Consider the following 55,083-nt stretch of genomic DNA (forward strand, 5'->3'; position numbering starts at 1 on the left):
GAGACGGCACGCTGTTGCCAGTGGGATGGCTGGCCACTTCCTGCGACACCCGCCCGTCGGCCACTCTCGTCCTCTTCCACTCCGCCGAGCGCCCCGCGGAGCGGTCACCGGCAGGCGGGCAGCTCTCCGAACTGGAACGGCTCGCTCTGCTCGCCGAGACGACCACCCTGCTCACCTCCACCCTGGACATCCACGAGGCGCTGCGCCGCCTGATCAACCTCGTGGTGCCCCGCATCGCCGACTGGGCCGTCATCGACCTGATCGGCGAGCGGGACGAAGTCCGGCGCTTCGCCGTCGCCCATGCCGAGGGCGACACGGTGATGTTCCGGGAGGACCTCCAGGGGCCCATGCCGCCGGTTCCGGAGGAGTCCCCGATGCCCCTGTCGCGCGCCCTGCGCGGCGTCGCGTCCTCCGTCGTCGCCCCCGAGACCTATCACGGCCCGCCCGACTCCGGGATTGCGGTGGAGCAGCGCCGCCTGTTCGAGGCGACCGGCATGCACTCGGCCGTCATGGTTCCCCTCCGAAGCCTGCACGACGTGATGGGTGCCCTCACCCTGGGCCGCGCCGACCAGCCCGATCGGTTCGTCCCGGCCGACACGGCCCTGCTGGAGGACATTGCCCGACGCGCCAGCTTCGCTTTGGAGAACGCCCGCCTCTACCAGCGCCAGCGCCAGGTCGCCGAGACCATGCAGCGCCATCTGCTGCCGAAGCTCCCGCGCTCGCCCGGCCGCAGCATGACCGCCCGATACCTGCCCGCGCCGGACGCGTCGCACGTCGGGGGCGACTGGTACGACGCGTTCGCCGTGACGGACGGAGCCACCGCCCTCGCCGTGGGGGACGTCGTCGGCCACGATCTGGAGGCCGCGGCCGGCATGGCACAGCTGCGCAACATGCTCCGGGCGTACGCCGTGTCCCAGCAGAAGCCGCCGAGCAAGGTCGTGGAATGGCTCGACCGGGCGGCCCTGGACATCGCCGAGGTCTCCATGGCCACGCTGATCTTCGCCCGCATGAGTGAGAACGCCGACGGCCGGTGCGAGCTGTCCTGGACCAACGCGGGCCATCCACCTCCCCTGCTGGTCACCCGCGAGGGCGTGGCCCGCTATCTGACCGACGGCCACGGAATCCTCCTGGGCGTGGCACCCGAGCGGGCCCGGCCCGACGCAACGGCGGAACTGCCGCCCGGGGCAACCCTGCTCCTCTACACCGACGGCCTGATCGAGTCCCCGGGCCACACCCTGGACGAGGGCCTGGACCGTCTGCGCCGGCACGCCGCGGCCCTGGCGCGTCGCCCCCTGGAATCCTTCGTCGACGAGTTGCTGACACGGGTGCGCCCAGCGGACAACGACGACGACGTGGCCCTGCTGGCCGTGCGACACGGGCCCGGCCGGTCGTCTTGACCCAGCCGCTCCCGTGGCTTCCCGCCGGACGGGGCACGGACGAGGTTTCCAGCGTCCTCTGGTCCGTAGCTCTCCGGATGTACTGACCCGGAGCGTCCTTCACGCGGGTGGCCGGTGGGTGGCCGCCGAGTGCGGTGTGGCGGCGGTGGTGGTGCGGTGCAGCGTTCGACCCCGCCGTGGTTCGCGGTCGGGAAGGAGGGGCGGCGGGTGCTTGTGGGTGTGCCGGGAGCGGTGAGGCTGTCGCGCCACGGGCGGGACAGCCAGCAGCCACCGTTGTCGTCTCGCACGGGACCCTTCACACGCTTGCTTCGAGACCTTGTTCGGCCCAGATGATCTTCCCCTGGTCCGTGAAGCGAGCGCCCCACTGATCGGTCATCTGCGACACGATGAACAGGCCCCGGCCGCCCTCGTCCGTCGGTCCCGCATGGCGGAGATGCGGTGCCGCGCTACTGCTGTCGTAGACCTCGTAGGTGAGTCCACGGTCACGAATGATCCGCAGTCGCACCGGTGGCGCGCCGTATCGAACGGCATTGGTGACCAGTTCACCGACAATCACCTCCGCGGAAAAACTGGTTTCCGGCCCGAATCCCCACTCGGCCAGCTGACCGCGGGCCAGGTCGCGGGCGGTGGAAGCGGCTTCGAAGCGGCTGGGGAGGTCCCACGTCCTGACGGAATCCTCGGGGAAGGAGCTCGCGCGCGCCAGGAGGAGTGCGGCGTTGGGCCGGTGGTGTTCCGGCAGGGCGTGGACGATGGCGTCGGCAAGGTCTCTGAGCGGTCGCTCGGGGTGACGCAGTTCGCTGCTCAGAACTCCCCAGGCGATCTCGTCGTCGGACAGGAGGGAACCGGTTTGCAGAGCGAAAACGGTGTTCTCCGACGCCTCGAACGTGCAGGTGGCGAATTGGCTCTTGTCCGTGCTCCCCAGAGGCGGCCCTTCGGGGATGTCGGGGGACTCGATCCTGCCGTCGGGATGGGCGATCACGGGGCCGGGGTGGTCGGCGCGGCAAATCGTGCAGGTACCGGCGATGGGGTCGAACACCGCGTACACGCAGCAGGCCCTGAGCGCCTCACGTTGCACCGGATCGGAGTGCGGAAGGGCGGCCCGTTCCTGATCCAGGTACGTGACGGTGTCATCCAGACGTTCCATGAGTTCCTCGGGATCCAGGTCCAGTGCGGCGAGCGTCTGGACGACGGTGCGCAGCTGTCCCATGGCCGTCGCGGCCTGGACACCCTTCCCGGCCACATCTCCGACGACCAGTGCGATGCGTGCGCCGGGCAGGGCGATGGTGTCGAACCAGTAGCCGGCCCGCCGGCCGGGCAGATTGAGGTAGGCGGTCGCCACCGCGGTCTGCGCCACGGGCTCTCGTGGGAGCGCGCGGCGCTGCATGGTCGTGGCCACGACGCGCTCGCGGGTGTATCGGCGCGCGTTGTCAATGCACAGAGCGACGTGGGCGGCCATCTCGGAGGCGAGGACCACGTCCTCGTCGTCAAACGGTTCGGCGCCGCCGCGTCGGCAGAAGTAGAGCAGGCCCAGCACGGCCCCGTGCACGCTCAGCGGCGCGAGGATCAGACTGTGGGCCTGGTCCGCGATGAGCGCCTCGGTCGAGGCACGGGTCTCCGTGCTCCACAGCGCGTCCGGCGTCAGCGTCAGCAGTCGCGCTTCGCGGTCGGAGAGAACCAGCCCGTAGGACGTCTCTCCGGGAAGCGCGCGTACTTCGCACAGCGGATGAGCCTCCATGTATGCCGTGGAGCCCACGGAGGCGACATGGCGCAGTGCGACGTGCGGATCAACGGGCGCGATCGGAGGGTCGTCGCCGCGCACCACACCCTCCACGAGCTCCACCCCGGCGATGTCGGCGAAACGGACCGTCTGAGAACCCACGACTTCCGGCGCACCGGTCAGTTCAGTGGTGCGGAGGGTGACGGTGTCGACCAGTTCCTGGCAGGTGGTGGCGATGTCGAGCGTCCGTCCGACGCGTTCCCGCACCGTGGACAGGAGAGCGAGTCTGTCCCGAGCCTTCTCGCGCTCCGTGACGTCCACTCTCGTCCGTGCGAGTCCGATCACCCTGCCGCCCGGGTCTTCGAGGCGGAAGATGCTGACGGAGTGTATGCGCAGTTCGCCTGCCACGTAGACGCCCACCAGACGGTCCAGGGCTGGGGTGCCGCTGGTCAGGACAGCACGACTGACGGTGACCTCCCTCGCCGGGTCCGTGAACTCCATCACCTCGGTGAAGCGGTACCCGACGATGGCCTCGGCGGACAGTTTCACCGGTCCCGGCACGCGTAGCTCGGCCTGCACGATCCGGAGGTCCGTGTCGAGGACCACCAGGTCGACCAACGACTGGGAGAGCAGCCCTTCTATCAGCACGGCACCAAGACCGCCGACGGTGAAGGCTCCACCCGCATCGAGGGTCAGTCCGGCGTCTCCGCTGCTCTGGGCGTCCACCGGGCCACCTCCAACGCTCTCCGTCAGCTGGGATCGGAAATCCGTCGGTTCCAGTATGAGACCGTTCGGTTCCTCCGGCCCGACTCACGGACCCGCTCGAGGGCGGACGGCAGCCGACGAGCGCGCGGGCATTTACGGGACTGCGAGCCGCGCGGCCGTGCTGCGCAGCACCGAGCGCAGTGCGACGCCCGCCGCAGGCATCTTGACGTCCACCCATGGCCTCGCGAGCGGCGTCACGAGTGCGGTCCATGAGGACAGCTGCTGGGCCGACCCCGCTGACCACGGGCACGAAGAAGCCTCCCACCGCGACACAACCGCGGGTGGGGGGCTCCTTCGTGGGCGGTTACTTCTTCTTGCCCTGGTTCTTGACCGCCTCGATGGCGGCCTTCGCGGCCTCCGGGTCGAGGTAGGTGCCGCCGGGCTTCACCGGACGGAAGTCGGCGTCCAGCTCGTAGGCGAGCGGGATGCCGGTCGGAATGTTGAGACCGGAGATCTCGGCGTCGGAGATCCCGTCGAGGTGCTTCACCAGGCCCCGCAGGCTGTTGCCGTGCGCTGCGACGAGAACCGTCCGGCCGGCCAGCAGGTCCGGGAGGATGCCGTCGTACCAGTACGGCAGCATGCGCTCGACGACGTCCTTGAGGCACTCCGTGCGCGGGCGCAGCTCGCTGGGGATGGCGGCGTAGCGCGGGTCATCGCTCTGCGAGTACTCGGCGCCGTCTTCGAGCGGCGGCGGCGGGGTGTCGTACGAGCGGCGCCACAGCATGAACTGCTCTTCGCCGAACTCGGCGAGGGTCTGGGCCTTGTCCTTGCCCTGGAGCGCGCCGTAGTGGCGCTCGTTGAGCCGCCACGAGCGGTGCACGGGGATCCAGTGCCGGTCGGCCGCCTCGAGAGCGAGCTGCGCGGTGCGGATGGCGCGCTTCTGGAGCGAGGTGTGCACGACGTCGGGGAGCAGGCCGGTGTCCTTGAGCAGCTCACCGCCGCGGACTGCCTCCTTCTCGCCCTTCTCGTTGAGGTTGACGTCCACCCAGCCGGTGAACAGGTTCTTCGCGTTCCACTCGCTCTCGCCGTGGCGGAGGAGAATCAGCTTGTACGGTGCGTCGGCCATGCCCCTGAGCGTAAACGACCGGCCCGGGGCCCGACCGGCCGTACCGGGTGCCGGACGGGCACGGTCGAGCGGGACCTGCGCCCGGCCCGGTCAGTGACCCGCTGCGGCGTCGTCCCGGCCGCCGCCCGCGGGCTCCGCGCCGCCGGGGCCGGCAGCCGCGTCCCGGGTCAGGTGCGTGAATGCCTCCAGGTTGCGGGTCGACTCCCCGCGCGAGGTCCGCCAGGAGTACTCCCGGCGGATCGCCGAGGCGAAACCCAGCTCCAGCAGGGTGTTGAAGCTGCCGTCCGCGTTCTCCAGCACGGTCCCCAGCAGCCGGTCCAGCTCCTCGGGCGTGACGGCCGACAGCGGCAGCTTGCCGGCCAGGTACACGTCACCGTGACCGTCGATCGCGTAACTCACCCCGTACAAGCGGGTGTTGCGCTCCAGCAGCCAGCGGTGGACGGCCGCCTGGTTCTCGTCGGGATGCCGGATGACGAAGGCGTTGACCGACAGCGAGTGCCGTCCGACCCGCAGCGAGCAGGTGGTGGAGAGCTTCCTCGTGCCCGGAAGCGTGACGACGTAGACGCCCGGCTCCGGGCTCTCCCACGTCAGCTCGGCGTCGTCCAGCGTCTGTTCGACGATCTCGCGTGCCTCGACCTCAGCCATGCAGCGAGCGTAGACGACGGCGTTCGTGCATCGCGGACGTGTAGACCTCCGCCGTCGCCGCAGCCGCGGTGTCCCAGCCGAAGGACCCGGCGTGCCGTGCGGCCGCCGCGCCCATCCGTCCGCTGAGCCCGGGGTCGTCCGCGAAACGGCGCAGCGCCCGGGCGTAATCGGCCGGTTCGTGCCCCTCGACGAGGAAGCCGCTGACCCCGTCGCGCACCGCGACCGGCAGTCCCCCGACGGCCGCCGCCACCACCGGGGTCCCGGACGCCTGCGCCTCGACGGCGACCAGGCCGAACGACTCGTTGTACGACGGCATGACCAGCACCGACGCAGCCCGGTACCAGTCGGCGAGCTGCTCCTGGGCGACCGGCGGCCGGAATCGCACGACGTCGGTGATCCCCAGCCGGGCCGCCAGCTTCTGCAGCTCCTCGGGCCTGGCCAGCCCGCTGCCGCTCGGCCCGCCGACCACCGGGACCACCAGTCGGGTGCGCAGTGACGGGTCCTGGTCGAGGAGAACCGCGACGGCGCGCAGCAGGACGTCCGGGGCCTTCAGCGGCTGTATCCGGCCGGCGAAAAGGGGGATCAGGGCGTCCTGCGGAAGCCCGAGCCGGGCCCGCGCGGCGGCCCGCCCCGCGGCGATGCCGCCCGGGTCGGGGCGGAAGACGTCCAGGTTGACGCCCGGGTGCACCACGGCAACCTTGTCGGGGTCGGCCTCGTAGTGCTGCATGAGCTCCGCGGCCTCGCCGGACGTGTTCGCGACGAGCCGGTCCGCCGCCCGTACGACCTGCGTCTCGCCGATCACGCGGGCGGCCGGCTCCGGGGTGTCACCGGCGGCGAGCGCCGCGTTCTTGACCTTGGCCATGGTGTGCATGGCGTGCACGAGCGGCACGCCCCAGCGCTGGGAGGCGAGCCAGCCGACGTGGCCGGAGAGCCAGTAGTGGGTGTGCACCAGGTCGTAGTGGCCCGGACGGTGCCCGGCCCACGCCTGGTGGACGCCGTGGGTGAAGGCGCAGAGCTGGGCAGGCAGCTCCTCCTTGGCGAGGCCCTCGTACGGTCCGGCGTCCACGTGCCGCACCAGGACGCCCGGCGCCAGTTCGACGGCGGGCTCGAGCGCGCCGGTCGTGGAGCGGGTGAATATCTCGACCTCGATGTCGATGGCCGCGAGCCGCTTCGCGAGCTCGACGATGTAGACGTTCATGCCGCCCGCGTCGCCCGTTCCGGGCTGGTGGAGCGGGGAGGTGTGCACGCTGAGCATCGCGACGCGGCGCGGGCGCCGCTGAGTGCCGGGCAGTCTCAGCCGGGACGGCAGGGAGAGGGTGCCGTGTCCTCGGCTGCGCGTTCCCGGCCGGTGCACGAACTGGCTCACGCGCATGACCTCCTCGATGTCAGCAGCGGCGGTGGGGTGCGCGACACCTCACTGGGGCCTGTAACCATGGCGGCGTCCGGTCCATTTCCGCTTTGCCGAAATGTGACGGACCCGGCAGGGGCCGCCATCCGTTCGTCACGGTCTCGTGAGCCCGCCGCTGCACCGGTGCGCCGGAGGCTTGTCGGGAAGGTGGCGTTTTGTGTCCTCGAGCCGGACGGGACGTGCGGAACAGGCACACGGAATTCCGATCCGGCGAGCCGCCACCGGAGCAGTGCGCAACCTCTCCGGCGCCGGGGATCCGGCGGCACGGAATAGGCTCGGGTCCATGGCCTCCCGGATCCCCGCGCCGCGCCCCTCGCGGCCCGTCGGCACGGTCACCCGGGGCACCACCAGCCCGAACCGGCTGCGCCGCATGGACCGCTGGATCGCGGCGACACACGCCGGGGCCCTGCGCAGGTCGGCCGACCCGGTCGCGGTCGACCTGGGGTACGGGGCCTCCCCGTGGACGGCGGTGGAGCTGCTGGGCCGGCTGCGGCGCGTCCGGCCGGACACCGAGGTGGTCGGCATCGAGATCGACCCGGAGCGCGTCGCCGCCGCCGGGCCCTACAGCCGGCCCGGGCTGGAGTTCGCACACGGCGGCTTCGAGGTGCCGCTGCCGGACCGCGGCCGCGCGGGCGGCGATCGCCGGCCGGATCTCATCCGTGCCGCGAACGTGCTGCGGCAGTACGACGAGAGCCAGGTGCAGGGCGTGTGGGAGCGGCTGTGCACCCGGCTGGCGCCGGGCGGGCTGCTGGTCGAGGGCACCTGCGACGAGATCGGCCGCCGTCACGTGTGGGTGGCGCTCGGCCCGGAAGGGCCGCGCACCGTCACCTTCGCGACCCGGCTCGGGTCCCTGTCCCGCCCCTCCGACCTGGCGGAACGGCTGCCCAAGGCGCTCATCCACCGCAATGTGCCCGGCGAGCCGGTGCACGCGTTCCTGCAGGACTTCGACCGGGCCTGGGCGGCGGCCGCGCCGTTCGCGGACTTCGGGGCGCGGCAGCGCTGGATCCGCAGCGTGCGGTCGATCGGCGGGCAGTGGCCGCTGACGGACGGGCCGAGCCGCTGGCGGCAGGGCGAGGTCACTGTCCGCTGGGACGCACTGGCCCCGCGCACCGCACGCTGAGGTGCCGGACCGCCCGTGGGGGCGGCCCGGCACCGGATGATGTGATCAGCTCGCGAGCTGCTTCTGCGTTCCGCCGGAGATCCGGATCCTGCGCGGCTTGGCCTGCTCGGCCACCGGGATCCGCAGGGTCAGCACGCCCGCGTCGTACGAGGCGTCGATGCGCTCGGTGTCCAGGCTGTCGCCGAGGAAGAGCTGCCGGCTCGCGGTACCGGCGGGGCGCTCGGTGACCACCGTCTGCGCGCCCTCCGGCGCCGGGGAACGGCGTTCGGCTCGGACCGTCAGGACGTTGCGCTCCACATCGATGTCGACGGACTCGGGGTCGACCCCGGGCAGATCGAAGTGGACGACGAATTCCTCGCCCGCACGGTAGGCGTCCATCGGCATGGCCGCCGGCCGGTTGGCGGTGTCGAAGATCTGGCGGGTGAGCCGGTCGAGGTCCCGGAACGGGTCGGTACGCATGAGCATCACGGTCATCTCCTTCGCGGTCAGTGGGTGCGATGCCCTCTGCCCATATATATAGCTCGGAGGAAGAAACTTGACAAGCTCGGGCTCAATTAAAGTGCCTCAACCATGGCTTGAACAGGCAAAAGGCGAGAGAAGACTTGTCAGCAATGAAGCCGCCCGGGGCCGGAACGGACCACCACGATGCGGAGCACGGGAGGCGCGGGCGCCTCCCCGCCTCCCCACCGACGGCAGGTCGGTGAAAAGCGGCGCCGGGACCGACCTCAGGGCAGATGCGGAAGCTCGAGCAGCGCATCCACCAGCGCACGGTCCCGCTCGTGCGTGAGCCGGGCCCGCGCCTCGTCCGGACGCAGCCACAGCAGCACGTCCACCTCGCGGTTCGGCACGAACGCACCGGGCCGGGCCTCCGCCGCCCAGTAGACGACCTCCTTGGGCCGCCCGTTCACCGGGTAGTGGGCGGCGGGCAGGGGCAGTCCCGGAACGCAGTCGAGGCCGGTCTCCTCCCGGACCTCCCGGACCGCGCCCCGCAGCGGGTCCTCGCCGGGGTGCAGCTTGCCCTTGGGGTGCGACCAGTCGTCGTACTTGGGCCGGTGCACGACCGCGATCTCCAGCCCGGTGGACGCCCCCCGGAACCGGGCCGTCGGCCGCCGCCGCCACAGCACGCACCCGGCGGCCAGGACCGGAGGACCCGACTCCGACGCGCCCGGTCCCTGCCCGTCGCTCACGACGCAGGCACCCCCGCCCGCTGCCACATGCGGCCGAACGTCCGGCGTGCCGCTTCGACGTCATGGCGCTGGTCGGCGTGCAGCACACCCAGCGCATAGGCGGTGGCCGGGGCGATCCGCGCGGTACGGGCCGCTGCGGCCGCGTCGGCAGCGGCCTCCGCGGCGTCGCGGTGCCGGTCCAGCGCCTGCAGGGCTCCGGACAACCGCCCGTCCGACGACCGCGCCGCGGCCGGTGCCACCCGTCCGAGCACGTCCTGGGCGCTCCACCGCAGCTGGAGCAGTTGCCGGACCCTGTGCCAGCCGGCGTCCTCGGCCTCGCCGGTGGCCTGCACGTCCCGCAGGGCCGTCGCCCCGGCGGCCGGCAGGGCCCGGACCGCCTCGTCGAGGCGCCGGTCCAGGCGCTCCGCGCACCCGCGCAGCACGGCGTCCGCCGGCCCGTCCACCCCGCCGCGCGCCGGTGGCACCTCCGACGCCATCACGGCGACCGCGTCCGCGACGGCGTGGAAGCGTGACGAGCCGAGCGCCCGCAGGCAGTCCGAGTGCGCCCGGGTGCGGGCCAGGGTGAGACGGCGTTCCAGCAGCGCCCCGGCCCGGGCCGCCCCCAGCGCCATCAGCCCGGCGGGCTCCGGCCCGGACAGCCTGCCGAGCGCCCCGCGCAGCCGGTCGAGCCGGTCGGCGTAGGCGTGCTCGCCGGCCAGGATGCCGGACAGCCGGCAGAGCTCGGCGGCCAGCTGGTCGGCCCACTCGGCGTCGGTGAGGTCCCGGTGGACGTGCAGGGTGCGGCTGATCCGCTCACCGGCACAGCCCAGCCGGCGGGCCGCGTCCGACGCCTCGCCCGCGTCCGCGCCGCTGCTCCGATGCTGTCTCAGGGCGCGCAGGAAGTCCGCTGCCTGCTCCTGGAGGCAGCCGGCCAGTACCTCACCGGCGGTCGGGACGGTCCTGTCGTTCACCGGCGACCGCCCTCGTCGCGCCCCGCCTCACGATGTCGATGATCCACGCCTGCGCCTCCGCGCGTCGATGAGCATCTCCTGGACGTTCCGCAGCGGCCTGCCCTCGGCGTCGGCCGAGTGCCGGGTCCAGTCCCCGTCGGGTCCCAGATGCCAGGACTGGGTGTCGTCCGACATGCCGCTCTCGATCAGCCGGTTGAGCGACGCCCGGTGCGCCGGGTCCGTCACCCGGACCAGGGCCTCGATCCGGCGATCGAGGTTGCGGTGCATCATGTCGGCGCTGCCGATCCACACCTCGGGGTCGCCGCCGTTGGCGAAGACGAAGATCCGCGAGTGCTCGAGGAAGCGGCCCAGCACGCTGCGCACCCGGATGTTCTCCGACAGTCCGGCGACGCCCGGACGAAGCGCGCAGATGCCGCGCACCCACACGTCGACGGGTACGCCCGCCTGCGCAGCCCGGTACAGGGCGTCGACGACGGCCTCGTCGACCATCGAGTTGACCTTGATCCGGACGTAGGCGGGTCGCCCGGCGCGGTGGTGCCCGACCTCACGGGCGATCCGCTGGACCAGGCCGTCGCGCAGCGACCGGGGGGCGACGAGCAGCCGCCGGTAGGTGGCCCGGCGGGAGTAGCCGGAGAGCCGGTTGAAGAGGTCGGAGAGGTCCGCGCCCACCTGGGCATCGGCGGTGAGCAGGCCGAGGTCCTCGTACAGCCGGGCGGTCTTCGGGTGGTAGTTGCCGGTGCCGACGTGCGAGTAGCGGCGCAGTGACTCGCCCTCCTGCCGGACGACCAGGGAGAGCTTGCAGTGCGTCTTCAGCCCGACCAGGCCGTAGACGACGTGGCAGCCCGACTCCTCCAGCTTCCGCGCCCACTTGATGTTGGCCTGCTCGTCGAAGCGCGCCTTGATCTCGACGAGGACGAGCACCTGCTTCCCCGACTCCGCCGCGTCTATCAGGGCGTCGACGATCGGGGAGTCGCCCGAGGTGCGGTAGAGCGTCTGCTTGATGGCCAGCACGTCCGGGTCGGAGGCAGCCTGCTCGAGGAATGCCTGCACCGAGGTGGAGAACGAGTCGTACGGGTGGTGCAGCAGCACGTCCCGCTCGCGCAGGGCCGCGAAGATGTCCGGGGCGGACGCGGACTCGACCTCCGCCAGGTCGCGGTGGGTGCCTGCGATGAACTTCGGGTACTTCAGCTCGGGCCGGTCCAGGGACGCTATGCCGAACAGGCCCGTCAGGTCGAGCGGCCCGGGCAGCGGGTACACCTCGGCCTCGGAGACCTTGAGCTCGCGGACCAGCAGGTCGAGGACGTACGGGTCGATGGACTCCTCGACCTCCAGGCGCACCGGCGGGCCGAACCTGCGGCGCATGAGCTCCTTCTCGAGGGCCTGGAGAAGGTTCTCGGCATCGTCCTCCTCCACCTCGAGGTCCTCGTTGCGGGTCACCCGGAACATGTGGTGGGCGAGCACCTCCATGCCGGGGAACAGCTCCTCCAGGTGCGCCGCGATGACGTCCTCCAGCGGGACGTAGCGCTGCGGCGACGCCTCGAGGAACCGGGAGAGCAGCGGCGGCACCTTCACCCGGGCGAAGTGCCGGTGGCCGCTGACCGGGTTCCGGACCACGACGGCCAGGTTGAGCGAGAGCCCGGAGATGTACGGGAACGGGTGCGCCGGGTCGACGGCCAGCGGTGTGAGGACCGGGTAGACCTGCTGCCGGAAAAGGGTGAACAGGCGGGCCTGCTCCTTCTCCGTGAGCTCCGGCCAGCGGATCAGGTGGATGCCCTCCTCGGCGAGGGCGGGGGCGACGTCCTGCTGGTAGCACGCGGCGTGCCGGGCCATGAGCTCCCGGGAGCGGGTCCAGATGAGGTCCAGGACCTCGCGGGGCTGGAGCCCGGAGGCGGAGCGGGTGGCGACACCGGTCGCGATGCGGCGCTTGAGGCCGGCCACCCGGACCATGAAGAACTCGTCCAGGTTGGACGCGAAGATCGCAAGGAAGTTGGCACGCTCCAGCAGCGGCGTTGCCGGGTCCTCGGCCAGTTCCAGGACCCGCTCGTTGAAGGCGAGCCAGCTGCGTTCGCGGTCGAGGAACCGGCCCTGGGGCAGAATCTCCTCGCCGGTGTCCTCGCGGTAGACGTCCAGGTCGGAGTCGAGATCGGGTTCGAGATCGGAGACCGCCGGGGCGACGACGTGCGGCCGGTGGGCGGCGATCGAGCCGACCGAGGGCTGCGCGGGCTGTACCGGGACCTGAGCGCTGGACTCGTTCATGTCCTCATTCTTCCGCGCCGGACGGAAGAGCGGCGCGGTGGAGGACGGGATGACTGCGGTGGATCCGGGTTCTCCCTCCCGTTCCGGGACGAGAACCCCGGGAGGTGGCGGAGTGGGCCCTTTCGGCACCGGGGGCTGCATTCCGTGATGGTCGCAGCGCCGGGTGAACCGGCGGTGTCACCCGGATGGCGAATGGACGTACGCCCGCGGGTGCGCGGGGCGTGCACAGCGGCGTCACCGGCTCCGGGAGGTGCCGGGTCAGGTCTCGGTGCGGTACATCAGGTCCCTCTCGTGGACGGTGAACCCCAGTCCCTCGTAGACCTTCACCGCCGCGGTGTTGTCGGCGTCGACGTACAGCATGGCGGTCTCCAGGCCGCGGCCCGCCAGATGCCGGAGCCCGACGGCGGTCAGCGCCCGGCCGAGTCCTGACCCCTGGGCAGCGGGATCCACCCCGACGACGTACACCTCGCCCAGGCCCTCCTCGGCGTGCACCTTGGTCCAGTGGAAGCCGACGATCCTGCCGTCGCGTTCGGCGAGGAAGAAGCCCTCGGGGTCGAACCACGGCTCGCCCTTGCGGTCGTCCAGGTCCCGCTGGGCGAGGGAGCCCTGCTCGGGGTGGTGGGCGAAGGCCGCGGCGTTGACGGCGAGCCACTGCTCGTCGTCCTCGCCGGGGCGGAACGTGCGGACGGTCACCTCCGCCGGAAGCACCGGCTCCTCGATGGCGAGGGTGTCCAGCGGGCGGCGCATCTGCCGGAGTTCGCGGAACATGGTGAGGCCGAGGACCTGGGCGAGATGACGGGCCGAGGGGTGCCCGCCGTGTGCCCACACCCGCAGCCGCTTTCCGGAGACCTCGAGGAGCGCGGAGCCCAGGGCCCGCCCGTGCCCCCGCCCGCGGTGCGCGGGGTGGACGACGAGTTCGGCGACGGGCGCCTCGACCGGGTCGTAGTCCTGGAGCTGCGCGTACCCGGCGAGCACGTCGTCCACGGTGTGGAGGAGCAGGTGACGGACGCCCGGGCGCGGTCCGCGGTTCAACTGGAGCCGTCCCTGCTCGGAGACGGCGTCCTGGCCGTCGTGGGCGGCGGCCTCTGCGAGCAGGCCGAGGACCGCCTGAGCCGTCCCGGCCTCCAGGGTGTCGAACGCCTCGATGCGGTGCGGGTTCGGTCGCAGCAGCTGGCTCATGGCACGAGTCTACGAGCCGATGCGAAGGCGCCGGAGGAAAGGGCACGGCACCCCGCCGGGAGGACCCCCGCCGCGTCATCGACCGGGCGGACCGCCGCCCGGCACGACCGCGAAGGCGTGGATCCAGTCGATGTCCCGGTACCCGGGCCCGAATCGCCTTCGCTCGTTCTCCGTACGGACGTTCAGCACCCGGAAGCCGGCGGCTTCGAGCAGCCCGCGGACGCTCTCCGGCGACTGGTAGCGGAAGAAGCGGGCGCCGTCGCTGCTGAAGCCCTCGACGGTCACCTCCTCACCGCTGCCCGCCTTGAATCCGGCGAAGAGCACGCCGCCCGGAACCAGAACGCGCGCGAACTCGCCGAGTGCCTCGGCCACATGCTCGTCCCGGAGATGGAGGAGGGTGGCCTGGCACCACACCCCCGCCAGGCTCGCGTCCGGCAGCTCCAAGGCCCGCACATCCATCCGCTCGAAGCGGATGTCGGGCCGCAACTCCCTGGCCCGTTGGATGAATCCGGCCGCGAGATCGATTCCGACGACCTCGGTCCCGCGGTCGGCGAGCAGCGCGCTGTCCCGGCCGAAGGCGCAGCCCGCGTCGAGTACGGGCAGGGAGTCCAGGGGCAGCAGCGCGGTGAAGCGGTCGAGTTCGACGGTCGCGTCCATGGCACGGGTGGCCGCCTCGTACCGGGCGGTATCACGCTCGTACGCCTGGACGGTCCGTGTGATGTACGCGTCCACCGCGGCAACATACCGCCGCCCGGCGGGTCGGGACCGCCCATCAGGAAGATTCCGGACCCGTCCTGAAACCGGCTCGTTATGCGGAGACCCTGCCGGGCTACGCGCGTTGACCGTAGGCTGCGTCCGTTGACCTCCGCTCGACGCGGAGGCACCGGGCCACAGCGCCGGTTCGCTCCCGGGTGCCGGCACTCGAAGCGCAGCGACCCCGCGCGTGGTCCACGCAGCCGACTCTTCACCAAGGGGAACCCATGTCTGCGAGATCCCACCGGCGGCGCGCTGCCCGCCGGTTGACCACCGGAGTCGCCGTCCTGGCCGCCGCGGCGGGCGTCCTGGCCGTCGCGCTTCCGGCCGGCGCCGAGACCGCGGACCGCCACGGTCACGGCCGCACGGTCGACGTCCAGTTGCTCTCGTTCAACGACTTCCACGGCAACCTCGAGCCGCCGGCCGGGTCCTCCGGCCGGGTCACCCGGCAGAACCCGGACGGCACGACCACCAGCATCGACGCAGGCGGCGCCGAGTACCTGGCGACGTCGCTGCGCAACGCGCGCAGGGGACACGAGCACAGCGTCACGGCCGCCGCCGGCGACCTGATCGGCGCCAGCCCGCTGGTCTCGGGACTGTTCCACGACGAACCGTCCATCGAGGCCATGAACAAGCTCGGCCTCGACGTGACGGGCGTCGGCAACCACGAGTTCGACGAGGGCCGGGCCGAGCTCGTCCGGATGCAGAAGGGCGGCTGCCACCCGGAGGACGGCTGCTTCGACGAGGGCAAGGTCTTCGAGGGCGCCGACTTCCCCTACCTCGCGGCCAACGTGACGGACGAGAAGACCGGCAAGCCGATCCTGAAGCCGTACACGATCTGGAAGCACAAGGGTGTGCGCATCGGCTTCATCGGCGTGACCCTCGAGGGCACCCCGGACATCGTCACCGCCGAGGGCGTGAAGGGCCTGAAGTTCCACGACGAGGTCGAGACGATCAACAAGTACGCCGAGGAGCTCGAGCGCAAGGGCGTGAAGTCGGTCGTCGCGCTCGTCCACGAGGGCGGCGCACCGGCGAGCACCGCGTACAACTACGACTGCGACAGCCCGGGCCCGGGGGCCGGCATCTCCGGCCCGATCAACGAGATCGCCAGGAACATCACGCCGAAGGTCGACGCGCTCGTCACCGGGCACACGCACCAGGCGTACGTCTGCACCGTCCCGGACCCGTCCGGCAAGCCGCGCATGGTCACGTCCGCCGCCTCGTTCGGCAGGCTCTACACCGACACGACCCTCACCTACGACCGGGTCACCGGCGACATCGTGCGGACCGGCGTGAAGTCGGCCAACCACGTGGTGCGGCGCGACCAGCCGAAGGCCGCCGACCTGACCTCGCTCATCGAGCGGTGGAACACGATCGCGGCGCCGGTCGCCAACCGGCCCGTCGGCCACATCTCCGCCGACATCGACGGACGCGGCGCCACCACGCCCGAGTCGCCGCTCGGCGACCTGATCAGCGACGCGCAGCTCGAGGCCATGGCACCGGCCGACCAGGGCGGCGCCCAGATCGCGTTCATGAACCCGGGCGGCATCCGCTCGGACTTCGCGTACGACGCGTCGGGCAGTGAGGGCGACGGCGTGGTGACGTACGGCGAGAGCTTCACCGTCCAGCCGTTCACCAACATGATGACGGCGGTCGACCTCACCGGGGCGCAGCTCGTCACCGCGCTCCAGCAGCAGGTCAGCGGCAGCAACGAGGCCTCCCCGAAGATCCTTCAGGTCTCCGAGGGCTTCACCTACACCCTCGACATGACGAAGTCCGGCGCCGACCGGATCGTCGCCGACTCGGTGAAGCTGAACGGCGAGCCGGTCGAGGCCGGCCGGACCTACCGTGTCGCGATGAACGAGTTCCTCGCGGGCGGCGGTGACGGCTTCGCGGTCTTCAAGGAGGGCGGCAACAAGCTCGTCGGCGCCTCCGACCTGGACGCGCTCACCGCATACCTCGGCGCGCACTCCTCCGCGGAGTCGCCGCTGGCCCCGCCGAAGGCCGACCGGATCACGATCGTCCAGTAGCGGCTCGAGCCGGCGCACTCACGGCGCCGCACGACGGCCCGGCGGTCCCGACCGCCGGGCCGTTCGCGTGGGCGGGGGGACGCCCCGGCCGAGGGCACACACACCGGCCGCGGGCGGCGTCAGCCCAGGCGCATCAGGTACTCCTCGACGACCTCGCCCCGCCCCGCGGCGTAACCGGAGTCCTCACCGACCACCGTGAAGCCGTTGCGCCGGAGCACCCCCAGCGAACGGACGTTGTCCTTGGCCACGCGGGCGTGCAGCGGCCGGGTCTCGACCTCGTCCAGCAGGGCGGCCAGGGCCTGCGAGGCGATGCCCCGGCCCCAGCGGGCGGGGTCGATCCAGTACGTGACCTCGGTGCCGCCGCCGTCCCGGAGGAAGGTCATGATGCTGCCCGCGACCTCGCCGTCGACCGTGACGGTGCGCGTGACGACGCTCCCGTCGGCCGTGATCCTGCGCCACAGGGCGTCGAACGCCGCCCGGTCGGCCGGGTCCTCGCGGGTGAACGCGGCCATCCGGTTCGCTTCCCGGTCGAGCTGGAAGGCGAAGAACCGCTCCAGGTCGGACTGTTCGCACTCACGTAGCCGTACGCCGCTCACAGCATCTCCTCACGCAGACGGCCAAGGATCCCAGCCTGCCGGACGGGTGTGACAGCGCCCCGGGCCCGCAGCCACCCGGAACCGTCCCGGGCCCTTCCCCGGCCTTCCCCGGCCTTCCCCGGGGCCGCCGCCGGTCAGAAGCGGAACACCTCGCCGGTGGCCCGTTCGGCCAGGCAGCGGTTCGGGTACTCCTTGCGGAAGTCCACGGCCTTCTTCTTCCAGAAGCCGTTGGCCGTGACCGTGACCGGGCTGCTGACCGTCGGACAGGAGCCGAAGTTCGCCGGGATCGCGGTGAAGTCGGCGCCCGCGCGCTCCAGCGCCGCGCAGGCCGACGCGCGGTGCGGATGAGTGCCCCCGACGGGCAGGCAGGCGAGGACGGCCCGGGCCACCACCGACCCGTTCATGCCGCCCTGGTGGATCGCCAGGTCGAGATGGGCCTCGGGCTGCACCGCCCCGGGCCCCCGCCCGGCGGGCGGGGCCGCGGGCGACGCCGCCGCGGGCAGGGCCAGGAACGGTACGAGCAGCGCACCGGCGACCAGGGCCGGCCGGGCGGTGCGCGGCAGACGCATACGCATGTCAGCTCCTTGCGGGCGAGCGGTCCGGAAGCGACCGGTCGTTCGTCGTCCCGCACGGCTCACGGCCGTACGGCGCCGGACCCGGGGACCGGGCGGCGCCGGCGTGGATACCCCGGCCGCCACGACTCATGGGGCCGGCCACCCGTACGGCGGACGGCCTGCTGGTCCGTCGGGGCGGCCGAGGTGCCGGCCGGTGCCGCCGGGTGGCCGGGCGGCGCAGCCTGTGCACGTGCCCCGGCACGGACCTCCGGCCGGCGGACGTCCCGCTCGCACCGGCCGACGGGGCCGCGCCCCGCCGCGGCTCAGCCCCGCCCGCCGCCGCGCAGCTCCGCCAGCGCGGCCTTCACCGCGTTCACGGGCACCGCGAAGCCCAGCCCCACGCTGCCCGGATCGCCCGAACTCGGCGTATACATGGCCGAGTTGATACCGACGACCCGGCCCTCCATGTTCACCAGGGCACCCCCCGAGTTCCCCGGGTTGAGCGCGGCGTCCGTCTGGAGGGCCTGGTAGGTCGTGGTCGATGACCCCACGTCGCCGTTGAATTCACCGCCCTGGAACTCGAACGGCCACTTCCCCTCGGGGTTCCGGCTGTCGCCGTCCCGCTCCACGGTCACGTCCCGCTGCACCGCGGAGATGATGCCGCTGGTCACCGTGCCGGGCAGGCCCTCCGGCGAGCCGATGGCCACCACCTCGTCGCCCACCGCGATCCGGTCGGAGTCGCCGAGCACGGCCGGCCGCATCCCCTTCGCCCGCTCCGTTCGCAGCAGCGCCATGTCGAGGTCGGGATCCGTGCCGACGACCTCGGCGGTCACCGGGTCGCGCTTCCCCACGACGACGAGGATCCTCGTGGCGCCGGCGATCACGTGGTTGTTGGTGAGGATCTCCCCGTTCTCCGAGATGACCACCCCGGAAGCCGTGGCCTCGCCCTCCGGGTTGGACGCCTGGATCTCCACCACGCTCGGCCCCACGGCGGAGGCCACACCCGCGACGGTGCCGTCCGTCGTCACGTCGGTGCGCAGCCCTGCAGTGGCCCGGGGGTCCGGCCCCTGCGGGCCGCGTTGCACGAGGACGGCCGCCCCGCCCCCGGCTCCGCCCGCCACCACGACGAGCACGGCCAGGACCCATACGGTTCTGCGACGCATCCGCGGCCGTTCCGGCCGTCGCGGGCGACGGAACACGCTTCGTTCGCTCATGCCAGGAACTGTGCCCACGTTCCGTGGGAGCGGCCGGAACCCGCCCGGGGAGTCCGGCGAGAACAACGCGCACGGACCAGCGGGCCCGGACCTGCGCACAGGGACCGGAGGGCGAGGCCCGCGGGGACCCGTCTGTCCCGGCCGTCAGCGGGCGCAGCCGCAGGAGCGGCGCACCACCAGCGCGGCGGGGAACTGCCGCAGCCGCTCGCGCCGGGAGCCGTTCACCCGCAGCCCGTCGTCCAGCACCAGGTCCACCGCGGCCCGGGCCATCGCCTGACGGTCGGAGGCGACGGTCGTCAGCGGCGGATCCGTGAGCCCGGCCTCCTTCACGTCGTCGAAGCCGGCCACCGCCAGCTCGCCCGGAACGTCGATGCGCAGCTCGCGGGCGGCCCGCAGCACGCCGAACGCCTGGTCGTCCGTGGTGCAGAGAATGGCCGGCGGCCGGTCCGGACCGGCCAGCAGACCCAGGGCCACCCGGTAGGCCTCGTACCGGTTGTAGGGGGCCTGGAACAGCCGGTTCTCGGTGGACAGCCCGGCCTCGCGCATCGCGCGGCGCCACCCCTCGACGTGGTCGGTCACCGGGTCGCCGATGACGGGGGTCGACTCGACGCCGCCCATGCAGGCCACGTACGGGTGCCCGTGCTCCAGCAGGTGCCGGGTCGCCAGCTGCGCTCCGCCGACGTCGTCCGTCACCACCGCGACGTCGTCGATGGCGTCGGGCCGGCGGTGCAGCAGCACGACGCGGGCGTCCCAGGCGTCGATCTCGGCCGCGGCGTGCTCGCTCGGCCCCTGGCTGACCAGGATCAGACCGGCGACCCGCATGCCGAGGAAGGCCCGCAGGTAGTGCACCTCGCGGTCGTCCAGATAGTCGGAGTTGCCGACGAGGACCATCTTTCCGCGCTCGGCGGCGGCGTGCTCCACGGCATGGGCCATCTCCGCGAAGAACGGCTGCCGGGCATCCGGGACGATCATGCCGATGAGGTCGGTGCGGCGGGAGGCCATGGCCTGCGCGACGCGGTCCGGGCGGTAACCGAGCTCCTTGATCGCGCCGAGGACGCGTTCGCGGGTGGCCGGGGCGACCGGCCTCGGTCCGTTGTTGATGACATAGCTGACCACGGCGGTCGAGGTACCCGCCAGCCTTGCCACATCGTCACGCGTCACCTTGGCCACGCGCGGCAGTCTACGCGGGATGACCCGTGTCGCGGCAGGCCGGGCGGCCCCCGCCTCCCGGCCCGGCACCGGGCTCACCGCCGGACGGCGGGTGCCGATCCCCCGTCCCTGGAACGTCCCTCCGCTGCGTCCGCCTCGGCCTTCGCCTTGGCTTCGGCCTTCGCCCGGGCCTCCTCGGAGCCGCGTTCGCCCTTGTCCGGCACCACGAACCGGTAACCGACATTCCGCACGGTGCCGATCAGCGCCTCGTGCTCCGGGCCCAGCTTCGCCCGCAGCCGCCTCACGTGGACGTCCACGGTCCGGGTGCCTCCGAAGTAGTCGTAGCCCCAGACCTCCTGGAGGAGCTGCGCGCGGGTGAACACCCGGCCGGGGTGCTGCGCGAGGTACTTCAGCAGCTCGAACTCCTTGAAGGTCAGGTCCAGCACACGGCCCTTGAGCTTGGCGCTGTACGTGGCCTCGTCGACCGACAGGTCACCGTTGCGGATCTCCATGGGGCTGTCGTCGACGACGACCTGCCGGCGTCCGACGGCCAGCCGCAGCCGGGCCTCGACCTCGGCCGGCCCGGCCGTGTCGAGCAGCACGTCGTCCACACCCCAGTCGGCGGTGACGGCGGCGAGCCCGCCCTCGGTCACCACGAGGATCAGCGGGGAGCCTGGACCGGTCGACCGCAGCAGCTGGCACAGCGAGCGCACCTGCGGCAGATCGCGCCGGCCGTCCACCAGGATCACATCCGCCCCGGGGGTGTCCACCAGGGCCGGCCCCGAGGCGGGGGCCACGCGGACGTTGTGCAGCAGCAGCCCGAGAGCGGGCAGCACCTCCGCGGAGGGCTGGAGGGCGTTCGTCAGGAGCAGGAGAGAACTCATCGCCGGGCCCCTTCGGTCGTCGGCATCCAGTATGTCCGAATCGTTCGGTCCTGCGCGCTTCGCCTGCCCACGACGTCGGTCCCTCCTCGGTCCCTGCAATGGGGCCTCTCCCGGGAACGGATCCCCGGGGGAGTCGTGCGTCCTCGTCGGACGGCACCGCGGCGCTGCGGCCCGCCGTCCTGCGCCGCCCTGCCTGCACCACTCCCACGGAAGGCGCCGCGAAAGCACGAAAGGACCCGGGGGCAACGCTGCCCGGATCCTCTGAACAGCAGAATAGCCCACATGGGTTCCGGAGCAGAGGCCGCACGTTCTGATGCGCGTTTTCCCGCGCACGCCGCCGATACCCCTGGGCGGCGGCGGAGAGTGACACTGATCACAGCGGACGGGGTGGCGATCGAGGCCGCCTGCGAGCCTCGCGAAGCCGCTGCCGGCGGGCCGTCGGGCGACGTCCCCGCGATCGTCGTCGCGCACGGATTCACCGGTTCCCTGGACCGGCCGGCGGTGCGCCGCGTCGCCCGGACGCTCACCCGGCACGCGGCCGTCGTCACCTTCTCCTTCCGCGGTCACGGCCGCTCCGGCGGGCGTTCCACCGTCGGCGACCGCGAGGTGCTGGACCTGGCCGCCGTGGTGCGCTGGGCCCGGTCGCTCGGCCACCGCACCGTGGCCACCGTCGGCTTCTCGATGGGCGGCTCGGTGGTCCTGCGCCACGCCGCGCTGTACCGGCCGCAGGTGGACGTCCCCGGCCTCGCGCCGTCCGCCGGTGCGCCGGACGGCGCCGAGGGCACGGCGGCGGGCGGGACGTCCGGGGCGCACACCGACGCGGTCGTCGCCGTCAGCGCCCCGGCCCGCTGGTACTACCGGGGCACCCCGGCCATGCGCCGGGTGCACTGGGCGATCACCCGGCCCGTCGGACGGCTCGTGAGCCGCTACGGACTGCGCACCCGGATCCACGACCGGGACTGGGACCCGGTCCCCATGCCGCCCGTCGAGGCGGTGCGGCTGATCGCGCCGACCCCGCTGCTGATCGTGCACGGCGACCGTGACCCGTACTTCCCGCTGGACCACCCGCGCTCCCTCGCCACCGCGGCCGGCGGCACCGCACGGTTGTGGATCGAGCCGGGCCTCGGCCACGCGGAGAACGCCGTCGACGATGCCCTGCTGCACCGGATCGGCGCCTGGATCACCGGCTGACGCGACCCGGCGGCGCGACACGCCATCATGGAGGGCGGCACCCACGGGGCGGTGCCGGACCGCACGGACACCGGGTCGCACGGGCATGAGCCTGCCCGGTGCCCGGACCGAGACCGACAGGAGACGCCGTGGCCGCAGCCGGCACGATCCGCTACTGGGCCGCCGCCAAGGCCGCCGCGGGCACCGCCGAGGAACCCTACTCGGCGGGCACCCTGGCCGAGGCCCTCGACGCCGCACGTCAACGGCACGCCACCCGACCGGAGTTCGCCCGGGTGCTCGGCCGCTGCTCCTTCCTCGTCGACGGGGACCCGGTCGGAACCCGGAGCCACGAGACGGTCACACTGGCCGAGGGCGGCACCGTCGAGGTGCTCCCGCCGTTCGCAGGAGGGTGAAGCCCGCAATCATGACGGAACAGCCGCACAACGCCGAGCAGTCGTACGACCCGTACGGAGGGCCGGGCGCCCGGGCGCCGCACGGCGAGCAGCAGCAGACCCAGACCTGGGACACGCAGGTCTGGAACGACCGGAGCTGGGAGGACCGCCCCCGCACCCAGCACGGCCACTCGGCCACCTCCGAGACCGCCCGGCTGCCCGTCCAGGGAGCGATGCCCGCCGCCGAACCGGCCCCCGTGGCGGAGCCGGCCGGGCCGCTGACCGCGGCGCAACAGGCCCGGGCCGAGGGCCGGTCGCCGATCATCGCGCCCGGCATCCGGCCTGCCGCCCTCACCGCGGCACTGGCCGCTCTGCTGGCCGTGGCGGCTCCCTTCGGCCCGTACGCGGCCCTCCTCCCCGTGCTGTTGCTCCAGGCCGTGACCGCGGCCGGCTGGTACCGGCTGAACGGCATGTGGCCGGCCCGGCAGGGCATCGCGCTCGCGTTCGCCGGGGGCGCCGCAGCCGACGCGGGCCTGCTGCTGACGGACCGTACGGACGCTCCCACGGTCGCCGTCGCCGTCATCGGCGTCTGGTGCCTGCTGGTTCTCGTCCTCCAGCTGCGCAGCCACAGTTCGCCCGACGAGCGCCTGTACGCCCTGACCGCCGGCCTGGCCTCGACCGTCCTCGTCGTCCTGGCGGCAGGGCACCTCGCGGCCACGGCGTTCTCCCCGGACGCGGTCGTCGCAGGCGCGGCGGCGGTGGCCGTCACGGCGCCGGCCCGCACGGTGCCGCTGCCGCCGTACGTCTCCCCGGTCGTCGCGCTGCTGGCCGCCACCGGCGCGGGCATCGCCGTGGGCGGTGTGACGTCGCTCGGCACGTCCGGGGCACTGCTCGGCCTGGTCGCAGGCGGTTGCGCCCTGATCGGCCTGCGGGTGGCGAGCTACGACTACCCCTCGCGCTTCGTCCACATGACGGCCGGCGTCGCGCTGCCGCTCGCAGCCGCGGCACCGGCGGTCTACCTGCTCGGCCGGGCGCTGGCCTGACGCCCCGGCGCGCCGCGCGCCCGCCTGCCGCCCTCCGGCGGCACGGCGGGCGGGGCGCGGCCGTTCCGGGACACGTCGGCAGCACGGTCGCGAGCGGCGCGCCCGTTCACGGCGTGCCGGAGGAATGTCCGCGTCCCGGATTGGCCGCGTGATCCGCGGTTAGGCTCACGGGCGTCAACGTCCCGCTCCGAGTCCCCCGGGGGAACCCAGCCCATGCGAGCACTGCGAATACTCCTGGTCACTGCCGTGATCCTCGGCGGCCTCTTCGTGGCGGCCGACCGGCTCGCCGTCCACTTCGCCGAGAAGAAGGTCGCCGAGCGGATCCGCGGCACCCAGCAGCTCGCCGGCAACCCCGAGGTCGAGATCAAGGGGTTCCCCTTCCTGACCCAGGTCGCGGACCGGGAGCTGGACGAGGTCGACATCGACCTCGACGGCATGACGGCCAGCGCCGCCGGACGCTCGCTGCGCATCTCCGAACTCACCGCGGTCATGCACCGGGTACAGCTGTCGAGCGACTACAGCTCGGGCACCGCTCAGGAGGTCACGGGCAGCGCCCGCCTCGGCTACAAGGACCTCTCGCGTGCCGCCGAGGACGGCGTGAGCGTCGCCTACGGCGGCAAGGACGACGCCGGCAAGCCACAGGTCAAGGTGACGGCGTCGGTGAACGTTCCGGTGGTGGGCACGGTCAAGCGCAGCGTGGTCAGCCGGGTCTCGGTGACCGGCGGCGACACGGTGCGGCTGCGCGCCGACGCGGTTCCCGGCGAGAACATCCCGGGGCTCGAGCGCCTGGTGCGCAGCAGGATCGACTTCGGACGGCAGATCGCGGGCCTGCCGCAGGGCGTCCGGCTCGACAAGGTGGTGGCCACGCCGAAGGGCATCGACATCACGGTCACCGGCACGAAGGTCAGGCTGGGCGGGTGAGCCGTGTCCGGGCGGCGGCCGAGCGGCTGCCGCCCGGGCCGGACGGGTCGAGTGCACCCCCGCCCGGAGCCGCAACGGCACCCCGAGCGACCCCGAACACGTGGCGTCCCGAGGTCCGAGACGCCCGCGTCCGCAGAGCAGACCCGCCCCGGGCTCCCCTTCGGCCCCCTGCGCACCATCGGCCTCCGACGCCCCGGGAATACCAAAATGCGGACCTTCACATCTCGCCATGTGAAACAACCATGACAGGCCACCCCGTTCCTCCTTACGATCGGGGTCATGAAACGACAGGCGGACCTCACGAAGCGGCGGGCAGTGGACCTGTGCCGCGTCGCCGCCATGCTCTGTCGGACTTTCTGAGCGCGAGCCACGTCTCCGCTTTCCGCAGCCCCCACTGAGGGCTGCACCCGGTTCCCTGCCCGACGGCGGACCGGCCCCCAAAGCAGGCGCAGTGCCGCGCAGCCCGCTGCCGTGTCCACGGCAGCGCACCGTCCGCATGACGCCCCGTTCATCCGCAACTGCCCCGGAGGAGAACAGCATGAGCCGCAGCGACGTCCTGGTCGACGCAGACTGGGTCCAGGCGCACATCGACGACCCGAAGACCGTCATCGTCGAGGTCGACGAGGACACCTCGGCCTACGAGAAGAACCACATCCGAGGCGCCGTGCGCATCGACTGGAAGCAGGACCTCCAGGACCCGGTGCGCCGCGACTTCGTCGACCAGGCCGGATTCGAGAAGCTGCTGTCCGGGAAGGGCATCTCCAACGACGACACCGTCGTGCTCTACGGCGGCAACAACAACTGGTTCGCGGCCTACGCCTACTGGTACTTCAAGCTGTACGGCCACCGGGACGTGAAGCTCCTCGACGGCGGCCGCAAGAAGTGGGAGCTGGACTCCCGCGACCTCGTCGCCGAGGTCCCGAGCCGCACGGCCACCCAGTACAAGGCCCAGCCGCAGGACTCCTCGATCCGCGCGTTCCGCGACGAGGTCGTCGCCGCGATCGGCAGCCTGAACCTGGTCGACGTGCGGTCGCCCGACGAGTTCTCCGGCAAGCTGCTCGCCCCGGCCCACCTGCCGCAGGAGCAGTCGCAGGTCGCCGGCCACGTGCCGAGCGCCCGCAACATCCCGTGGTCCAAGTCGGCCAACGACGACGGCACGTTCAAGTCCGACGACGAGCTCAAGGAGCTCTACGAGGGCGCGGGCGTCGACCTGTCCAAGGACACCATCGCGTACTGCCGGATCGGTGAGCGCTCCGCTCACACCTGGTTCGTGCTGCACGAGCTCCTCGGCCGGACCAACGTCAAGAACTACGACGGTTCCTGGACCGAGTACGGCTCCCTGGTGGGCGTCCCGGTCGAGACCGGCGCGGCCCGATAAGTCCCCCGAGGGCCCCCGGGCCCGAGAAGAGAACGAAGGACGGAACCACATGTGCGGAGCAAAGGCCGGCGGCCCCGACCTGGCAGGAGTTGACGTGGCAGGCGAGACGATCATTCAGGGTTCGGTGACCCGCGACGGCGAGCCGGTGTCCGGCTACGTACGGCTCCTGGACGGCGGCGGCGACTTCACCGCCGAGGTCCCGACGTCGGCGACCGGCCAGTTCCGGTTCTTCGCGGCGCCGGGCACCTGGACGCTGCGCGCCCTCGTCCCCGGCGCGACCGCGGACCGTACGGTCGTCGCCCAGCAGGGCGCGGCGGCCGACGTCGCCATTGCCGTCTGACGACGGCCACAACCGGCCGGAGGGCCGCATCCCGGGGTTGGACGCCCTGGCGGGATGCGGCCCTCCGTGCTGTCCGCCCGGCCCGGGTGCCGCGCCGCGGAGCGGCGTCCGCCGCTGACGCGCCGTCCGGTTGACATGCCACGGACGGCACTCCGTGGCTAGGCTGAAAGCATGTACGCGCGGCGCCGTCGCGGCTACTTCGTCCTCATGGGCGTCTGCCTGACGCTCTTCGTCCTGGCGTGGGCCGTCGTCCGGCTGTGGTCGGTCCCGGCCGCGGTGGCCATGTGCTTCGTCGCCATGGTCATCCCGCCCGTGGCCGCGATCGTCGCGAACCGCCGTGGCCCCGACGACCGGTGGTGGGACGCCCCGTCCGGGGACGAGGAGTCCGACCGCTGGTGGGACGAACTGGACGGCAAGGGCCGCCACTGAGCGCCGCGCGGCCGGGCCACCGGAATCAGTAGACGAGTGCCTGCACCCCGTCGGGCATGATCTCGCTGACGAACACCTGCGCGCCCGCGATCCGGATGCCCTCGAGGGTGTCCTTCTCGGAGATGTCCCGCCGCGCCGCGCACTGCGTGCACAGGGTCACCGAGCCTGCGGCGAGAATCGCGTCGATCAGGTCCGGCAGCGGGGCCGCGTGCGGAAGTTCGAACTCCGCCGCCTTGCCGGGCAGTGCGAACCACGCGGATTCGCCGGTCAGCCACAACGACACCTCGACGCCGCTGGCGGCTGCCACCGCCGCCACCGTGAATGCCTGCGAGCACCTCTCGGGCGCGTCCGCCCCCGCCGTCACCTTGATCACCAGCTTGTCCGCCATGGCGTCAGCGTAGCCGCGGCCCCGGGGACGCACGGCTCGTGGCACCCGGATCCCGTCCCCCGGATCACGGAACGGCATCGGTCCGCCTGCCCCGCACAACCATCACCCGCCCGCGATTGTCGGTGGACACGCAAACAACACAAGCGGAGCCGACGTCAGCCGTACACGTCGCGGCGGCTGCGCACGTCCGTGGGGGACCCGTGACACCGAACGAACCCGCACCACCTTCCGCGCCACCGGAATCGCCGGGACCACCGCCCGGACCGGCGAACCCGCCGTCGGACCCCGCGTCGCCGGATGCCCGGCGGCGCCCCCGGGCCGGCACCACGGCGCTCATCGCCTGCGCGGCGGTCCTGGGCGTCCTGACCGGGACCTGCGCCGCCTACACGGTCCAGTCCGAACGCCCGCCCACACCACTGCCGCCGCTCTCCCAGGCGAAGCTGCCGTACCCGGAGCCGCTCGCCGAGGGCAAGGGGCCGGCGCCGCTGTCGGCGGCCCGCGACCGACTCGTGCGCACCGACGGCGATCTGCGCAAGCTGCTGCTGCGCAAGCCGAAGGGAGCCGAGGAGGCGCGGTTCGCGCGGGCCCGCAACGGCTGGATCGACCCGTACGGCTACGCCCGGGGCTTCGAGACCCCGGACCTGATGCTGCGCGACCTGCTCCAGCAGGAGCTCCGGCGGGTGGCGAGCACCGAGTGGGAACAGAACGGCAGCCGGTTCGTCGCGATCACCCTGGTGCAGTTCCGGGACGAGCAGGTCGCCGCGTCTCCCGACTTCCTCGCAGGCCAGCAGCTGTACATGCCCCGCGCGGAGCACGCGGGCAACGCCGGCAAGCCCCTGCCGGGCCTCGGTGACGGCCGGTTCTACGTCTTCGACAAGCCGTTCAGCGAGGCGGGCTACCTGCCGATGTACACCGCCCGTGCCGTGGCCCGGCGCGGCGACGTTGTCATGGACCTGTGGATACACGACGCCGAGCCGATCAGCGAGAGCGCCGTGAGCTCCCTGGCGAGGAAGCAGATGGAGCGACTGTGACCGACCACCCGACACCACCGGCCCCCACGCCACCGGCTCCGCGCCGCCGCTTCCCGGCCCGCGCCCTGGTGGCCGTACTCGTCCTCGGCGTGACCGGAACGGGAGTGGGCCTCACGGCGGTCCGGGTCGCCGACGCCGACCGCACCGCACCCACCGTCGTCTGGAAGAAGCCGCGGCCCGACAAGGAACGTCACGGGCAGCAGCACCGGGCGGGCGACACGGCCGCCCTGTCCGACCGGCTCCTGCCGGTCCCCGACGGCTTCGTCCCGGGACCGGACATCGAGGAGTTCGGCAACGACGCCGTGCTCACCGGCCGGCGGGCGACCGCGATCCTGAAGGACTCCACCCGCGGACTGCCCGCCCGCCGGCGCAAGCAGCACGCCGAAGCGGTCGACGAACTGCGCATCCAGGGCATGGCCGTGCGCTCCTACCAGTCCTCCGACAGCGTCGTCGAGATGAAGGTCGTCCAGCTCCGCAACACCCGGGCCGTACGCGATCTCGGCCGGTTCCAGGACACCTTCATGAAGATGCTGGACGTCTTCCGCAAGGGCCCGCGCATCGAGGGGCACCGCACCGCCCACTGCTACCTGATGCCGAAGACCAAGGCGAAGCTCGACCGGATGGTCTGCAACGCCTACGAGGACGATCTGATGGTGAACATGGACGCCTACGGCGCGCGCCCCCTGGACACCGAGGAAGCCGCCCGGCTGCTCGAGAAGCAGCTCGACCACCTGACCTCGCCCGGGGAGTACGTGTGACCGAGCAACCGCCACCCCCGCCCGCCGCGCTCCCGGACGCGCCGGCCGGACCACCCGTCCCCGTCCCGGCCCCGGCCGCCGCCGGGATCCCCCCGCTGCCCGCCGGACCGCCGAAGCGGCCCCGCCCGAGGCTGCGCGCCGCCCTGCGCTGGACCTCCGCCGTACTCGTCTTCGGCGCGCTGGCCGGGGCGGTCGGCTATGGGCTCACCCTGCCCGAACGCACCGACCTGCCCGGTCTGACCACGCTGAGCGACGGCCGCTGGAGCTACCCGGAGCTGAAGCGGCCCGCACTGCCCGCCGGAGCCCCGCGTCCGTTCGACGAGCGGAACACCACCCAAAACCACCACGTCGACCCGCGCGACCTGCTGCTGCCCGCCCCCAACGGCGCCCGTCCCGACAACTCGGTCGCCGGCGACGACGGCTGGCTGCCCATGAAGAAGCTCCTCGAGGAGTACGCCCCGGAGGACCGCGAGGCCGTCGGGGAAGCGCTGACGGACAACTCCTGCCGCCACATCGCCGCCCGCGGCTGGACCATGCCGGACGGCACCCGCACGCGCATCTACCTGATGCAGTTCAACACGGGCGCGCTCGCCGATTACGTCCACCGCGACCACCTCTCCAGCGGGATGGTGCCGGCCGCTGCCTTCGCCGAAGCGCCCGAGTCCGAACTCGACGAGGACTGGCCGGCCTCGGCCGGGGCGGAGGACACCACGATCGACGTCTTCGAGGAGACGGGGGCGCCCGGGAAGCGTCACGCCCGGCACGCGTACATCGTCGCCGGGGACGTTCTCGCACTCGTGGCCCAGTCCAAGCCGGGGAACGTCGCCGACGTGCCGTTCCGGCAGACCCTGATCCTGCAGGACCAGCTGCTGGGCTGAGCCGGTCCGGCGCCGCGCGGCGGGGGCCCGGCGAACCTCACAGCACCGGGCCCCGCCACGCGGACTACACTCGTCAGCGGTCCGTACCCGCCCAACCCGACAAGAGGCGCGCTCGTGCTCGAGGCATTCTTCTCCACTCTGCTCGTCCTGGTCTGCGTCGGCGTCGCCGCTTTCGCCGCCCTGACCGTGAAGAAGCTGTACCAGGGCCAGCGCTGACGCTCGTCCGGCCCCATCGCCCGCAGTCCTCCGTGGCGCTCCGCGCCTCCCTCTCCACAGATCGCCTGAGCTGATGATCGAGATCCCCTCCGACCTGCACCCCGACCTCGTCCCCCTCGCCTTCCTTCTCGGCAACTGGGAGGGCGCCGGCGTCTACGCTCCGGTCGGCGACGACGACGCCGTCGCGGAGAAGTGCAACTTCGGCCAGGAGGCGACGTTCACGCACGACGGCCGGGACTTCATCGAGTACGTCTCCCGCACCTGGGTGCTCGACGGCGAGGGCCGCAAGGTCCGTCCCCTGGAGTCCGAGACCGGCTACTGGCGCATCGACAAGGACCGCAAGGTCGAGATCGTGATGGTCCGCGACCAGGGCGTCGTGGAGATCTGGTACGGCGAGCTCGCGGACGGCAAGCCGCAGATCGACCTGGCCACCGACGCCGTGGCCCGCACCGCCGCCTCCGGCCCCTACTCGGGCGGCAAGCGGCTGTACGGCTACGTCAACAGCGACCTCATGTGGGTGGGCGAGAAGGCGACGCCGGACGTGGAGCTGCGGCCGTACATGTCGGCGCACCTGAAGAAGGTCGTCGACCCCAGCGAGTGGGCCAAGGACCTCAAGGACCTGCCGGACGACGGCATCGCGTTCTTCAAGTGAGCCGCCTGCGGTGAGCGGCGGACGCGGGCCCCCGGTCCCCGCGTCCGCATCCGCAGTCGCCGGTGGCCCCCGCGCTTTCGGCGGGGCTCGTGCAGCGTCCTCCTACACTGGGCCTGTGGTGAGCACCGACTGGCAGAGAGACCTCCGCAGGCGCGGATACCGGCTGACCCCGCAGCGACAGCTCGTCCTCGAGGCCGTCGACCGTCTCGAGCACGCGACACCGGACGCCATCCTCACCGAGGTCCGGCGGACCGCGGGCGGCGTCAACATCTCCACCGTCTACCGGACCCTGGAGCTCCTCGAGGAGCTCGGCCTGGTCAGCCACGCCCACCTCGGCCACGGCGCGCCGACCTACCACCTAGCGGACCGGCACCACCACATCCACCTGATGTGCCGGGACTGCTCCGAGCTGATCGAGGTCGACGTCGCCCAGGCCGGACCCTTCATCGACCACTTGCGCGACGCCTTCGGGTTCGAGACCGACATGAAGCACTTCGCCATCTTCGGCAGGTGTGCCCGCTGCACGGCCCGGGCCGCCGGAAGAAGCCGGGGGACAGGATCCGGCGGTATGGAGAAAGGGCCCGTGCCCGGGTCGTAGGCTGGTGTCATGCCGCGTCTCACATCCGCCAGTCCCCTGCTGTCGCTGCCCGGCGCCGTCCCCGCCGAGGCCCCGGACGAAGGTGTCGCCGGACACTACGGCGATCCCTTCCGCGAGCAGCGCGCACTCGCGGACGGAACCGGCTTCGTGGACCTCTCCCACCGCGGCGTCGTCACGATCACCGGCGAGGACCGGCTGAGCTGGCTGCATCTGCTGGTCACCCAGCACGTCAGCGAACTGCAGCCGGGCCACGCCACCGAGGCGCTGGTGCTCTCCGCGCACGGCCACATCGAGCATGCCCTGTACCTCGTGGACGACGGTGCGACGACCTGGGCGCACGTCGAGCCGGGCACTCAGGACGAGCTGGTCGCCTACCTCGAGAGCATGAAGTTCTTCTACCGGGTCGAGGTGAAGGACGAAACGGACGCCTACGCCGTCGTGCACCTCCCCGCAGGTTCCATCGCCCCCACCCCGGAGGGCGTCCCCGTCCGCGAGACCGCGCACGGCCGCGACCTTTTCCTGCCCCGGCCCGACCTCGCCGCATTCGCCGCCGACAACGGCCCGGCCGCCGGCGTGCTCGCCCTGGAGGCCCTGCGCATCGAGGCGCACCGGCCACGGCTCGGCCTGGAGACCGACCACCGCACCATCCCGCACGAGCTGGGCTGGCTGGGCACGGCCGTCCATCTGGAGAAGGGCTGCTACCGCGGGCAGGAGACCGTCGCCCGCGTCCACAACCTGGGGAAACCGCCGCGACGTCTGGTCTTCCTGCACCTGGACGGCAGCGAGGTGAAGCTTCCCGGCCACGGCGCCCCGGTGCGGCTCGCCGCGGACGGCGAGGCGGGACGGCAGCTGGGCTTCGTGACCTCGTCGGCGCGCCACCACGAGCTGGGGCCGATCGCCCTGGCCCTGGTGAAGCGGAACGTGCCCACCGACGCCGGGCTGCTGGCCGACTCCACGGCGGCGGCGCAGGAAGTCGTCGTCGAACCCTGAGGCCTGCACGGCGGAGGCCCGGGGCGGCTCAGACCTCGACGACGATCGTGAACGGGCCGTCGTTGGTGAGCGAGACCTTCATGTCCGCCCCGAAGCGGCCCGTCTCCACGCTCGCGCCCAGCGAGCGGAGCTGCTCGGCGACCTCGTCGACGAGCGGCTCGGCGACGTCCCCGGGCGCTGCGGCGTTCCAGGTGGGGCGGCGGCCCTTGCGGGCGTCACCGTAGAGAGTGAACTGGGAGATCACCAGGAGCGGGGCGTCCAGATCGGAGCAGGACTTCTCCCCCTCGAGGATCCGCACCGACCACAGCTTCCGGGCCAACTGGGCCGCCTTCGCCGGGGTGTCGTCGTGCGTGACCCCGACCAGCACACACAGCCCCGGACCGACGATCTCGCCGACCGTCTCGCCGTCCACGACCACCGCTGCACCGTTCACTCTCTGTACCACCGCTCGCATACGGACCATGATGCCCTGCACCCGTCCGGGGCCGAAGGGCGCGGTGCCCATGCGGATGCGGGCCCCGCAGTGGCACGATGCACGCGAGCGGTGCGCGTCCCGGCAGGCGCGCCCGCACCGGACGAGGGGACGGACCAGGCAATGAGCACTCCCGACAACGGGCGCACCCCCGGGCCCGTACCGCCTGCCAGGACGACGGCGCCGGCCGCCACGGCCCAGCGCCCGAGACCGCCGCTGCAACGCAATGCATCCACCGAGGGCACCGGTGACGACACCGCGGGCGGCACCGGCCGGGGGCCCGGACTCGCCTCGTTGCAGTTGCCGGAGATGCGCGGTCTGCGCCGTCGGTCGCAGCAGGAGGAGGCGGACCTCAGCTACGTGCGCCGGCTCCTCCAGGGGCGGATCGACATCCTGGGCGCCGAGCTGGAGCGCCGGACGGGACCGGAGTCCCCGGTCGTCGACCGGCTCTCCGAGATCCTGGCCGACATGCCGTCCCGCGTCCGTTCCTCGGCCCGGCACGTGACGCTGCGGACCCCGCAGAGCGAGGAGTACCGCAAGCTCGCGGAGGAGATGCTGTCCGAGGTCGAACTGTCGGACCTGGAGGCTCGCACGGATGCCGAGCTGCACGGGGCGCTGGGCCGTCTCGTCCGCTACGAGCAGCACGTGTCCCGGAGGCGGCAGCAGATGCAGCGGACCGCGGACGAGTGCAGCGCCGAGATCGCCCGCCGCTACCGTGACGGCGAGGCCCAAGTGGAGGATCTGCTGGCATGACGAACGCGATGGAGCCCCCGGCCGGGGGCATAGGCCGGGCGCCGGGCGGCCCCGCTGAGCACGCGGCCCCACCGGTGCTCGCCGAGGCGGTCCGTTCCCGCTTCACGGAGAGCCGGCACCGCGGTTCACTCGTGGTGCTGGCCGCCGACGGCCGGGTCGCCTGGTCGCTGGGGGACGTGACCTCGCCGTTCTTCCCCCGCTCTGCGAACAAGCCGATGCAGGCGGCCGGGATGCTGCGCGCGGGCGCCCCACTGTCCGGCGAGCGCCTGGCGCTGGCCTGCGGAAGCCACTCCGGCGAGCGGTTCCACGTCGATCTGGTCGAGAAGATGCTGGCCGAGGCCGGGCTGACGGCCGCAGCCCTGCAGACCCCGGCGGAGCTGCCGATCGACCCGGTCGCTGCCGACGAGCACCTGGCCGCGGGCGGCGGTCCCGAACCCCGGGCCATGAACTGTTCCGGCAAGCACGCGGCGATGCTGCTGACCTGTCACGCGGCCGGGCTGCCGATCGACTCCTACCTGGACTCCGGTCACCCGGTCCAGCGGCAGATCCGGGCGGCGGTCCAGGAGGCGGCCGGGGAGCCCGTCGCCCACGTCGGCACCGACGGCTGCGGCGCACCGCTGTTGGCGCTCTCGCTCACCGGGCTGGCCCGGGCGTTCCGGCACCATGTTCTGGCGGCGCCCGGCAGCCCGGAGCGGCTGGTCGCCGACGCGATGCGCGCGCACCCCGAGTACGTGGCGGGCACCCGCCGGTACGACACCTGGTTGATGCGCGAGGTGCCCGGGACTCTGGCGAAGGTGGGCGCGGAGGCCGTCCAGGCGGTGGCCCTTCCGGACGGGCGGGCCCTGGCGTTCAAGATCGAGGACGGGTCGAAGCGGGCGGTCGGGCCGGTGCTGGCCCGGGCTCTGCACCGGCTGGGCGTGGACGATCCGGTGCTCGACCGGATCGCCGACGCGCCGCTGCTCGGCGGTGGCGAACCGGTCGGGAAAATCCGCGCGACGTTCTAGCGCCGTTGGCCTAGCGTGGCGCCCATGAGCGTCGACGTCCGCACCATCGCCCCGTCCGAACTGCACGACTGGCTGCGCGCCATGGCGGTCGGCTTCCTCGGGCAGCCGGAGATCTCGGACGAGGAGACCGAACGCCGCCGCCCGGCCTTCGACCTGGACCGGACGCAGGGGGCGTTCGACGGCGGGCGCTGCGTGGCGACGTTCCGCAGTTTCTCCCAGGAGCTGACGGTCGTCGGCGGCGCAGCCGTCAGTGCGAACGCGGTCACCAACGTGACGGTCTCACCCAGCCACCGGCGGCGCGGACTGCTCAGCCGGATGATGGCGAGCGACCTGGCGCCGGCCAAGGAGCGCGGCGACACGGTGGCGACGCTGATCGCCGCCGAGTACCCGATCTACGGCCGGTTCGGTTTCGGCCCGGCCGCCTCCACCACGACCTGGCGCATCGACGTGAACCGGGCCGGCCTGAACACCCGTGGCCCGGTGCCGGCGGACGGCGGCCGGATCGACCTGGTGGACGGCGCGGAGGTCCGCAAGGAGGGCCCCGAGCTGTACGAGCGGGTGCGGGCGCAGCGCGCGGGGTTCGTGGACCGCAGCGAGCGCAAGTGGGAGAGCCTGACGGGCCTGCTGCGATTCCCCAGCGTGCCGTGGACCGAGCCGTACCACGTCCTGTACCGGTCGCCGGGCGGGCAGGTGGACGGGCTGCTGACGTACACCGCCGACCCCAAGTGGGAGGGCATGTACGCGCGGTGCGTCGCCAAGGTGTCCGACCTGATCGCGGCCACCCCGGAGGCGGAACGCGCGCTGTGGCACTACGTGATGTCGGTGGACTGGATCCAGACGGTCGACACCGGCATGCGGGCGCCGGACGACCTGGTGCCGCTGTTCCTGCCCGATCCGCGGGCTGCCCGGATCGCCGAGCACACGGACCTGTTCTGGCTGCGGCTGCTGGACGTGCCGCGGGCCCTCGAGGCCCGGACGTATGCGGTTCCGGGCACGCTGGTGCTGGAGGTCGTGGACCGCGCGGGCTTGGCGGGCGGCCGGTTCCGGCTGGAGGCGTCGCCGCAGGGCGCGTCGTGCGCGCCGACGACGGCATCGGCCGATCTCACGCTGGACGTCCGCGAGTTGGGGGCGTTGTACCTGGGGGACGAGTCGGTGGCGCGGCAGGTGGCGCTCGGGCTGGTGGAGGAGCACCGCACGGGCGCGGCCGAGCTGGCGAACGCCCTGTTCGGCGCCTCACGCCGGCCGTGGTGCCCGGACATCTTCTGAACGGGAACCGGTGGGGCCGGCGTGACCGTGGTGCGGTGGGAGAGGGTGGTCGCACCGAGATGAGCCTCGGTGCGGCGGTGCGTGCGGCGGTGCGGCCTGCCGTTATGCGGTGAGGAGCATGACCAGCACCAGGGCGCCGAGGGACGTGCAGGTGGTGTTCTTCGCCTTGACGCCGATGCCGAGCAGGCTGAGGCCGACGAGGCCCATGGCTCCGTAGCGCCACTGCACCAGCTGCTCCAGGCCGACCAGGAGCACGGTCAGGGTGAGTGCGACGACGGGGGCGAGTTCGGTTTCCGGCAGCATGGTTCCTCCTTGGGGGAGCGGCGTGGAACCGGAGTGCGACGGAGAGCCCGTACGTCGTCGGACAGGCGCATCCTGGAGGGTTCACTTGGCCCATCAACTACCCATCAAATCGGTTGAGTTGGTCGTACAAGAGTTGTCCCCGCCCCACACGATCCACTAACTGGCCGACCAAGCTCGCAGACAAAATTGTCCGGAAAGCAGACAAGAACACGAACTTGTTTGAGCGTTGCCCTGCAATGAGCGCCAAATTTCCGCCGGACGGCGGCCCACGGGCACCCCATCTGCACCGCATCGAAATCATCCTGGCCGACCAACTCCCCGCGATCAGGGCATAGTTGTAGGGTTGTCGGGTGGCCGCTACCGAACGCACAGCCTCGGGTGAGACGAAGTTCGAGCACGTCGTGAAGGTGCTGCGAGCGGAGATCGCCGATGGCACGTACGCCCCCGGCACCCGCATCCCCACCCAGCGGGCGTTGGTGGACAGGTTCGCGGTCTCCAGGGACACCGTCCGTCGGGCGCTGGACGACCTCAAGAGCAAGGGGCTGATCGAGACTCGCCAGGGCAGCGGAGCTGTGGTGGCCCGGACACATGACGATCACATGAAGCAACCGCAGGCCATGGTCCATCTGCGGCCCTACATCGCCCGGGCCTTCGAGGAACCGGAGGTCACCCTCGACCTGATCTCGCTGACCTCGGAGTCGATCGACGCGCACATCCGCGCACAGATCCTCCGCATCCAGGACGGAGAGATCCGGCCACGGCGGATCTCGGTGCGCATCCTGCTGCCGAGCGCCGACATCACCCTGGCGTTCCCCCGGGCGGTCGCCGATCCAGGCGACCCGCGTCCCCGCAACCGGCACCGCGCCCTGATGGAGCGGCATGCGGGGTCCGTCCGCGACGCGCTCCTCGACCTCAAGAGCCGCCGCCTGGTGGACGAGGTCTCCGTCGAGGTCAGGACCATGCCATTGACCCCGATCGCCAAGCTCTATCTCATCAATGGCAAGCATGCGCTCTTCGGGATGTACCCCGTCGAAGAGCGTCCTGCCCGTCTGCACGCCAAGAACGGCGGGGGCTACGAAGAAGTCGAAATCCTCGACTCCCTGGGGGTGGGCATGACCCTCTTCCCCTTCTCACTGAGTGAGACGGCCGCCACGACACAGCAGTCCGTGTTCGTCCGTGAGGCACAGCGGTGGTTTGATTCGCTCTGGGACCACCTCGCCGACGAGGCGGAATTCGGTATCTGACCCACTGAGACGGCCCGGGATCCGACCTTGATCTCTGTTCTTGACCCGGCCGACGAACCGGGCAACGGCTCAATTGCCGTCACGGCCGTCTTCGCGCACCTCCTGGGGAACGTCCGCGACGTCCTCTTCGACTTCGACGGCCCCCTGTGCGATCTCTTCGCCGGAAACCACCGGCTCGCACGGCGCAGGACCGTCCGGATGACACGGCAGATCCGCGCGCTGCTGATCGCACACGGACAGCAGCCCCCGTGCCTCCGGCGCCGCAACGACCCGCACGAACTCTTCCGCAGCGCCCTCGACGCCATCGGCACACGCCGACCGGCACTGGCCACGGCCCTGCGCACTCTCCTCGAACGGCAGGAAGTGGATGCCGCCGAGAAGACCGCCGTCCCCACCCCGGGAGCCCACGACCTGGTGGTATGGCTTTCCGAGAACGGCGTTGGACTGGCGGTGGCCTCCAACAACGCCCAAGCTGCCGTCGAGGCGCATCTGCACCGCACCGAACTGGTCGACCGGTTCCGGCCGTCCGTCGTCGGCCGCCCTGCGGATCACCGGCTGATGAAGCCCGACCCCCACTGCATCCACCTCGCCATGAAGCGCATCCAGGCGGATCACGACAGCTGCCTGATGATCGGCGACTCACTGGCCGATGTCGCCGCCGCCCGTGCCGCCGGCATCCGCATCTGCGCCTACTCCCCCAAGCGCAGCAAGCGGCGCAGGCTGCTCGCGGCCGGAGCGTCGTTCGCCGTCGGCTCGATCCAGGCGCTTCATGAGGCTCTGCACGCGACGCGACAGCTCACGGCGCCCACCGCATCGCATTGCACGTACCGGAGCCACTGAGACGGGAGCGGCCCACGATGCCCACATCGCCGGTACGTACTCCTGCGGTCTTCGGGGAATAGGAATCTCAGGCTCACGCACCACCGTGCAGATGCCCAGCAGTGTCCGGCGCTCGCCCACCCGCACCGAGTCCGCCCGCCCCCTGCATCCCGAGGCTTGCTCCATGACGACCGACATCGATCGCATCGTGGCCCGCCTGGGTGCACGACTGGTCGGCGGACCTCTCGGTGGCTTTCACAACCGGGTCTTCGCCATCGACCTTCCCGCGACAAACTGTCCCGACGGGCCCCTCCGCAGGCTCAAACTGTTCACCGCCCGCCCCGGGGTCGTCTGGTTCGACCTGCGATTCTTCCCGTCCCAGGACGAACTGCTCGACTGTATCGACGGGTTGGTCCCCCGCATACCCGAGGTCGTCCGCATCCCGGGGTTCAGACTCCACCGCTTCATCGAGGGCCGGCCACTCGGCGCCCTGTCCGGCGGCGGCTGCCCGCTGGAGGGGCATCATCTCTTCCAGCTCACCGAGTTGTTCGGCCGACTGTCAGCCGTGCCCCTGGACGCCCTTCCCGTTCGGCGCCGCGAACACCTGGTGAGCTGGCCGCGCGACGGTGACAGTGCCGGCTTCTTGCGTCGCCTGATCGACTTCGCACAACGCGAGGTGTACACCCCGCACGAGAAGGACTACGGCTGTCTGTTCAGCGCCCTCGGCGTCCCCGAGGGAGCGCTCCCGCGCATCGCGGAGGCCGCGCACCGCATGACACCGCGCCCTTTCGTCCTCCTGCACGGCGATCTGCACCGGGAGAATCTGATCGTCGACTGCCAGGGAGAGCTGTGGACGATCGACTGGGAACTGGCCATGATCGGCGACCCGTTGTACGACCTGGCGACGCATCTGCACCTCATGCGGTATCCCGCCGCACAACAGGCCGTCATGATCGAGAGCTGGCGCAGGACGATCGAGAGGAGCCGGCCCGGAGCCTCTGCCGGAATGGTGCCGGATCTCGGTCACTACCTCGCCTACAAGCGGATCCAATCCGTCTACACCGATCTGCTGCGCGAGGCCCGCAAGCTGCGCGACGAGGGAACGTCACCCACCAGGACGACCTGCCGTCGGGTAGGGGTCCGGGTGCACGGTGTGCTCGCCCGGGCACAGCACGTCCTGGGGCTCACCAGGATCCCCAGCGTCCGGCGGATTGTCACGGTTTACGCGGACTGGCTCAGGACTGCGCAGCCACCGGGTCAAGAGTCTGCCTACCGGACGTCCGGCCTCGCCGTCACTCCGTGCCGAGGACCATCCACTTGCCCGGGTCGGTGACCGTGCGGAAACCGACCTTCTCGTAGAGGCCGTGGGCGTCCGCCGTGGCGAGCATGACGCGGCGCAGACCGAACGGTTCGAGACGATCCCGAACCTCTTCCAGCAGGGCAGTGCCGACGCCCGTGCCGCGCAGTGACGCATCGACGTAGACGTCGCAGAGCCAGGCGAACGTGGCGCGGTCGGTGACCACCCGCGCGTAGGCGACCTGGCGTCCCGAACCCTGTTCGTACATCCCGAAGTTGAGCGATCCCTCGACGGCCCGGCGCACGGTCTCCTCGGACCGGCCGAGCGCCCAGTAGGCATCGGTGGAGAGCCACCGGTGCACCAGCGGGACGTCCAGGCGGGCCGGGTCGGTCGATGTCTCGTAGCGCTGCGCCAAGGAGGATTCGGTCACGCCCGGATCATAGGTGCGGCCCCGAGCGACGGCGGTACCCGGGGCCGGACCCGGCCGGGCCGGAGCCGTCCTGACCGCGGGCCGTCACCTCGGATGGCCACGAACGACGCACGGAGGGTGACGTTTTCCGCCGTCCGTGCGCTCACCAAGACATGAACGCCCGCACGATTCCCCCCAGCGCGCCCGTCCGCAGGCCCCGCTCCAGATCCCGCGTCGCATCCCCCACGAGATGACTCAGCGACGACACCGGGAGACGTGAACCGTCCGATGCAGCACGCCAGAACGCCCGAGGAACGAGAGAAACCCACGGCCCCCGAGGTCGGATCCGTCGCCCGGGACGCCGCCCGGGACGAAGTGGGGGAAGTGATGGAGGTCCAGGAGGGGCGCATCTTCCTGCGCCCCCTCGGCGGCGGGCGCGAGTGGGATGCACTGCCCGAGGACATCGAGCAGTTGACCGCATGGGAGGAGCACAGGGCCCGCGACACCGCAGCGAGGGCTCGCGGTCGCGGCATGCCGCGGTGACCTCGCTGCGCGGCACATCGGTCCGCAGCGGACTGCGGACCGACGGACGGAGCGGACGGGACGCCCCGGCACTCCAGTGGGACCGGGGCGCCGATCCGCCCGGACGCTCGAGCGGAGCACGGGCGGCTCACGCCGGCCGGACGGGCTCCTGCAACTCGGTCACCCACTGGTCCGGGTGGCCCTCGCACTCGAGGTAGAGCTCACGGGCCGGCCCTGCGGACCGGTACCCGTTCTCGTCGATCCAGCGGGCGAGCGCCTGGACGCTGGGCATGACCTCCTCCATCGATCCGCGATGGACGATCGTCGCCGCGCTCTCGACCTCCGGCAGGTCGACGATGCCGAAGTCCTGGCCCTCCTGTCGTTCCACGGCGACGGGCAGCCCGGCGTGGACGATCACCGCCCCGGAGCCCGTGACCGCCCCGCCGGGAGACGCCCCGCCGCCCCGCACCTCTTCGTAGAAGGCGATGCCCGGACCCACCGGCGTGACGCCGGCGTCGGCGAGTCTCCTGCACAACTCCTCGTAGAGCGGCCCGATCACCGGACCGATGTCCTCCGGCTCGAACCCTGCGGCCGTCCCGCGCAGTTCGGCCAGCCGGACCGCGGGAAGGCGTTTGACCACCACGTCGTCGGACATGCGACCCTCGCTCTCAAGAACCCGGAGCCTCGCCTCGACACCGGCCAGCCGCGCCGCGTCCGCCGCCATCGCCGCCTCGAGCTCGGCGCGCCGGAGCCTGAGCATCCCGCGCAACTGCTCGGCGCTCACCTGCTCGTCGAGGACCGACCGCACCTGCTCGAGCGAGAACCCGAGGCCCTTGAGGGCGACGATGCGGTTGAGGCGAGTGAGCTGGGCAGCCTCGTAGAAGCGGTAGCTGCTCGCCGGATCCACCCGGGCAGGCCGCAGCAGCCCGATCGCGTCGTAGTGGCGGAGCATCCGGATCGACACCCGGCCGTGCTTGGCGAAATCTCCGATACTGAACATGACGCCTCCCACTCCAGGGTCTCCCCCTGTGTGAGGGTCAAGCGGACGCCCCCGCCGTCCGCCCGCTCCCTCCGAGCGCCCCGGCGCACCCTCCTCGCCCGCCGTCCCTCACCGCTCCGGCCGTGGCTACCGGGCCAGCCGGAAACCCGAGAGCGTCACCTCGAACGGGTCGACACAGCGGGCGTCGGGCATGCCCTCGATGACGAACCCGAAGAGCTCCTTCAGTGCCGCCTCGCCCAGCTCCGGCGGGTGGAACGGCAGCGGATACGGGTCCTCCGGCAGGAAGTTGTCCTCCGGGTACTCCACCGGGTGCAGACCGCCCCAGTACGGCGTCTCGAAGGTGAGCGCCTCGCCCACGTTCTCCACCACCCCCGTGTCGGGGCCGACGCTGAGCGAGCGGACCAGATCCCCTTCCTCCCACAGCGCGAAGGCGGTCCAGTCGACGGCGCTCTGCATGAAGTGTGCGTACGCCTGACTGCCGGAGCCCGCCCGCGCGACCAGGGCGGACATGTCGCTGGGCCGCTGGAACACGACCTCCTGGCTGCAGACGATGTCCACGCCGGGAAAACTCGCGGCGTACACCATGTCCCCCGGGGGCCACACCGCCTCGGCCAGGTTGCGGTCCGCGACCCGCTCCTCGACCCGGTCCGGGAAGAGCCGGTCCACCAGCTCGCGCGTGGCCCCCTCCTCCGCGGACATCCCCTCGTGCAGAGCACCTCGCAGGTCGTCCTCCGCGAACGCCAGGATTCCCGTCTTCGTCCCCACGGCCCACCACTCCCCGGATCCTCTGAGCCGAACCTCACTCTGGGTGAACAATCATATACGGGGGGTCCGACAAGGCCGTTGCGATCAAGCCATGTGCGGCAAGACCCGGGGAAGCGCCTTCGAAGACTTCCTACCCGTCAGGTGCCCGCACCACGCGGGCCGGGTTTCCGACGGCCAGCACCCCGGGGGGCAGGTCCTTCGTGACGACCGCCCCGGCGCCCACCACGGTGTCGTTCCCGATGGTCACCCCGGGGCAGACGATCACCCCGCCGCCCAGCCAGACGTTGTCGCCGATGGTCACCGGGACCGCCTTCTCCCAGCCGGCCCGCCGGCGTTCGGCGTCCATCTCATGGGTCGGAGTGAGCAGTTGGACGTTCGGCCCGATCTGCACGTCCGAACCGATCGTGATCGGCGCGGCGTCGAGCATGACCGCCCCGAAGTTGACGAACGTCCGTTCGCCGACGGTGATGTGGTGGCCGAAGTCGCAGTGGAAGGGTGCCCGGATCCGCACCCCGTCGCCGACGGAACCCAGCAGCTGCTCCAGGAGGGCGCGGCGTTCGGCGGCCCCGGCCGCGTATGCCGTGTTGTAGGTGGCGCACAGTTCCACCCGGCGTGCGGATTCCGCGGCGAGTTCGTCGTCGTCGGGCAGGTACCAGTCGCCCGCCAGCATGCGCTGCTTGTTGATCCCCATGCGCGTCCTCTCCTCCTGGGCCGGGTGCCCGCGCGGCCCGCTCGCCGACGTCCCCGCGAAGTCAGCCCAGCGTGCGGACGGGCGCGCCGGCGAGGAATGCCCGGATGTCCTCGACGGCCTGGCCGAAGTACCTGCGGTAGTTGGACTGCGACACATACCCGAGGTGCGGGGTGGCCAGCAGCCGGGGGACGGTCCGCAGCGGATCGGCCGCGGGGAGCGGCTCGATGTCGAACACGTCGACGGCGGCTCCGGCGATGACGCCGTCCCGCAGCGCGGCGAGGAGCGCTTCCCGGTCCACGATCGCCGACCGGGAGGTGTTGACGAGGTAGGCACCCGGTTTCATGAGCGCCAGTTCCGGGGCGCCCAGCAGACCGCGGGTGCGCTCGCCCAGCACCAGGTGGACGGAGACGAAGTCGCTGCTCGCCAGCAGGTCCTCCTTGGACGCGGCGAGCACCGCCCCGCCCGCCTCGGCCCGTTCCGGGGTCAGGTTCGGACTCCAGGCCGCCACGTCCATGCCGAAGGCCGCGCCGATCCGCGCCACCCGGCTGCCGATCTTCCCCAGTCCGAGCAGCCCGAGCCGCCGGCCGTGCAGGTCCGCGCCGACCGTGCTCTGCCAGGGCCCGCCGGTGCGCAGTGCGGTGCTCTCGGTCACGATGCCGCGGGCGAGGGAGAGCAGGAGCGCCCAGGTCAGCTCGACCGGCGGATGAGGGGAACTCTCGGTTCCGCACACCGTCACCCCGTGCTCGTGCGCCGCGTGGAGATCGATGACGCTGTTGCGCATACCGGAGGCGACGAGCAGTTTCAGGCGCGGGAGGCGCGCGAACAGCGAGGCCGGGAAGGGCACCCGCTCACGCAGGGTGACCACGATGTCGAACTCGGCAAGTGCCGCGGCGAGTTCGTCCTCGGTGTCGTGGTGGCGGGTGAAGGGGACCACCTCCACCGTCTCCGCGACCGGTGCCCAGTCGGCGCTCGTCATGGCCACGCCCTGGTAGTCGTCGAGGACGGCGCAGCGCAGTTTCATGTGTCCCTCCCGGACCGGTGGATTCAGTGTCCCGGCGGCAGTCCGGTCACCGGAACGCGTCGACGCGTGCGCCGAGTTCGGCACCCGTCATGCTTCCCGGCGGACGGTGGGCCCGCGCCGCCTCGTTCGCCGCCTCGCGCAGCGCCTCGTTGACCGGGGTCGCGATTCCGTGCAGCCGCCCGAGCAGCACGATCTCCCCGTTGAGGAAGTCGGATTCGATGGTTCCGCTGCCTCGCGCCAGGCTCTGCCAGGAGGACCCCCTGCCGTGCTGCACACCGGCCACCGGCCGCATCTCGACCTTTCCGGCGACGAGTTCGCTCAGCTCACCGGCGCTCGCCCGGTCGGTCCCGGCCGCATCGAGGACCGCGGCCCCCTCCTCCCGCGCACGCTCGGCGAGGGCCTTTGCCTCGGGGCCGGCGCCCGGTCCGCACAGGGCGTTGACCGCGTTGCCCAGATTGGTGACGAGCTTGGCGTACTTCCAGCGCATCACGTGGTCCACGACCGGTGCCAGGAATCCGGACTTCTCCAGGTCCGCGCCCATCCGCCGGACGACGTCGTCCTGCCCGGAGGGGAACCGGCCCAGGGTGAGGGCGCCGGCGTACGGGCCGCAGGGCACCGTGACCTCACCCGGTTCGACGTGGGTGGCGGGCAGCCAGACGCACATGCCGTACACCCGTTGGAAGCGCCGCAGGGCCAGCCGCTCGTTCTCGACGCCGTTCTGGGCACAGATCAGCGGCAGGCGGCGGGCGGCCGTCCCGCCGCCCTCCACCGGGCGGTGGGCCCAGGCGTCCAGTGCGGCTCCGCTGTCCTGGGTCTTCACGGCGAGCACGAGGACGTCGTCGGGGCGCAGTCCGACGTCCTCGGGGCGCCCGGCCACGGGGACGGAGAGTTCGAGGTCGCCGTCGGGGGTCCGTAGCCGCAGACCACGGTCCCGCAGCGTGTCGTGGTGCCGGCCGCGGGCCACCAGGACGACGTCGTGGCCGCTGTCGTGGAGGCGTCCGCCGATCGCACCGCCGATCGCTCCGGCACCGATGATGATGTAGCGCATGACGCGTCCTCACACTCCGGGGCGGGCACGGGCGGCGGCCGCCGGGGACGGGGCGCGCCCGGGGATGCCACCGGGTCCCGAACCTACACGCCGGCACCGACCGGTGGGTACGGGTCCGGGACCGGCCGGAACCTCGGGGCGCGGAGAGCCGGCGGAACGCCCGATCCCGCACGGCTGGTCCGAGGTGTTCACCGGCCTGCACCCGCGACTGCCGCCGGGACACCGCAATCGCCTGCACATCACGACCGTTCGCATGGTGGTGCGGGCCGGTAAGGAAGAAACCGTCACGTTATCGTGGCGATCATGAGGGACCTGATCGTACGGTCGGCGGCGTGGTCGGACGTCGAGGCAGTGGCCGAACTCCGTGCGGTGGTCCTGCGGACCGATCTGCAACGGCTCGGGCGGTACGACGCGCAACGGGTACGGCACGGTTGCGCGACGGATTCGACCCGGCCCACACCCGGGTGATCGAGGAGAGCGGCGCGTTCGCCGGCTGCGTGTCGCTGCGACCGGCCGATGACGCCCTCTGGCTGGAGCACTTCTACCTGGCGCCCCGCCTCCAGGGCCGGGGCGTCGGTTCGGGGGTGCTGCGCGAACTGCTGGAGGAGTGCGACCGCCGCGGCGCCCTCGTCCGGTTGAACGTCCTGCGGGGCAGCCCGGCCCGACGGCTGTACGAGCGGCACGGGTTCACCGTCGAGGACGAGGATCCGGTGGACGTGTTCATGGCACGCAGACCGTCTCCGTGGCCCCTGGACCGGCCGGCGGAGGCGGCGGACCTCAGCCCTTGACGGCCTCGGCGATCTGCAGGGCTGCCTGGGCCGGCGTGAGGTGCGTGGTGTCGACGACCTCGGCCTCGGCGTGCAGCCACGTGCGGGCCGCCTCGGCGTAGGGCTCGAGGTACCGGAGACGGAACGGGGAGTCGGGGCCGAGTACGGTGTCGCCCGCGATGCGTCCGCGGAGTGTGTCCTGGTCGGCGTGAAGGACGAAGTGCCGTACCGGGATGGCATGGTGGGCGAAGCCTGCGCTGATCTCGCGCCAGTAGTCCTCGACCAGGACGGTCATGGGCATCACCAAGGTGCCGCCGGTGTAGTCGAGCACGCGGCGGGCGGTCTCGACGACGAGCGGCCGCCACGGCGGCCAGTGCTGGAAGTTGTCCGTCCCGGGCAGTCCCGGCGTGATGTCCATGAGCGTCTCGCCGACCTTCTCGGCGTCGAACACCCGTGAATCCGGGATCAGCTCCTGCACGAGTGCACTGGTGGTCGTCTTGCCTGCGCCGTGGGTGCCGTTGAGCCATACGATCATGGGCCCGACGCTAGCGGCCTGCGGGCCGCGGTCCGGTAGCGACCACGTCACAGAACCGGCACAGCAGCACTCCGGTGTCACGGCTTGCGCTTCCGGTGGCGTCCGCCACCGGGCCCAGGTGCCGCCTCCCTCGACGGTCGCACCCGTGCCGAGCCCACACGGCAGAAGGCCGGCCGACCGGGACCGAGCATGACGACTCGCACCACCGCACCCGTCCCGCCCCTCGCAACACTCCAGCAAGCAACTTGCTTGCAAAAGTTAGCGCCCTGCGTCACCATCGGTGTCATGGCTTCACTCAACGTCGGCAATCTCGGTGGGTTCCTGAGGGAGCAGCGGCGCAGCGCACAGCTGTCCCTGCGCCAGCTCGCCGACGCCGCCGGGGTGTCCAATCCGTATCTCAGTCAGATCGAGCGCGGACTGCGCAAACCGAGCGCGGAGATCCTGCAGCAGCTGGCCAAGGCGCTGCGCATCTCCGCCGAAACGCTCTACGTGCAGGCCGGGATTCTCGACGAGCGGGACCGGGACGGCCTTGAGGTGCAGAACGCCGTCCTGACCGATCCGACGATCAACGAGCGGCAGAAGCAGGTGCTGCTGCAGATCTACGAGTCGTTCCGCAAGGAGAACGGGATCACCACGGACACCGGAGCGACCGGTACGTCACCGGCCGGCGGAGGCGGAGAAGCCGGAAAACCCTCGAACTGATCCGGAAGGACCACGCCATGGCCATCACCGAAGACCTGCGCAAGACGCTCACCGACCCGACGCCGCTGTACGCGGCCGCCGGCACCGCGGACCTCGCGGCCGAGAAGCTCAAGGAGGTCCCGGCCCTGATCGACAAGCTGCGGGCCGAGGCCCCCGAGCGGATCGCCGCCGTACGGACCGCCGACCGCAAGGCCATGCAGGAGCGCATGACCAAGCAGGCCAAGGAGGCCCAGGCCACGGTGCAGGGCAAGCTGAACGAGGTGTTCGGCACCCTCGACACCGACATCAAGAAGCTGCGCGAGCAGGCCCAGGGCCTCGCACTGCAGGGCGTCGGCCGCGCCGCCGAGTACGCGGTCAAGGCCCGCGAGACGTACGACGAGCTGGCCGAGCGCGGCCGCGGCGCCGTGCAGAACTGGCGCGGCGAGGCCGCCGAGCGGGTCGAGGACGTCGCGGTGGCGATCGAGTCCGACCCGGCGTCGTCCCCCTCCGCCAAGACCAAGCCCGTCCCGTCGAAGCCCGGCGACCACAACCCCAACGGCAACCACGGGGCCAACGGCTCGACCGACGCCCACAAGCCGTCGCCGCCGCCGTCGTCGCGCAAGACCAACATGAAGAAGTCCACGCCGCCGTCCGCCAAGTGAGGAACGGATGCGGGGCATAGGACGGGCCGGGCACGCCGGGCGTGCCCGGCCCGTTGTAGGGGTACGGTGTCGGCAAGGGCGCCGGTGACGTGCCGGGTCGGGCCCAACGGGGACTCGGCAGGCCCCGGCTCGTCGAGCCGATGAGTTCCGAAGATCTTCCGGGCGGTGGACCGCGTGCTGGTACAGGGTTTCAACAATCTCCTCAGCTGGATCCAGCTGGGCATTCTCCTGTTCGCGGCGTTCGCCCTGGTCGACTCCGCCTTCCGCCGTCCCGACGCCTACCGGGCCGCGGACAAGCAGACCAAGCCGTTCTGGCTGATCGTCCTGGGCCTGGCGGTGGTCGCCAATCTGATCGGCTTCTTCTTCCTCGCCATCATCGGCCTGATCGCCACCATCGTGTACATCGTGGACGTCCGTCCCGCGGTCCGGCAGGTCTCGGGGGGCGGAGGCCGCCGCGGCAGCAGCTCCGACGGGCCCTACGGCCCGTACAACGGCGGGCGCTGACCTCGGACGGCCATCTCGCCCGACCGGCACGCTCGCGGCCACGACATCGTCCGCCCGGCGGGCGGACCGGAACGGCTCAGCAGCGTGGGGCCCGGTTCAGCAGCGTCCGCGGTCCAGCAGGAGCACGGCCACGTCGTCCGTCAGCTCGCCACCGTTGAGCCTCTGGGCCTCGGTCACCGACGCGTCCAGCAGCTGTTCGCCGCGCAGCCCCGCTGCCATGGACCGGCTGACGACGTCGATCAGGCCCTCCTGGCCCAGCCGCTGCTTGCCCTGCCCGATGCGGCCCTCGATGAGCCCGTCGGTGTACATCATCAGGCTCCACGCGCCGCCGAGCTCCACCTGCCGGCGCGGCCAGCGGGCCCTCGGCAGCAGACCGAGCGCGGGGCCGCCGTCCTCCTGCGGCAGCAGCCGCGGGGAGCGTCCCGCCCGGGTGATCAGCGGTGCGGGATGCCCGGCCAGGCACACACCGGCGCGGCGTTCGTCGGGTGCGATGTCGATGGTGCACAGCGTCGCGAAGATCTCGTCGTCCGCGCGCTCGTTCTCCAGAACCTGCTGCAGCGTGTTCAGCAACTGGTCGCCGCAGAGCCCCGCGAACGTCAGCGCCCGCCAGGCGATGCGCAGTTCGACCCCCAGAGCCGCCTCGTCGGGGCCATGACCGCAGACGTCGCCGATCATCGCGTGCACGGTGCCGTCCGGGGTGCGGACGGTGTCGTAGAAGTCGCCGCCGAGCAGCGCCCGGCTGCGTCCGGGACGGTAGCGGGCGGCGAACCGCAGTCCGGAGCCCTCCAGCAGCGGCTTCGGCAGCAGCCCCCGCTCGAGACGGGCGTTCTCCTGGCCGCGCAGGCGGGACTCGGTGAGTTGTCGCTGGGCGACGTCCGCCCGCTTGCGCTCCACGGCGTACCGGATGGCCCGGTTCAGCAGCCGCCCGTCGAGTTCGCCGCGGAAGAGGTAGTCCTGCGCCCCGACGCGTACGGCCTCGGCGCCGCGCTCGGCGTCCCCCTCGTCGGTGAGCGCCAGAACGGCGTGCCGGGGGGCGAGCTGCAGGAGCTCGCGCAGGGTCCCCAGCTCGGGTCCGGCGGTGCCGCCCGGGTCGGCGGGGGCCATGTCGAGCAGGACGCAGTGCACGTCGTCCGTGAGCAGCCGCCGCGCCTCGGTCAGGTTGCGGGCGGTGCGGATCCTGACCCGTTTGCCGTTGGCGTCCAACATCTCGGGGACGGCGAAGGAACTCCCGGGGTCCTCCTCGATGACGAGGAGGGTCAACGGCCCGCCCGACACGTCGGAGCGGGCCTCGGGTGTCCGACCGCCCGCCGCCGGACCGGTCCCGGGCATCGCGTCGTCCACCGGTGCGGCCTGCTTCGGCAGCAGGTGCTCCGGCGCGCGCTCCGCGCGGGAGCGTGACGCGAGGTCCGCGGACGGGCCTCCCGCAGCGAGGGTCCTCCCCGGCTGCGGTGCGGGTACGGGCATGGTCGGTTTCCTTCCCTCCCCCCGAGGGCGAGACAGCTGCCTGCCGGCGTGCCGCATACTCGGGGATTCCCGGAGGGTCCCGTACCGGGGTGCGGCGCCAGGCATCGAATGGCGACCATAGCGGCAGGCGGACGACTGCGGAACGCCGAGGAGCAATTCGCCAGAGTCATATGCCCAGGCCCGTTGGCCCTTTGGTCGAATTCGAGGGATAAGGATCATGACGAACATCACCCTGGTACCGGGCGACATCACACGCCAGGCGGTCGACGCGGTCGTCAACGCGGCGAACTCGTCACTGCTCGGCGGAGGCGGTGTGGACGGCGCCATCCACCGCGCCGGGGGGCCGGAGATCCTGCGCGAATGCCGTGCACTGCGCAGCTCGCGGTACAGCGAGGGGCTGCCGGCCGGCCAGGCGGTGGCCACGGGCGCCGGGCTTCTTCCCGCCCACTGGGTGATCCACACCGTGGGTCCGGTGTGGTCGTGCTCCGAGGACCGCTCGGAGCTGCTCGGGTCCTGCTACGTCGAGTCCCTCCGGGTCGCCGATGCCCTGGGAGCCCGCACGGCCGCCTTCCCCGCCATCTCGACCGGCGCGTACCGGTGGCCGGTCGCCGAAGCGGCGCGGATCGCCCTCAGGGCCGTCCACGGAACGGAGACCGGGGTCGCCGAGGTGCGCTTCGTCCTCATCGACAACACGGCCCGCGACGCGTTCGCCGAGACATTGCAGCAGCTCGGCGGCTCCGGCCCCAACGGCGTGTAGCCCTCAGCCCGCCCGCTCCTCTCCTCGGTTCTCGTCGGCTCTCCTCGGGTTTCGCTCTCTTTCCCCGCGCATCTGCTGCGGGCAAGCGGGCGAAGCCGGGGAACCCGGGACGTGAGCCCGGCTCAGCCGGAGCCGGCCCGGACGACCGAGGGCGACCCGGCGACACCGCACATCCGCGGACCCACACCGCGCGCCCACCCGCTATCCCGCTTCCGCACCGACGGGCGAGGTTCACCTGGCGTTCACCCGTCCCCGCTGGCCGATTCATCTGACGTCCCTACGTTCGGCCTCACCGGTGGGCATTCCGTCCGCCGGCCGAACGCGAGTGACCACCTCTGCTTCGCCCTTCTCCGGCGGACTTCAGGAAGGAACAACGAAGGTGAATCTTCAGGGTAGGAACGGACGTGGCATGCGCGCCCTCGCCGTCGGCGCGATCGCCGTCTCCAGCGCACTGGTCCTCACGGCCTGCGGTTCCGACGACAACAGCGCGGCGAACGGCGTCAACGAGAAGAAGGCCGCGAAGAACATCGAGTGCGCCGGCAAGGGCAAGCTCCTCGCCTCCGGCTCGTCCGCGCAGAAGAACGCCATGGACGTGTGGATCAAGAACTACATGGCCGCCTGCAAGGACGTGCAGCTCAACTACAACCCCGTCGGCTCCGGCGGCGGCATCACCCAGTTCACCCAGGGCTCCACGGCCTTCGCGGGCTCCGACTCGGCGCTGAAGCCCGAGGAAGTGGCCGCGTCCAAGAAGATCTGCAAGGGCGGCCAGGGCATCAACCTGCCCATGGTCGGTGGCCCCGTCGCCGTCAGCTACAACCTGCCCGGCGTGGACGACCTGGTCCTGGACGCCCCCACGCTCGCCAAGATCTTCGACTCGAAGATCAAGAAGTGGAACGACCCGGCGATCAAGAAGCTGAACCCGAAGGCCGATCTCCCCGCCAAGGAGATCCACCCGTTCCACCGCTCCGACGAGTCGGGCACCACCGCCAACCTGGGCAAGTACCTGGGCAAGGCCGCCCCCGGCGACTGGAAGTACCCGGACGAGAAGGCCTGGCCCGCCAAGGGCGGCCAGGGCGCGAGCGGCTCCTCCGGCGTCTCCGCCCAGGTCAAGCAGACCGAGGGCGCCATCTCCTACGTCGAGCTCTCCTACGCCACGAGCAACGATCTCTCCACGGCGAAGCTCGACACCGGCGCCTCCGAGCCGGTCGAGGTCAGCCCGGAGAACGCCTCCAAGGCCATCGCGGACGCCAAGGTCGTCGGCAAGGGCAAGGACCTCGCGCTGGACCTGAACTACGCGACCAAGGCCGAGGGCGCCTACCCGCTGATGCTCGTCACCTACGAGATCGCCTGCGACAAGGGCAACAAGCCCGAGAGCCTCGACGCCGTCAAGTCGTTCCTCAACTACACCGCGAGCGACTTCGGCCAGGAGGTCCTGGTCAAGGAGGGCTACGCGCCGCTCCCGCCCGAGATCGCCAAGAAGGTCCGCGAGACCGTCCCGACCCTGTCCTGACCGGGTGGACGGCCCTGCGGTGACCCCGCAGGGCCGTCCGGCCGCCGCACGAAACCCATCCGGTGCACCGCCGCCAGGGGCAACACCCCACCAGACCGGAGACATCCATGGACACACCCACTTCCAAGGCCCCGGCGCCGCCCGAAGCGCCGCAAGGCCGCCGCACGACCGGAAAGGCCGGAGACCGGGTCTTCCTCGGCCTCTCGCGCGGATCCGGCATCGTCCTGCTCGTGATCATGGCCGCCATCGCGGCCTTCCTCGCCTACCGGGCGAGCCTGGCCATCTCCAAGGACCAGGCGAACTTCCTCACCGCCTTCGCGTGGAACCCGCAGGGCAACCCGCCCGAGTTCGGCATCGCGATCCTCGCCTACGGCACCGTGGTGAGCTCGATCATCGCCATGGCCGTCGCCGTCCCCGTCGCCATCGGCATCGCGCTGTTCGTCTCGCACTACGCGCCGCGCAAGCTGGCGGCGCCGATGGCGTACGTCATCGACCTGCTCGCGGCCGTTCCCAGCATCGTCTACGGCCTGTGGGGCGCCCTCGTCCTCGTGCCCTACCTCGCCGGGCTCAACCAGTGGCTCGACGAGTACCTGGGCTGGACCTACATCTTCGACAAGACGGGCTCCGGGCCCGCCCGCTCCCTGTTCACCGTCGGTCTGCTGCTCGCCGTCATGATCCTCCCGGTCATCACCAACGTGATCCGCGAGGTTTTCCTCCAGGTGCCCAGGATGCACGAGGAGGCGGCGCTCGCCCTGGGGGCCACCCGCTGGGAGGTCATCCGCATGTCGGTGCTGCCCTTCGGCCGCTCCGGCATCATCAGCGCCTCCATGCTCGGGCTCGGCCGCGCGCTGGGCGAGACGATGGCCGTCGCAACGGTGCTCTCGCCGAGCTTCGTCTTCTCCGGACACCTGCTCGACCCCGGCGGCGGCACCTTCGCGCAGAACATCGCCGCGAAGTTCAACGAGGCCGACGCCTTCGGCCGTGACGCCCTCATCGCCTCCGGCCTGGTGCTGTTCGTCATCACCCTGCTCGTGAACGGCGCGGCCCGGCTGATCATCGCCCGCCGCAAGGAGTACTCGGGAGCAGCAGCATGAGCAACGCACTGATGAACCGGCCCCCGGTCGACGACCGGCCGCAGCCGCCCTCGTTCTCCAAGCGGCGCCTGCCGCGCTGGGCCCCGGCCGCCATCGCCCTCGTCTCCGTTGCGGCCGGCTGCGGAGCGGGCCTGCTGGCCGGCTGGCAGAGCCGCGTCCAGTGGGGCCTGATCGCCGCCCTCGTGTTCGTCGCCGGCACCTACCTCGTCACGACCGTCGTGGAGGGAAAGCGCCAGGCCAAGGACCGGATCGCCACCAGCCTGGTCTGGGTGTGCTTCGTCCTCGCCATCGTCCCGCTGGCCTCGCTGGCCTGGACCACGGTCACCCGCGGCCTGAGGGTGCTCGACGGCTACTTCCTCTCTCACTCCATGGCCGGCCTGCAGAACGACGAGCCCGGCGGCGGTGTCTATCACGCGATCATCGGCACGCTCGAGCAGGTCGGTCTCGCCACCCTGATGGCCGTGCCGATCGGTCTGCTGACCGCCGTGTACCTGGTCGAGTACGGGCGGGGCAGGCTCGCCAAGGCCGTCACGTTCTTCGTGGACGTCATGACGGGCATCCCGTCGATCGTCGCGGGCCTGTTCATCCTGTCGACCTGGGTGCTGACCTTCGGCATGGGCTTCTCCGGCTTCGCCGGCTCGATGGCGCTGGCCATCCTGATGATGCCCGTCGTCGTCCGGTCCACGGAGGAGATGCTCAAGCTCGTCCCGGACGAGCTGCGCGAGGCCTCGCTGGCCCTGGGCGTACCCAAGTGGCGGACCATCCTCAAGGTCGTCCTGCCGACCGCGGTCGGCGGCATCGCCACGGGTGTGATGCTGGCCGTGGCCCGTATCACCGGCGAGACGGCCCCCGTGCTGCTGCTGGTCTCGGGGAGCATGTTCATCAACAACGACCCGTTCAACGACGTCCAGTCCTCGCTGCCGCTGTACGTGTTCGAGCAGTACGCGGTCGGAACGCCCGCTGCGGTCGACCGGGCCTGGGCCGCAGCCCTCGTCCTCATCGCGATCGTGATGCTCCTGAACCTGCTCGCCCGCGGCATCGCCCGCTGGAAGGCGCCGAAGGCCCGCTGATCCGGGCCCGCACCCCCAGTCGCACTGCACCCCCGGGGCGACCCCCCGGCCCCCCGAAGAGAGTGATTTCCATGGCCAAGCGGATCGATGTCAGCGGACTCTCCGCCTTCTACGGCAGCCACAAAGCCATCGACGACATCTCCATGACCGTCGAGCCCTGCTCGGTGACGGCCTTCATCGGCCCGTCGGGCTGCGGCAAGTCCACCTTCCTGCGGACCCTCAACCGCATGCACGAGGTCACCCCCGGCGGCCGCGTCGAGGGCAAGGTCATGCTCGACGACGAGAACCTGTACGCGTCGGGCATCGACCCGGTGGCCGTGCGCCGCACGGTCGGCATGGTCTTCCAGCGCCCGAACCCGTTCCCGACGATGTCGATCCGCGACAACGTCACCGCGGGCCTGCGCCTCAACGGCTCGTACAAGAAGCGCGAGCTGGACGAGATCGTGGAGAAGTCGCTGCGCGGTGCCAACCTGTGGAACGAGGTCAAGGACCGCCTCGACCGTCCCGGAGCGGGCCTGTCCGGCGGACAGCAGCAGCGGCTGTGCATAGCCCGGGCCATCGCCGTCGAGCCCGAGGTCCTGCTGATGGACGAGCCCTGCTCGGCCCTCGACCCGATCTCGACCCTCGCGGTGGAGGACCTGATCGGCGAGCTGAAGCAGCGGTTCACGATCGTCATCGTCACGCACAACATGCAGCAGGCGGCGCGCGTCTCCGACCGCACGGCCTTCTTCAACCTGAGCGGAATCGGCGAGCCCGGCCGGCTCGTCGAGATCGACGACACCGAGCGGATCTTCTCCAACCCGTCGGTCCAGGCCACCGAGGACTACATCTCCGGTCGCTTCGGCTGACACCAGGCGTCCTGCGGTGCTGCATGGCGGTGCCACCGCACGGCGAAGGGCCCGCCCCCGAACACACCGGGGGCGGGCCCTGCCGCTTTCCCGCTCCCGTCAGCGGCGGTGCCGGGGACGGGAGCGGCTCGGGCGAGGCGTGCGGAGCAGCGCTCAGCCGAAGGCCAGCAGCACGATGCCGTAGCTGGCCGCGGCCACCAGGGCTGCGGCCGGCATCGTGATGAACCAGCCCATGATGATGTTCTTCGCGACACCCCAGCGGACGGCGTTGACCCGCTTGGTGGCGCCCACGCCCATGATCGCCGAGGTGATCACGTGCGTGGTCGAGATGGGGGCGTGGAACATGAAGGACGCGGTGTACATGACCGAGGCGGCGGTCGTCTCGGCCGCGAAGCCCTGTGGCGGGTCCAGCTCGATGATCCGGCGGCCGAGGGTGCGCATGATGCGCCAGCCGCCGGCGTAGGTGCCCAGAGACAGCATGGCGGCGCAGGCGAACTTCACCCAGAGCGGGATGGCGTCGCCC

General features: G+C 71.7%; 59 protein-coding genes and 1 pseudogene (2 of these 60 running past the window's edge). 33 read left to right on the forward strand and 27 right to left on the reverse strand.

The genetic code is table 11. From position 1 onward, the window contains the following. Positions 1 to 1,397 carry the 3' portion of a SpoIIE family protein phosphatase gene (locus tag M1E25_RS07935; RefSeq protein WP_251411850.1) on the forward strand. The gene continues 277 nt to the left of window position 1, outside the view, so the window shows 1,397 of its 1,674 coding nt (coding positions 278-1,674); the start codon falls outside the window, past its left edge; its stop codon occupies positions 1,395 to 1,397. A gap of 295 nt (positions 1,398 to 1,692) precedes the next feature. Here the strand turns inward: M1E25_RS07935 and M1E25_RS07940 are convergent, their stop codons facing one another. The 4 genes from M1E25_RS07940 to mshA form a co-directional block, all read right to left on the reverse strand. After that, positions 1,693 to 3,840, reverse strand: coding sequence for a SpoIIE family protein phosphatase (locus M1E25_RS07940; RefSeq protein ID WP_251411853.1), 2,148 nt, complete (start codon positions 3,838 to 3,840; stop codon positions 1,693 to 1,695). Positions 3,841 to 4,183: 343 nt separating this feature from the next. Next, positions 4,184 to 4,945, reverse strand: coding sequence for a phosphoglyceromutase (locus M1E25_RS07945; RefSeq protein WP_251411856.1), 762 nt, complete (start codon positions 4,943 to 4,945; stop codon positions 4,184 to 4,186). 90 nt (positions 4,946 to 5,035) lie between these two features. Next, positions 5,036 to 5,590, reverse strand: coding sequence for a type III secretion system chaperone family protein (locus tag M1E25_RS07950; RefSeq protein ID WP_251411859.1), 555 nt, complete (start codon positions 5,588 to 5,590; stop codon positions 5,036 to 5,038). Next, the gene (mshA, locus tag M1E25_RS07955; RefSeq protein ID WP_372500539.1) at positions 5,583 to 6,956 is read right to left on the reverse strand and encodes a D-inositol-3-phosphate glycosyltransferase; all 1,374 of its coding nucleotides are present in this window, start codon (positions 6,954 to 6,956) and stop codon (positions 5,583 to 5,585) included. Before mshA ends, M1E25_RS07950 begins: the two co-directional genes overlap by 8 nt. 325 nt (positions 6,957 to 7,281) lie before the next feature. Here mshA and M1E25_RS07960 point away from each other — a divergent pair, with 325 nt between their 5' ends. Next, positions 7,282 to 8,118, forward strand: a complete 837-nt coding sequence (locus M1E25_RS07960; RefSeq protein ID WP_251411862.1) for a class I SAM-dependent methyltransferase — start codon at positions 7,282 to 7,284, stop codon at positions 8,116 to 8,118. Positions 8,119 to 8,163: 45 nt separating this feature from the next. Here M1E25_RS07960 and M1E25_RS07965 read toward each other — a convergent pair whose 3' ends face one another. The 6 genes from M1E25_RS07965 to M1E25_RS07990 form a co-directional block, all read right to left on the reverse strand. Further along, positions 8,164 to 8,583 carry an Hsp20/alpha crystallin family protein gene (locus tag M1E25_RS07965; protein WP_251412026.1) on the reverse strand — a complete coding sequence of 140 codons (420 nt, stop codon included), beginning with the start codon at positions 8,581 to 8,583 and terminating at the stop codon, positions 8,164 to 8,166. Positions 8,584 to 8,843: 260 nt separating this feature from the next. Then, positions 8,844 to 9,305 (reverse strand): NUDIX hydrolase, encoded by a 462-nt coding sequence (locus tag M1E25_RS07970; protein ID WP_251411865.1) that lies wholly within the window; start codon positions 9,303 to 9,305, stop codon positions 8,844 to 8,846. Continuing rightward, the gene (locus M1E25_RS07975) at positions 9,302 to 10,255 is read right to left on the reverse strand and encodes a CHAD domain-containing protein (protein ID WP_251411869.1); all 954 of its coding nucleotides are present in this window, start codon (positions 10,253 to 10,255) and stop codon (positions 9,302 to 9,304) included. Before M1E25_RS07975 ends, M1E25_RS07970 begins: the two co-directional genes overlap by 4 nt. A 27-nt stretch (positions 10,256 to 10,282) precedes the next feature. Next, a complete protein-coding gene (locus M1E25_RS07980) occupies positions 10,283 to 12,511 on the reverse strand; it encodes an RNA degradosome polyphosphate kinase (RefSeq protein WP_251411872.1) in 2,229 nt (742 codons plus the stop codon). 258 nt (positions 12,512 to 12,769) lie between these two features. After that, the gene (gene mshD, locus M1E25_RS07985; RefSeq protein WP_251411875.1) at positions 12,770 to 13,690 is read right to left on the reverse strand and encodes a mycothiol synthase; all 921 of its coding nucleotides are present in this window, start codon (positions 13,688 to 13,690) and stop codon (positions 12,770 to 12,772) included. Between the two features lie 75 nt (positions 13,691 to 13,765). Then, positions 13,766 to 14,422, reverse strand: coding sequence for a class I SAM-dependent methyltransferase (locus M1E25_RS07990; protein ID WP_251411878.1), 657 nt, complete (start codon positions 14,420 to 14,422; stop codon positions 13,766 to 13,768). A 248-nt stretch (positions 14,423 to 14,670) separates the two neighbouring features. On the opposite strand from M1E25_RS07990, the gene M1E25_RS07995 reads away from it, so the two are divergent. Beyond that, on the forward strand, positions 14,671 to 16,473 hold the full coding sequence (locus M1E25_RS07995) for a bifunctional metallophosphatase/5'-nucleotidase (RefSeq protein WP_251411880.1): 1,803 nt from the start codon (positions 14,671 to 14,673) through the stop codon (positions 16,471 to 16,473). A gap of 119 nt (positions 16,474 to 16,592) precedes the next feature. On the opposite strand, the gene M1E25_RS08000 is transcribed toward M1E25_RS07995, so the two are convergent. From M1E25_RS08000 to M1E25_RS08020, 5 genes are all read right to left on the reverse strand, one after another. Next, positions 16,593 to 17,069, reverse strand: coding sequence for a GNAT family N-acetyltransferase (locus tag M1E25_RS08000; RefSeq protein ID WP_251411882.1), 477 nt, complete (start codon positions 17,067 to 17,069; stop codon positions 16,593 to 16,595). A 134-nt stretch (positions 17,070 to 17,203) separates the two neighbouring features. Continuing rightward, a complete protein-coding gene (locus M1E25_RS08005; protein ID WP_251411884.1) occupies positions 17,204 to 17,644 on the reverse strand; it encodes an SSI family serine proteinase inhibitor in 441 nt (146 codons plus the stop codon). 302 nt (positions 17,645 to 17,946) lie between these two features. Then, positions 17,947 to 18,837 (reverse strand): S1C family serine protease, encoded by an 891-nt coding sequence (locus M1E25_RS08010; protein ID WP_251411886.1) that lies wholly within the window; start codon positions 18,835 to 18,837, stop codon positions 17,947 to 17,949. A gap of 144 nt (positions 18,838 to 18,981) precedes the next feature. After that, positions 18,982 to 20,007 carry a LacI family DNA-binding transcriptional regulator gene (locus tag M1E25_RS08015; RefSeq protein ID WP_251411888.1) on the reverse strand — a complete coding sequence of 342 codons (1,026 nt, stop codon included), beginning with the start codon at positions 20,005 to 20,007 and terminating at the stop codon, positions 18,982 to 18,984. Positions 20,008 to 20,081: 74 nt separating this feature from the next. After that, a complete protein-coding gene (locus tag M1E25_RS08020; RefSeq protein ID WP_251411889.1) occupies positions 20,082 to 20,870 on the reverse strand; it encodes a winged helix-turn-helix transcriptional regulator in 789 nt (262 codons plus the stop codon). Positions 20,871 to 21,233: 363 nt separating this feature from the next. On the opposite strand from M1E25_RS08020, the gene M1E25_RS08025 reads away from it, so the two are divergent. The 8 genes from M1E25_RS08025 (at position 21,234) to M1E25_RS08055 (ending at position 26,543) form a co-directional block, all read left to right on the forward strand. Next, on the forward strand, positions 21,234 to 22,061 hold the full coding sequence (locus tag M1E25_RS08025; protein WP_251411892.1) for an alpha/beta hydrolase: 828 nt from the start codon (positions 21,234 to 21,236) through the stop codon (positions 22,059 to 22,061). Positions 22,062 to 22,189: 128 nt separating this feature from the next. Beyond that, a complete protein-coding gene (locus M1E25_RS08030; protein ID WP_251411894.1) occupies positions 22,190 to 22,453 on the forward strand; it encodes a MoaD/ThiS family protein in 264 nt (87 codons plus the stop codon). Next, complete coding sequence (locus M1E25_RS08035) at positions 22,345 to 23,475, forward strand: hypothetical protein (protein WP_443735587.1); 1,131 nt, start codon at positions 22,345 to 22,347, stop codon at positions 23,473 to 23,475. The genes M1E25_RS08030 and M1E25_RS08035 overlap by 109 nt, the downstream gene beginning before the upstream one ends. A gap of 213 nt (positions 23,476 to 23,688) precedes the next feature. Further along, positions 23,689 to 24,396: an LmeA family phospholipid-binding protein gene (locus tag M1E25_RS08040; protein WP_251411899.1), complete on the forward strand. Its 708-nt coding sequence runs from the start codon at positions 23,689 to 23,691 to the stop codon at positions 24,394 to 24,396. 279 nt (positions 24,397 to 24,675) lie between these two features. Beyond that, a complete protein-coding gene (locus M1E25_RS25880; protein WP_350310325.1) occupies positions 24,676 to 24,756 on the forward strand; it encodes a putative leader peptide in 81 nt (26 codons plus the stop codon). A 178-nt stretch (positions 24,757 to 24,934) separates the two neighbouring features. Beyond that, on the forward strand, positions 24,935 to 25,774 hold the full coding sequence (locus tag M1E25_RS08045) for a sulfurtransferase (RefSeq protein WP_251411901.1): 840 nt from the start codon (positions 24,935 to 24,937) through the stop codon (positions 25,772 to 25,774). A 49-nt stretch (positions 25,775 to 25,823) separates the two neighbouring features. Beyond that, positions 25,824 to 26,114 carry a DUF1416 domain-containing protein gene (locus M1E25_RS08050; RefSeq protein WP_251411904.1) on the forward strand — a complete coding sequence of 97 codons (291 nt, stop codon included), beginning with the start codon at positions 25,824 to 25,826 and terminating at the stop codon, positions 26,112 to 26,114. A gap of 171 nt (positions 26,115 to 26,285) precedes the next feature. Then, the gene (locus tag M1E25_RS08055) at positions 26,286 to 26,543 is read left to right on the forward strand and encodes a DUF3099 domain-containing protein (protein WP_251411906.1); all 258 of its coding nucleotides are present in this window, start codon (positions 26,286 to 26,288) and stop codon (positions 26,541 to 26,543) included. Positions 26,544 to 26,568: 25 nt separating this feature from the next. Here M1E25_RS08055 and M1E25_RS08060 read toward each other — a convergent pair whose 3' ends face one another. Beyond that, positions 26,569 to 26,931: a DsrE family protein gene (locus M1E25_RS08060; protein ID WP_251411908.1), complete on the reverse strand. Its 363-nt coding sequence runs from the start codon at positions 26,929 to 26,931 to the stop codon at positions 26,569 to 26,571. 200 nt (positions 26,932 to 27,131) lie between these two features. Between M1E25_RS08060 and M1E25_RS08065 the strand changes: the two genes are divergently transcribed. The 6 genes from M1E25_RS08065 (at position 27,132) to ygfZ (ending at position 32,054) form a co-directional block, all read left to right on the forward strand. Beyond that, positions 27,132 to 27,962 (forward strand): hypothetical protein, encoded by an 831-nt coding sequence (locus M1E25_RS08065; protein ID WP_251411910.1) that lies wholly within the window; start codon positions 27,132 to 27,134, stop codon positions 27,960 to 27,962. Further along, positions 27,959 to 28,720 (forward strand): hypothetical protein, encoded by a 762-nt coding sequence (locus M1E25_RS08070; RefSeq protein ID WP_251411913.1) that lies wholly within the window; start codon positions 27,959 to 27,961, stop codon positions 28,718 to 28,720. The genes M1E25_RS08065 and M1E25_RS08070 overlap by 4 nt, the downstream gene beginning before the upstream one ends. Next, a complete protein-coding gene (locus tag M1E25_RS08075) occupies positions 28,717 to 29,598 on the forward strand; it encodes a hypothetical protein (RefSeq protein WP_251411916.1) in 882 nt (293 codons plus the stop codon). The genes M1E25_RS08070 and M1E25_RS08075 overlap by 4 nt, the downstream gene beginning before the upstream one ends. 289 nt (positions 29,599 to 29,887) lie before the next feature. Beyond that, positions 29,888 to 30,466 carry a heme-binding beta-barrel domain-containing protein gene (locus M1E25_RS08080; RefSeq protein WP_251411919.1) on the forward strand — a complete coding sequence of 193 codons (579 nt, stop codon included), beginning with the start codon at positions 29,888 to 29,890 and terminating at the stop codon, positions 30,464 to 30,466. Between the two features lie 115 nt (positions 30,467 to 30,581). After that, positions 30,582 to 31,064 carry a Fur family transcriptional regulator gene (locus M1E25_RS08085; protein ID WP_251411922.1) on the forward strand — a complete coding sequence of 161 codons (483 nt, stop codon included), beginning with the start codon at positions 30,582 to 30,584 and terminating at the stop codon, positions 31,062 to 31,064. Positions 31,065 to 31,073: 9 nt separating this feature from the next. After that, on the forward strand, positions 31,074 to 32,054 hold the full coding sequence (ygfZ, locus tag M1E25_RS08090) for a CAF17-like 4Fe-4S cluster assembly/insertion protein YgfZ (RefSeq protein WP_251411925.1): 981 nt from the start codon (positions 31,074 to 31,076) through the stop codon (positions 32,052 to 32,054). A gap of 28 nt (positions 32,055 to 32,082) precedes the next feature. On the opposite strand, the gene dtd is transcribed toward ygfZ, so the two are convergent. After that, entirely contained in the window at positions 32,083 to 32,508 is a 426-nt protein-coding gene (gene dtd / locus M1E25_RS08095; RefSeq protein WP_251411928.1) for a D-aminoacyl-tRNA deacylase, read from the reverse strand. A gap of 141 nt (positions 32,509 to 32,649) precedes the next feature. Between dtd and M1E25_RS08100 the strand changes: the two genes are divergently transcribed. From M1E25_RS08100 to M1E25_RS08110, 3 genes are read left to right on the forward strand one after another with little or no spacing between them, the layout of a single operon-like run. Next, positions 32,650 to 33,279, forward strand: coding sequence for an RsiG family protein (locus M1E25_RS08100; RefSeq protein ID WP_251411931.1), 630 nt, complete (start codon positions 32,650 to 32,652; stop codon positions 33,277 to 33,279). Between the two features lie 8 nt (positions 33,280 to 33,287). Beyond that, positions 33,288 to 34,283: an asparaginase gene (locus M1E25_RS08105; RefSeq protein WP_251412030.1), complete on the forward strand. Its 996-nt coding sequence runs from the start codon at positions 33,288 to 33,290 to the stop codon at positions 34,281 to 34,283. A 24-nt stretch (positions 34,284 to 34,307) separates the two neighbouring features. After that, positions 34,308 to 35,549, forward strand: coding sequence for a GNAT family N-acetyltransferase (locus M1E25_RS08110; RefSeq protein WP_251411934.1), 1,242 nt, complete (start codon positions 34,308 to 34,310; stop codon positions 35,547 to 35,549). 102 nt (positions 35,550 to 35,651) lie between these two features. Here M1E25_RS08110 and M1E25_RS08115 read toward each other — a convergent pair whose 3' ends face one another. After that, entirely contained in the window at positions 35,652 to 35,852 is a 201-nt protein-coding gene (locus M1E25_RS08115) for a hypothetical protein (protein ID WP_251411936.1), read from the reverse strand. Between the two features lie 350 nt (positions 35,853 to 36,202). On the opposite strand from M1E25_RS08115, the gene M1E25_RS08120 reads away from it, so the two are divergent. From M1E25_RS08120 to M1E25_RS08130, 3 genes are all read left to right on the forward strand, one after another. Beyond that, positions 36,203 to 37,096: a winged helix-turn-helix domain-containing protein gene (locus tag M1E25_RS08120; RefSeq protein ID WP_251411939.1), complete on the forward strand. Its 894-nt coding sequence runs from the start codon at positions 36,203 to 36,205 to the stop codon at positions 37,094 to 37,096. Positions 37,097 to 37,123: 27 nt separating this feature from the next. Next, on the forward strand, positions 37,124 to 37,936 hold the full coding sequence (locus tag M1E25_RS08125) for an HAD family hydrolase (RefSeq protein WP_251411941.1): 813 nt from the start codon (positions 37,124 to 37,126) through the stop codon (positions 37,934 to 37,936). A 163-nt stretch (positions 37,937 to 38,099) separates the two neighbouring features. Then, complete coding sequence (locus tag M1E25_RS08130; protein WP_251411943.1) at positions 38,100 to 39,248, forward strand: aminoglycoside phosphotransferase family protein; 1,149 nt, start codon at positions 38,100 to 38,102, stop codon at positions 39,246 to 39,248. Here M1E25_RS08130 and M1E25_RS08135 read toward each other — a convergent pair. Then, positions 39,208 to 39,642 carry a GNAT family N-acetyltransferase gene (locus M1E25_RS08135; RefSeq protein WP_251411945.1) on the reverse strand — a complete coding sequence of 145 codons (435 nt, stop codon included), beginning with the start codon at positions 39,640 to 39,642 and terminating at the stop codon, positions 39,208 to 39,210. The two genes, M1E25_RS08130 and M1E25_RS08135, sit on opposite strands and share 41 nt — an antisense overlap. Positions 39,643 to 39,897: 255 nt before the next feature. Between M1E25_RS08135 and M1E25_RS08140 the strand changes: the two genes are divergently transcribed. Then, entirely contained in the window at positions 39,898 to 40,164 is a 267-nt protein-coding gene (locus tag M1E25_RS08140; RefSeq protein WP_251411947.1) for a hypothetical protein, read from the forward strand. A 127-nt stretch (positions 40,165 to 40,291) separates the two neighbouring features. On the opposite strand, the gene M1E25_RS08145 is transcribed toward M1E25_RS08140, so the two are convergent. The 5 genes from M1E25_RS08145 to M1E25_RS08165 form a co-directional block, all read right to left on the reverse strand. Continuing rightward, positions 40,292 to 41,143 (reverse strand): MerR family transcriptional regulator, encoded by an 852-nt coding sequence (locus M1E25_RS08145; RefSeq protein WP_251411950.1) that lies wholly within the window; start codon positions 41,141 to 41,143, stop codon positions 40,292 to 40,294. 126 nt (positions 41,144 to 41,269) lie between these two features. Further along, complete coding sequence (locus M1E25_RS08150) at positions 41,270 to 41,908, reverse strand: DUF6928 family protein (RefSeq protein WP_251411952.1); 639 nt, start codon at positions 41,906 to 41,908, stop codon at positions 41,270 to 41,272. 130 nt (positions 41,909 to 42,038) lie between these two features. Further along, complete coding sequence (locus tag M1E25_RS08155; RefSeq protein WP_251411955.1) at positions 42,039 to 42,599, reverse strand: sugar O-acetyltransferase; 561 nt, start codon at positions 42,597 to 42,599, stop codon at positions 42,039 to 42,041. A 61-nt stretch (positions 42,600 to 42,660) separates the two neighbouring features. Continuing rightward, positions 42,661 to 43,620: a D-2-hydroxyacid dehydrogenase family protein gene (locus M1E25_RS08160; protein ID WP_251411957.1), complete on the reverse strand. Its 960-nt coding sequence runs from the start codon at positions 43,618 to 43,620 to the stop codon at positions 42,661 to 42,663. Between the two features lie 46 nt (positions 43,621 to 43,666). After that, on the reverse strand, positions 43,667 to 44,668 hold the full coding sequence (locus M1E25_RS08165; RefSeq protein WP_251411959.1) for a ketopantoate reductase family protein: 1,002 nt from the start codon (positions 44,666 to 44,668) through the stop codon (positions 43,667 to 43,669). A gap of 303 nt (positions 44,669 to 44,971) precedes the next feature. On the opposite strand from M1E25_RS08165, the pseudogene M1E25_RS08170 reads away from it, so the two are divergent. Further along, positions 44,972 to 45,456, forward strand: a pseudogene (locus M1E25_RS08170) (GNAT family N-acetyltransferase). Here M1E25_RS08170 and M1E25_RS08175 read toward each other — a convergent pair. Beyond that, the gene (locus tag M1E25_RS08175; protein ID WP_251411961.1) at positions 45,446 to 45,970 is read right to left on the reverse strand and encodes an AAA family ATPase; all 525 of its coding nucleotides are present in this window, start codon (positions 45,968 to 45,970) and stop codon (positions 45,446 to 45,448) included. The pseudogene M1E25_RS08170 and the gene M1E25_RS08175 sit on opposite strands and share 11 nt — an antisense overlap. A gap of 285 nt (positions 45,971 to 46,255) precedes the next feature. On the opposite strand from M1E25_RS08175, the gene M1E25_RS08180 reads away from it, so the two are divergent. The 3 genes from M1E25_RS08180 (at position 46,256) to M1E25_RS08190 (ending at position 47,817) form a co-directional block, all read left to right on the forward strand. After that, on the forward strand, positions 46,256 to 46,672 hold the full coding sequence (locus tag M1E25_RS08180; RefSeq protein WP_251411963.1) for a helix-turn-helix domain-containing protein: 417 nt from the start codon (positions 46,256 to 46,258) through the stop codon (positions 46,670 to 46,672). Positions 46,673 to 46,689: 17 nt separating this feature from the next. Beyond that, complete coding sequence (locus M1E25_RS08185) at positions 46,690 to 47,313, forward strand: hypothetical protein (protein WP_251411965.1); 624 nt, start codon at positions 46,690 to 46,692, stop codon at positions 47,311 to 47,313. A 174-nt stretch (positions 47,314 to 47,487) separates the two neighbouring features. Further along, on the forward strand, positions 47,488 to 47,817 hold the full coding sequence (locus tag M1E25_RS08190; RefSeq protein WP_251412033.1) for a DUF2516 family protein: 330 nt from the start codon (positions 47,488 to 47,490) through the stop codon (positions 47,815 to 47,817). Positions 47,818 to 47,913: 96 nt separating this feature from the next. Here M1E25_RS08190 and M1E25_RS08195 read toward each other — a convergent pair whose 3' ends face one another. Beyond that, the gene (locus tag M1E25_RS08195; RefSeq protein WP_372500540.1) at positions 47,914 to 49,386 is read right to left on the reverse strand and encodes a PP2C family protein-serine/threonine phosphatase; all 1,473 of its coding nucleotides are present in this window, start codon (positions 49,384 to 49,386) and stop codon (positions 47,914 to 47,916) included. 112 nt (positions 49,387 to 49,498) lie between these two features. On the opposite strand from M1E25_RS08195, the gene M1E25_RS08200 reads away from it, so the two are divergent. From M1E25_RS08200 to pstB, 5 genes are all read left to right on the forward strand, one after another. Next, a complete protein-coding gene (locus M1E25_RS08200) occupies positions 49,499 to 50,038 on the forward strand; it encodes an O-acetyl-ADP-ribose deacetylase (protein ID WP_251411970.1) in 540 nt (179 codons plus the stop codon). Between the two features lie 409 nt (positions 50,039 to 50,447). Beyond that, positions 50,448 to 51,548 (forward strand): phosphate ABC transporter substrate-binding protein PstS, encoded by a 1,101-nt coding sequence (pstS, locus tag M1E25_RS08205; RefSeq protein ID WP_285830517.1) that lies wholly within the window; start codon positions 50,448 to 50,450, stop codon positions 51,546 to 51,548. A gap of 107 nt (positions 51,549 to 51,655) precedes the next feature. Then, positions 51,656 to 52,642 (forward strand): phosphate ABC transporter permease subunit PstC, encoded by a 987-nt coding sequence (gene pstC / locus M1E25_RS08210; RefSeq protein ID WP_251411974.1) that lies wholly within the window; start codon positions 51,656 to 51,658, stop codon positions 52,640 to 52,642. After that, entirely contained in the window at positions 52,639 to 53,712 is a 1,074-nt protein-coding gene (gene pstA / locus M1E25_RS08215; protein ID WP_251411976.1) for a phosphate ABC transporter permease PstA, read from the forward strand. Before pstC ends, pstA begins: the two co-directional genes overlap by 4 nt. 71 nt (positions 53,713 to 53,783) lie before the next feature. Further along, positions 53,784 to 54,560 carry a phosphate ABC transporter ATP-binding protein PstB gene (gene pstB / locus M1E25_RS08220; protein ID WP_251411979.1) on the forward strand — a complete coding sequence of 259 codons (777 nt, stop codon included), beginning with the start codon at positions 53,784 to 53,786 and terminating at the stop codon, positions 54,558 to 54,560. A gap of 153 nt (positions 54,561 to 54,713) precedes the next feature. Here the strand turns inward: pstB and M1E25_RS08225 are convergent, their stop codons facing one another. Further along, positions 54,714 to 55,083 carry the end of an inorganic phosphate transporter gene (locus M1E25_RS08225; RefSeq protein WP_251411980.1) on the reverse strand. The gene runs 629 nt beyond the window's last position, so 370 of the gene's 999 nt are visible here — the last part of the coding sequence; its start codon lies beyond the right edge, outside the window; its stop codon occupies positions 54,714 to 54,716.

This window comes from Streptomyces meridianus (assembly GCF_023703325.1).
GTDB classification, from domain to species: domain Bacteria; phylum Actinomycetota; class Actinomycetes; order Streptomycetales; family Streptomycetaceae; genus Streptomyces; species Streptomyces meridianus.

Excerpts from the sequence above, each read along its gene's own strand:
- M1E25_RS08185 (WP_251411965.1), top strand. The coding sequence starts at position 46,690 with ATGGCCATCACCGAAGACCTGCGCAAGACGCTCACCGACCCGACGCCG.
- M1E25_RS25880 (WP_350310325.1), top strand. The coding sequence starts at position 24,676 with ATGAAACGACAGGCGGACCTCACGAAGCGGCGGGCAGTGGACCTGTGC.
- M1E25_RS08100 (WP_251411931.1), top strand. The coding sequence starts at position 32,650 with ATGAGCACTCCCGACAACGGGCGCACCCCCGGGCCCGTACCGCCTGCC.
- M1E25_RS08130 (WP_251411943.1), top strand. The coding sequence starts at position 38,100 with ATGACGACCGACATCGATCGCATCGTGGCCCGCCTGGGTGCACGACTG.
- dtd (WP_251411928.1), bottom strand. The coding sequence starts at position 32,508 with ATGCGAGCGGTGGTACAGAGAGTGAACGGTGCAGCGGTGGTCGTGGAC.
- M1E25_RS08055 (WP_251411906.1), top strand. The coding sequence starts at position 26,286 with ATGTACGCGCGGCGCCGTCGCGGCTACTTCGTCCTCATGGGCGTCTGC.
- M1E25_RS07965 (WP_251412026.1), bottom strand. The coding sequence starts at position 8,583 with ATGCTCATGCGTACCGACCCGTTCCGGGACCTCGACCGGCTCACCCGC.
- M1E25_RS08050 (WP_251411904.1), top strand. The coding sequence starts at position 25,824 with ATGTGCGGAGCAAAGGCCGGCGGCCCCGACCTGGCAGGAGTTGACGTG.
- M1E25_RS08080 (WP_251411919.1), top strand. The coding sequence starts at position 29,888 with ATGATCGAGATCCCCTCCGACCTGCACCCCGACCTCGTCCCCCTCGCC.
- M1E25_RS07980 (WP_251411872.1), bottom strand. The coding sequence starts at position 12,511 with ATGAACGAGTCCAGCGCTCAGGTCCCGGTACAGCCCGCGCAGCCCTCG.
- mshD (WP_251411875.1), bottom strand. The coding sequence starts at position 13,690 with ATGAGCCAGCTGCTGCGACCGAACCCGCACCGCATCGAGGCGTTCGAC.
- pstC (WP_251411974.1), top strand. The coding sequence starts at position 51,656 with ATGGACACACCCACTTCCAAGGCCCCGGCGCCGCCCGAAGCGCCGCAA.
- ygfZ (WP_251411925.1), top strand. The coding sequence starts at position 31,074 with ATGCCGCGTCTCACATCCGCCAGTCCCCTGCTGTCGCTGCCCGGCGCC.
- M1E25_RS08005 (WP_251411884.1), bottom strand. The coding sequence starts at position 17,644 with ATGCGTATGCGTCTGCCGCGCACCGCCCGGCCGGCCCTGGTCGCCGGT.
- M1E25_RS08145 (WP_251411950.1), bottom strand. The coding sequence starts at position 41,143 with ATGTTCAGTATCGGAGATTTCGCCAAGCACGGCCGGGTGTCGATCCGG.
- M1E25_RS08105 (WP_251412030.1), top strand. The coding sequence starts at position 33,288 with ATGGAGCCCCCGGCCGGGGGCATAGGCCGGGCGCCGGGCGGCCCCGCT.
- M1E25_RS08165 (WP_251411959.1), bottom strand. The coding sequence starts at position 44,668 with ATGCGCTACATCATCATCGGTGCCGGAGCGATCGGCGGTGCGATCGGC.
- M1E25_RS08180 (WP_251411963.1), top strand. The coding sequence starts at position 46,256 with ATGGCTTCACTCAACGTCGGCAATCTCGGTGGGTTCCTGAGGGAGCAG.
- M1E25_RS08045 (WP_251411901.1), top strand. The coding sequence starts at position 24,935 with ATGAGCCGCAGCGACGTCCTGGTCGACGCAGACTGGGTCCAGGCGCAC.
- M1E25_RS07950 (WP_251411859.1), bottom strand. The coding sequence starts at position 5,590 with ATGGCTGAGGTCGAGGCACGCGAGATCGTCGAACAGACGCTGGACGAC.
- M1E25_RS08060 (WP_251411908.1), bottom strand. The coding sequence starts at position 26,931 with ATGGCGGACAAGCTGGTGATCAAGGTGACGGCGGGGGCGGACGCGCCC.
- M1E25_RS08040 (WP_251411899.1), top strand. The coding sequence starts at position 23,689 with ATGCGAGCACTGCGAATACTCCTGGTCACTGCCGTGATCCTCGGCGGC.
- M1E25_RS08195 (WP_372500540.1), bottom strand. The coding sequence starts at position 49,386 with ATGCCTGGCGCCGCACCCCGGTACGGGACCCTCCGGGAATCCCCGAGT.
- M1E25_RS08010 (WP_251411886.1), bottom strand. The coding sequence starts at position 18,837 with ATGAGCGAACGAAGCGTGTTCCGTCGCCCGCGACGGCCGGAACGGCCG.
- pstB (WP_251411979.1), top strand. The coding sequence starts at position 53,784 with ATGGCCAAGCGGATCGATGTCAGCGGACTCTCCGCCTTCTACGGCAGC.
- pstA (WP_251411976.1), top strand. The coding sequence starts at position 52,639 with ATGAGCAACGCACTGATGAACCGGCCCCCGGTCGACGACCGGCCGCAG.
- M1E25_RS08020 (WP_251411889.1), bottom strand. The coding sequence starts at position 20,870 with ATGAGTTCTCTCCTGCTCCTGACGAACGCCCTCCAGCCCTCCGCGGAG.
- M1E25_RS08175 (WP_251411961.1), bottom strand. The coding sequence starts at position 45,970 with ATGATCGTATGGCTCAACGGCACCCACGGCGCAGGCAAGACGACCACC.
- M1E25_RS08110 (WP_251411934.1), top strand. The coding sequence starts at position 34,308 with ATGAGCGTCGACGTCCGCACCATCGCCCCGTCCGAACTGCACGACTGG.
- M1E25_RS08160 (WP_251411957.1), bottom strand. The coding sequence starts at position 43,620 with ATGAAACTGCGCTGCGCCGTCCTCGACGACTACCAGGGCGTGGCCATG.
- M1E25_RS07995 (WP_251411880.1), top strand. The coding sequence starts at position 14,671 with ATGTCTGCGAGATCCCACCGGCGGCGCGCTGCCCGCCGGTTGACCACC.
- M1E25_RS08200 (WP_251411970.1), top strand. The coding sequence starts at position 49,499 with ATGACGAACATCACCCTGGTACCGGGCGACATCACACGCCAGGCGGTC.
- M1E25_RS07960 (WP_251411862.1), top strand. The coding sequence starts at position 7,282 with ATGGCCTCCCGGATCCCCGCGCCGCGCCCCTCGCGGCCCGTCGGCACG.
- M1E25_RS08155 (WP_251411955.1), bottom strand. The coding sequence starts at position 42,599 with ATGGGGATCAACAAGCAGCGCATGCTGGCGGGCGACTGGTACCTGCCC.
- M1E25_RS08115 (WP_251411936.1), bottom strand. The coding sequence starts at position 35,852 with ATGCTGCCGGAAACCGAACTCGCCCCCGTCGTCGCACTCACCCTGACC.
- pstS (WP_285830517.1), top strand. The coding sequence starts at position 50,448 with ATGCGCGCCCTCGCCGTCGGCGCGATCGCCGTCTCCAGCGCACTGGTC.
- M1E25_RS07945 (WP_251411856.1), bottom strand. The coding sequence starts at position 4,945 with ATGGCCGACGCACCGTACAAGCTGATTCTCCTCCGCCACGGCGAGAGC.